The following is a 57,222-nucleotide window of genomic DNA, read 5'->3' on the forward strand; positions in this document are numbered from 1 at the left end:
GCGCCTACACCCGCAGCAGCCGCGCCGCGGACCTGCTCGGCTGGCGGGCGGAACAGTCCGTCGAGGAGGGCATCAGGGACTCCCTGACCTGGTTCGCGCACCGCGGGCAGATGCTGCCCGACCTCGCTGGCTAACACCCGAAATGCCACCGCTTGAGGCGATGGCATGCGATACCCGGTGATCGCCTCATGCTCCAAAAGCCCGCGCATGCCGACGAGCTGCGCCACAAACGGCTTGTGCCATCGTGGTCGTCATGTCGGGTATCCGGATCTGGCTGGCCGCCACGGTGAACGCCACCGACCTGGCCCGGCACGCCCTGGGCGAAGTGCTCGGCATCGACGCCGAGCGGATCGAAATCGGCCGCGAACCCGCCGGACGGCCATTTGCCGTCGGCGTAGCCGGCCTGCACCTGGCCGTCAGCCACAGCCCGGACCTGGCAGCCGTGGCCGTCACGGAACTCGGCCCGCTGGGCATCGACGTCGAGACGGTCCGCGGACTCCCCGCCACCGAACTCGCGCGGCGCTGGTTCTCCGAGGCCGAGGCGGACTGGGTCACTCGCCACCCCGAAGATTTTCTGCTGCTGTGGACCCAGAAGGAGGCCGTCGGCAAGGCTCTCGGCGTCGGCCTGCACGGCGGCGGCCTGCGCCGCCCCATGCCGCTGCCCCCGGCCGCGACGCTGACCGCGACGGTGTCAGGGCTGCCCTCGATGGCGGTGGCCGCATGGATCCGCGACGGGATCGTGCTCGGCCTCGCCTGCGACTCGGCAGCGGCGCTCGGTGCCTCGGTCGCTGTCTCGGTCGTCGGCCTCCCGCCTCGGCCCGACCTCCGATAAAGGCTCAGCGAAGTTTTGCGGGGTCGGCTGTCCGGTGCGGTGGGCGTCCGGAGTGGACCCTGACGTGAAGGTGCCCGTGGCTCTCGGCGGGGCATGACCTGACGAAGCCGGTGGTATTGCCTCCCGCGGATCTGCCCTCAGTCAGCACCATGGCAGAAGATCGTGGAATCGCCGAAAACACTTGGCGAGATTCAGTGCTTTCGGCAGCGATCGCCACGCTGCCTTCCAAAGTCTCGAACCCCATCCATCGTCGGGCCGCGCATTCGGTTAGCATACGCCGTCTTGCGATCATGAGCCGAGGAGCGCGGAATGTCCCAGCCCATCCAGAAACGGGATATCCGGCCCGATATTCAGGTACTGCGGGCATTCGCGGTGGGCGTGGTCCTGGTGAGCCATCTGTGGCCGAACGGGCCGCTGGCCGGCGGTTACTTGGGAGTCGACGTCTTCTTCGTCATTTCCGGGTTCCTCATCACCTCGCACCTGGTGGAGCACGTCCCGACCAACCATCATGGGTTGTTGGACTTCTGGGGCCGACGGGTACGCAGACTGCTGCCGGCCTCACTTGCCGTCCTGGCGGCGACTGCCGTGGCGAGTTGGCTGTGGCTTCCCGAATCGCAGTGGTTGGCCACGGCTCGTCAGATCCGCGCCGCCGCCACGTACTGGGTCAACTGGGCACTCGCCGCCGACTCGGTCGATTACTTCGCGGCCGGAAGCCCGGCCACTCCCGTGCAGCACTACTGGTCACTCTCGGTGGAGGAGCAGTTCTACCTCGTGTGGCCGGTCCTCATCCTGCTGTTGACCTGGCTGGGTTGGCGGCTGCGGGAACGGCGTTGGCTCTACTTCGCGGGACTGCTCGTCGTGGTCGGCGCGTCGTTGTGGTTTTCGATCACGTACACCCGCTCGACGCCGGCCGCGGCATACTTCGTGTCCACGACCCGGGTCTGGGAACTGGGCGCCGGCGGTCTGCTGGCCGTCGCCCAGCCCGTGATCGCCAAGGTGCTGTCCACGAAGTGGGGCGAGCGTTCCCGGATCCCGGTCGCGTACGCGGGCTGGCTGCTGATGGCGGCTGCGGTTTGGCGGTTCAACGCCGAGACGGCGATCCCCGGCTGGCGGGCGGCCATCCCGGTCGCAGGAGCGCTGCTGGTGCTGGCGGCGAACGCGCCACTGGACTGGTATCCGGTGCACATGCTCCAGTGGCTGGGGGACCACTCCTACTCGATCTACCTGTGGCACTGGCCGCTGCTGGTGATCGAGCCTGCGGCGTTGCAATCGGCCCGAGGCTGGAAGGACGACGTGGCGATCATCGTCGCCACGCTGGTGCTGGCGGCGCTGACGAAGCGATTCCTCGAAGACCCCGTCAGGAATCTGGCGTGGTGGCGTCGCCTGGTGCCGACATACGCGATGGGCGCGTTGGGCATGGCGGTCGTGATCGCCGTCTCCGTGACCTGGACCGGTGTGGCGAACCACCGTCAGGAGGAACACCAGCGTCAACTCGCCGACCAGCTTGCCGGGAAGATGGCCTGCTTCGGCGCAGCGGCACTGGATCCCGCCAACAACTGTGCTCCTACCAATGATGGTGGGTACGTTCCGGACGGCTCCATCTGGCAGATCGGTGCCATCGAGCGCGGCAAGCCGGGACTCAACGACTCATTGTGCAACAGCTATGAACACGACTGGCGCGTCACGCGGTGCGATGCCGGGGACTTGTCGTCACCGGTGACGGTGGTGTTGACGGGCAATTCCCATGCGCTGCAATGGCTCGAAGCGCTGTCCGAGATCGCGGAAGCCCAGCACTGGCACCTCGTAACCTACTACGCGACTGGCTGTCCGTTCGCGGACTGGCAAGAGGGCACGTTCCTGCCGCAGTTCGTCCATTGCGGCGAATGGGGCCGGGCAGTCCTCAGCAGCATTCTCAAGCTGAAGCCGACCCTGGTGGTCACCTCCAACCTCGGTTACCAGCCCAATTACGCCGGCTGGTTCAGGCCAGGTTTCGGTCGCCCGCAGTTCGTCGACGTCTACACCTCCGCCTATCGGAAACTGAGTGACGCAGGGATCAGGACCGTGGTGATCAGGGACGCTCCCTCGGCGGTCGGCGGGGACAAGGGCGAGACCAAGTTGTTCCCGAACGCGAACCCGATCAGCTGCCTTGGCGCCCACCCCGATGACTACGGTGCATGCTCAGCACCCAGGTCCGAATGGGAATACGCGGACCCCGCGGTCGACGCCGTGAACAAGGTCGGCTCTCCGATGGTCACCTTCGCGGATTTCAACGACCGCGTCTGCGGCCCGGTGACCTGCTATGCCGTCGTCGGAGGCGTCCGTGTGTGGCAGGACCGCTCGCACCTCACGGGGACCTACGTCCACACCATGATCCCCTACATCGAGCCAGTGCTCGTGGGAGCAGTGGCAAGTCCTTGAGCAGGCTGATCGGGTGGCATGGCGAAGCCCGGCTCGATCGGGTCTCGCCATGTCCCGGTCAGGGGTGGCTGGGCCGGGTCGGCTGTTCAGATCGCTGAGCCGCCGGTCTCCGCGAGCCGGTCCTCATCGATGTCGACCAGCGTCTTGGCCATGGCAGCCGCCGGCAGCGACGTGCCCGCTCGGGTATGTCCCGACTTACCGAGCGGGCACGGCAACAACGCGTCAGGCGGCGATCTGCTCGCGGGCCGCCTGGGTCACCGCCCGAAAGGGCTGCTGGTCACGCATGCCCCACGGGGAGCCGTACGCCGTCAGCAGGTCCAGGAACGGCACCGGGTCCAGCGCCTCCGGCCCGAGCACGCCCTTGCCTTTCCACTCGCCCGCGGCCAGCAGCTCCAGCGCGACGACGGGGTTCACCGCGGTCTGCCACACCACCGCCTGGTGGCCGTATTCGCGCATGGACCACTCGTTGTCGACCACGTGGTAGAGGTACATCTCCTTGGGCCGGCCGTCGAGGCCCTTGCCCTTGACCCAGGTGCCCGCGCAGGTCTTGCCCTTCATCCGGGAGCCCAGCGTGGCGGGGTCGGGCAGCTGCGCGGCGAGCACGTCGCGCGGCGAGACCATGACCGTCGACTGGCCGCCGCCGATGGCGATCGGCCTGGTGGAGTCGAGGCCGAGCTTGTGCACGGTCTTCAGGATCTCGATGAACTCGGTGCCGAGGCCGTACTTGAAGGTCACCCGCCTGGCGTCGACCCAGCGCGGGATGAGCAGCACCTCCTCGTGCTCCACGTTGACGCACTCGACGGGGCCGATGCCCTCGGGGAAGTCGAACACCTCGGGCTCGCTGAACGGGGCGGTGGTGAACCAGCCGCGGTCGCGTTCCCAGATGATCGGCGGGTTGAGGCACTCCTCGATGGTGGTCCAGATGGAGAACGACGGGGCGAAGTCGAAGCCCTCGACGGTGATGTTGGAGCCGTCCCGCACCCCGATCTCGTCGATCTCGGAGAACAGGTGGTCGGCGGCGTAGCGGGCGAAGATGTCGGACAGGCCGGGTTCGACGCCGATGCCGACGAGCGCCAGCCGGTCGGCGGCCTCCCAGGCGACGGCCTTGCCGAACTGCTGCTCGCCGAGCATCACGCCGGTCTGGGCGTACGGGTCGGTCGGGTGCGGGCGGGACAGCGACATGGCCATGTCGAGGTAGTCCGCCCCCGCTGCGTACGCTCCGTCGAAGATCGGCATGACGAAGCGGGGATCGACCGCGTTGAGCACGTGCGTGATGCCGTGTTCGCGGCACAACCGGGCGACGTCGTCGGCCGACGAGGCGTCGAGCCTCGCCGCGACGAACCGGTCGCCGAGCCCCGAGACGGCCCGTTGGGCGCGTTCCAGGGAGTAGTCGGCCACCACCATGAGCTGGAAGAAGTCACGGCGAGCGGCGATGGCGGCTGCTGCACTGCCGACGCCACCAGCGCCGACCAGCAGGATACGCATAAAAGTCCCTTCAACACGTGGCAACAGATGCCACGAAACGACTTGATTCAAATGTGCCCGGGTCCCCACAGGTTGATCACCAATGGGGACGGCGGTGTCAGGAGTCGAAACCCAGGCCGGCGTGGTCCAGCGTGCGCAGCCACAGGTTGCGGCGTCCCTGGTGCTCGTCGGCGCGGGCCAGCGACCAGCGGGTCAACTGGATGCCGAGCGAGCGCAGCGGCTCCGGGGGCAGCGGCCAGGGCTTGGACCGTACGAAGTCCAGCCTGGTGCGCTCCGTGGACTGCCCCGCGAGGTGGTCGAGCATCACCTGCGCGCCGAAGCGGGTCGCGCCCACGCCCAGCCCGGTGTAGCCGGCCGCGTAGGCCAGCCGACCGCCGAAGGCGGTGCCGAAGAAGGCGCAGAAGCGGGTGCAGGTGTCGATCACCCCGCCCCAGCTGTGCGTGAACCGCAGCCCTTCCAGCTGCGGGAACGTGGTGAAGAAGTGCTCGGCCAGCCGCGCGAAGGTGTCCTGGCGCTGTTCGAGGGTCGGCGCGATCCGGTTGCCGAAGTGGTAGATCGCGTCGTAGCCGCCGAACAGGATCCGGTTGTCGGCGGTGAGCCGGTAGTAGTGGAACTGGTTCGCCGAATCGCCCAGCCCCTGCCGGTGCCGCCAGCCCAGGGCGCCCAGCTGCTCGACGGTGAGCGGCTCGGTCATCAGGGCGTAGTCGTACACCGGGATCAGGTAGCGCCTGAGCTTGCGCACCAGCGGCCCGAAGGCGCTGGTCGCCAGCGCGACGCGGGCCGCCCGGACCTCACCGTGCGGGGTGCGCAGCAGCAGGCCGTCGCGCCCGCTGCTGACCCCGAGCACCGGGGTGCCCTCGTAGATGCGCACGCCCAGGGTCAGGCAGGCCTGCCGCAGGCCCCAGGCCAGCTTCGCCGGGTCGACCATGGCCACCCGGTCGCGGTCCCACCAGCCGCCGAGGTACGTGGGCGAGTCGACCTCGGCCCGCACCTGGTCGCGGTCGAGCACCTCGGCGCGGTAACCCATCGAACGGGTCAGCTCGGCCGACTCGTGCAGCCAGTCCAGCTGGTACGCGGAGGTGGCCACCTCCAGCTCACCGGTGCGCTCGAAGTCGCAGTCGATGCCGTACCGGCCCAGTGTGTCCTCGATCTGGTCGAGGTTCTCCCGGCCGAGCCGTTCCAGCTCGGTGATCTCGTCCGGGAAGCGGTCCACCCCGTTGGCGAGCCCGTGCGTGAGGCTCGCGGAGCAGAATCCGCCGTTGCGTCCGGAGGCGGCGTGGCCGCACACCCCCGACTCCAGCACGACGACGTCGGTCGACGGGTCGCGCTCCTTGGCCAGCAGCGCCGTCCACAGGCCGCTGTAGCCGCCCCCGATGACTGCCAGCTGCGCGGTGGTCGCGCTGGTCAGCGGGGGCACGGGTGCCGGCCGGGAGGGCCGGTCCGTCCAGTACGGCGTCGGCGACGCATCTGACAGCGCCGACGCCCACAGTTTTGATCCTTTGGCCCGCATGAGCCGATCTCCTCCTTCTACTACCCGGAAGCCGTTTTGCGGCTCCATTTCCCTATAAATGCCCAGACAAACGAAATGTCTGGGAATACCAAACGGCCGCCGAGCCGGCTCCCCACGAATCAGGCGTGGGGCCGGTCGGCGGCCGTCAGGTCTGCTAGGACGTCGCGGCGCGGCGGGCGGAGCGGCGACGGGTGCGCAGCTGGCCCGCGATGACGAACGCGAACGAGATCAGGAACATCGCGGTGGCGATCGCGTTGACCTGCGGCGGGATGCCGCGCAGGTTCGAGCCCCAGATGAACATGGGGAAGGTGGTGTAGTCGCTGGTGCCGGTGACGAAGTTGGTGATGATGAAGTCGTCGAAGCTCAGCGAGAACGCCAGCAGGGCGGCGGCCACGATGCCGGGCAGCACGAGCGGCAGGATGACCAGACGGAACGCCTGCCACGGCGTCGCGTACAGGTCCATCGCCGCCTCCTGCAGCCTCGGATCCAGCCCGGCCAGCCGTGCCTTCACGGTGACCACTACAAACGATATGCAGAACATGACATGCGCGATCAGGATCGTCAAGAAGCCCATCGGAATCTGCAGGCCCAGGAACAGGGTCAACAGCGAGGTGCCCATGACGATCTCGGGCGTGGCCATCGGCAGGAAGATCAGCGTATTGGTCGATCCCCGGCCGAAGAAGCGGTACCGAACCAGGGCAAACGAGATCAAAGTGCCCAGGATGGTGGCGATCAGCGTCGCGGACAGGCCGACGTAGATGCTGCGCGTCAGCGACTCGCAGATGCCTGCCGCCCCGCAGATGTCGGTCCAGTTGTTCCAGGTGAACGAGAAGGTCTCGAAGTCGAGCACGTACGTCGTGTTGCGGCTGGCCGGCTGGTTGAACGACAGCAGCATCACCACGGCGATCGGCACGAACAGGTAGGCCAGCAGCACGAAGCCGAGCAGCAGCACCCACTTCTCGGCGAGCCAGCGCCAGAACGTGCGCATCAGACCACCTCCTCCGTGCCGAAGACGCGTACGTAGATCATCACGAGCACGAGGATGGTCAGCATCAGCATCACCGACAGCGCCGAGGCGATGGGGTAGTCGTTGACCACCAGGAACCGCGACTGGATCACGCTGCCGATCATCTGCGTGTTGGGGCCGCCCAGCAGCTGGGCGTTGACGTAGTCACCGGCCGAGGGGATGAACGTGAGCAGGGTGCCCGCCAGCACGCCAGGCATGGACAGCGGCAGCGTCACGCGGAAGAAACTGCGCACCGGCCCGTGGTAGAGGTCGCGGGCCGCCTCCAGCAGCCGCACGTCCAGCTTGTCGAGGCTGGCGTAGAGCGGCAGCACCATGAACGGCAGGAAGTTGTAGACCAGGCCCGCGATCACCGCGAACTCGGTCGCCAGCAGCCGGCCGTCCGGCGGCAGGATGTGCAGCCACTTCAGGAAGTCGACCACCGGCCCGCTGTCGGACAGGATCGCCTTCCAGGAGTAGGTGCGCACCAGGTAGCTGGTGAAGAACGGCGCGATCACGCCGACCAGCATCAGGTTCTTCCACCGCCCGCCCTTGATCGCGATGGCGTACGCGAGCGGGTAGCCCAGCGCCACGCAGATCACCGTGGTGATCAGCGCGTACCACAGCGACCGCAGGAACTGGACGTGGAACATCTCCCAGGCGGTGACGTAGTTGCCGAACGACCAGGCGAACGTGTAACCGGTCTCGATCGACCCGCTGGGGTCCCAGAGACTGGCCATGGCCAGCTGGAACACCGGGTAGACGAAGAACACGCCGAGCCAGAGCAAGCCCGGCGCGAGCAGGGCGTACGGGATCCACCGCCGCCGCCGCATCCCGGCCGGCGGTTCGACCGGGATCTCGGTGGCGGCGGCGGGCGTGCCCGACGCCGTGGGCAGCAGGGCGGCCACGTCAGCTCCCCACGAGGAACGAGTGCGCGGGCGACCAGTGCACCGCGACCTCCGCCCCGGGCGGCGCCGGGTTCGCGATGCCGGAGTTGGGCACGAACACCGTCAGCTCGCTGCCCCACGGCGCGCGCACCAGATACTGCGTGGAGACGCCGGTGAAGGAGGCGTCGGTGATGACGCCCCGCACCGCCGCGTGGCCCGAGGGCACCGCGTCCAGGCCGTCGGCCAGGTGCAGCTTCTCCGGGCGTACGCCCAGCAGGGCCGCGCCGGAGGTGACGCGGCACCGGGCCGCCGGCACGGCCAGCCGGTTGCCGTGCGCGTCGACGGTCACGTGCCCGTCGGTCTGCCCGGTGACCTCCGCTTTGATCAGGTTGGACTGGCCGAGGAAGTTGGCCACGAACGCCGAGGCCGGGAACTCGTACATCTCGGCCGGCGCGCCCAACTGCTCGATCCGCCCCGCCTGCATCACGGCGACCGTGTCGGCCATGGTCATGGCCTCCTCCTGGTCGTGCGTGACGTGCACGAAGGTGATGCCGACCTCGGTCTGGATGCGCTTGAGCTCGATCTGCATCTGCCGGCGCAGCTTCAGGTCGAGCGCGCCGAGCGGCTCGTCGAGCAGCAGCACCTCGGGGCTGTTGACCAGCGCGCGGGCCAGCGCCACCCGCTGCTGCTGGCCGCCGGACAGCTGCGCCGGGCGGCGCGTGCCGTACTGCCCCAGCTGGACCAGGTCGAGCATCTCGGCGACCTTGCGGCGGGTGTCCGCCTTGTTCTCGCCCTTGCGGCGCAGGCCGAACGCCACGTTGTCCTCGACGCTCATGTGCGGGAACAGCGCGTAGCTCTGGAACACCGTGTTGACCGGCCGCTTGTACGGGCGCATCCGGGTGATGTCCAGCCCGCCCAGCGTGATCCGCCCGGCGGTCGGCTCCTCCAGACCCGCCACCATGCGCAGCGTGGTGGTCTTGCCGCAGCCCGAAGCGCCGAGCAGCGCGAAGAACGAGCCGTCCGGAACGGTCAGGGTGAGATCGTCGACGGCGGTGAACCCGCCGAACGTCTTGGTGACGTTCTCGATGCAGAGGTCCTGGTCGGTCAACCTGTCACGCCCCGATCGCTGCCTGGAACTTGCCCGTGTACTCCTTCTCCTCCGCCTCGGTCAGCGGCTTGAAGATCTTGATCTTCGCCTGCATCTCGGCGTTGGGGAAGATGAGCGGGTTCTGCGCGAGGTCCGGGTCGATCTTGACCATCTCCTCCTGCGCGCCCGCCACCGGGCAGACGTAGTTGACGAACGCGGCCAGCTCGGCGGCCACCTTCGGATCGTAGTAGTAGTCGATCAACGCCATCGCGTTCGCGGCGTGCGGCGAGGTCACCGGGATCAGCATGTTGTCCGACCAGAGCATCATGCCCTCGTCCGGGGTGACCAGCTTGATCTTGTCGTTCTCGAAGCCGAGCTGGATCACGTCGCCGGACCACGCGATGCAGGCGGCGATGTCACCCTTGGCCAGGTCCTGCACGTAGTCGTTGCCGGTGAAGCGCCGGATCTGCCCCGAGGCCACGGCCGCCTTCAGCTTCTCCAGCGCCGCGTCGAAGTCGGCGGTGGTGAAGTTGCCCGGGTCCTTGCCGTTCGACATGAGCATGAAGCCCATCGTGTCGCGCATCTCGGTGAGACAGGTGACCTTGCCCTTCAGGTCGGGGCGGGTCAGCAGCTCGTCGACGGTGCGCACCTCCTTGGCCACCGCGGTGTTCACGCCGATGCCGGTCAGACCCGACTGCCACGGGGCCGCGTACTCCATGTTCGGGTCGAACTGGCGGCTGCGCAGCGTCGGGGCCAGGTTCTTCAGGAACGTCGCGACCTTGTCCGGGTTGAACTTGGCCGCGAAGCCGTTGCGGATGAACGTCGTCGCCATCCAGTCGGTGAACACGACGATGTCGCGATCGATCGGCTGGCAGGCGGCCAGCTGCGTCCGGATCTTGCCGTAGAACTCGTTGTTGTCGTTGATGTCGGCGGTGTAGGACACGTCGATGCCGGTCTTCGCCTTGAACGCGACCAGCGTCGGGTGGACCTCGGCGTTCTTCTCGTCCTCGTCCATGTATGCGGGCCAGTTCGAGAACGCGATCTTGCGTTCGGTGGCCGACAGGTCGGCCGTGGTGCAGCGCGGGCCCGCGGACGGGCCGGCCGTGCCGCCGGTGCCCTTGGTGCCGCAGGCGGCGAGCGCACCGCCGGCCACCGCGAAGGCCCCACCGGCGAGAGCCCCGCGCAGCACCGTCCGGCGCGACGGCATGGCCGCCAGCACTGCCTGAGCCTGCGGGGAGAGTGGTATGCGACGAGCCATCGAACGTTCCTTCACTGCCAGAGGGGTGTACAGGCGCAGATATCACTTACTGACTGAAGACGGTGCGGTGCCATGGCTTCGCGGCGACCGCGGTGGTGTCGTACATGACGTGCTTGATCTGGGTGTACTCGTCGAACGAGTACGTGGACATGTCCTTTCCGAAGCCGGAGCGACGGTAACCCCCGTGTGGCATCTCGCTGATGATCGGGATGTGGTCGTTGACCCACACACACCCGGCGCGCAGCTCGCGCGTGCCCCGCAGCGACCGGTGGACGTCCCGTGTCCACACGCTCGCCGCCAGGCCGTACGGCGTGTCGTTGGCCAGCGCCACTCCCTCATCATCGGCGTCGAACGGCAGCACGACCAGCACCGGGCCGAAGACCTCGTGCTGGACGATCTCGCTGTCCTGCGCGGCGTCCACGACCAGGGTGGGCGCGTAGTAGGCGCCGTGTGTCAAACCGTCGGGCACCCGGCCGCCCGCCACGATCTTGGCACCCGCCGCGCGGGCCCGGTCGACGAAGCCCGCCACCCGGTCGCGCTGGGCGAGGCTGATCAGCGGACCGATGTCGGTCGCCGGGTCCCGCGGGTCGCCGGCGCGTACGCCCTCGAACAGCTCGGCGACCCGGGCCACGAAGCGGTCGTAGAGCGGGCGCTGCACGTAGGCACGGGTGGCGGCGGTGCAGTCCTGGCCGCTGTTGATCAGTGAGCCGGCCACCGCGCCCTGCGCCGCGGCCTCCACGTCGGCGTCGTCGAAGACCAGGAACGGGGCCTTGCCGCCCAGCTCCAGGTGCACCCGCTTGACCGCGCCCGCGGCGGTCGCGCCGATCCCCCGGCCGACCGCGGTCGAGCCGGTGAAGCTGACCATGTCCACGTCCGGGTGCGCGACCAGCGCCGCCCCGGCCACCGGGCCGCGCCCGGTGACCACGTTGACGACGCCCGCCGGGATGCCCGCGTCGAGGCAGGCCCGCGCGAACATCACGCTGGTCAGCGGGGTCAGTTCGGCGGGCTTGAGCACGATGGTGTTGCCCGCCGCGATCGCGGGCAGGATCTTCCAGGCCGCCATCTGCAGCGGGTAGTTCCACGGCGAGATCGAGCCGACCACGCCGATCGCCTCGCGCCGCACGTAGCTGGTGTGGTCGGCGGAGTACTCCCCCGCCGCCTTGCCCTGCAGGTCACGGGCCGCCCCGGCGAAGAAGGCGGTGTTGTCGATCGTGCCCGGCACGTCGAACTCGGTCGCCAGGCGCACCGGTTTGCCGGTCTGCGCCACCTCGGCGGCGACGAAATCCGCGGCCCGCTCGGACAGCAGCGCGGCCAGGCGGTGCAGGGCGCCGGAGCGCTCGCCCGGCGTCGCGCCGGACCAGCCCGGGAAGGCGGCCCGCGCGGCCGCCACGGCCGCGTCCACATCTTCCTGACCAGCCAGTCCGTACTCCGCGACGGTGCTACCGTCGGCGGGGTCGACCACCGCGAAGCGCTCACCCGACGAGCCGTCCGCGATCCGGTCACCGATCACGTTCGGCGAAAAGCCGGTCATATCGCCTCCCACTTGTCAGATGTTCAACAACCCGTGGCGCGACGATCGTGACATGACGTGCGCCACATGACAAGGGATTCCGTGGCGAATCTGGAGTGCGACTACGGATTCCGGCATCGGATATCGCGACTTGATGACGTTTCCGTTACGGGGGTGGCCGCTAAGTGTCGGAATCGTCTGCCTCGTAGCGATACGATGCGCGGGCTGGACCATCACGCGCTCCCCCTTTGCGTACGCCCCAGGAGGCCTCATTGCCGACGCCCGCCGACTCCGCCGCATCGCGCGCTGTCATCCGCCGACACCCTCAACTCAACCACGCCAACCATGCGCTACTCGACGACATCGCCAAGCAGATCATCGAGCAGTTGCAGGAGGACGGCCGGAGACCGTACGCGACCATCGGCCGCGCGGTCGGCTTGAGCGAGGCGGCGGTGCGACAGCGCGTGCAGCGGCTCATCGACGCGGGCGTCATGCAGATCGTGGCCGTGACCGATCCGCTCCAACTGGGGCTGGGGCGGCAGGCGATGATCGGCGTGAAGACCACGGGTGACCTCGACGGCATCGCAGACGCGATCTCCGCGATCGAGGAGGTCGACTACGTGGTGATCACCGCCGGGTCGTACGACCTGCTGCTGGAGGCCGTGTGCCGTAACGACGACCACCTGCTGGAGATCCTGCACGAGGTGCGGGCCGTCGAGGGTGTGATCGGGGCCGAGGTGTTCGTGTACCTCAAGCTCCGCAAACAGACCTACTCCTGGGGCACCGGCACCGCCGCCTGACCCGCTTTTCATAGACGTTGGCCTATTACATCGAGTTTGATCTACAAATACTCGATGTAATAGGCCAACGTCTATGGCTGGACGGGGCGGAGCGCCGTCAGACGCCCATGACGGCGGAGAACCTGGCCTGGTACGCCTTCTCCTCGGCTTCACCGAGGGGGGCGAACGCCTTCACGCCGGCGAGCATGGCGTCGTCGGGGAAGATCAGCTTGTTCTCGGCCAGCTCGGGGTCGATCTTGACCATCTCGTCCTGCGCGCCGGCGACGGGGCAGACGTAGTTCACCCACGCGGCCAGCTCGGCGGCCACCTTGGGGTCGTAGTAGTGGTCGAGCAGCGCCATCGCGTTGCTCGCGTGCGTCGCGGTCACCGGGATCACCGCCGCGTCCGACCAGATCAGCAGGCCTTCGTCAGGCGATACAAACTTGATCTTGTCGTCGTTGAGGCCCAGCTGAAGGGCGTCGCCGGACCAGGCGATCGCCGCGGCGACGTCGCCCTTGGCCAGGTCCTGGACGTACTCGTTGCCGGTGAAGCGGCGGATCTGCCCGGACTCGACGGCCTTGCGCAGCTTCTCCAGCGCGGCGTCGAAGTCCTCCGGCGTGAAGGCGGCCGGGTTCTTGCCGAGCGACGCGATGAGCAGGCCCATCGTGTCGGGCATCTCCATCGGCACGCTCACCTTGCCCTTCAGGTCGGGCCGGGTGAGCAGCTCGTCGACCGTGCGCACCTCCTTGGCCACCCGGGTGTTGACCGCGAACCCGGTCAGCCCGGACTGCCACGGCACCGCGAAGCGCAGCTCCTGGTCGTACGGGCGGGCCTTCAGCGACGGCAGCAGGTTGCGGCGGTAGTTGGGCGTCTTGGCCGGGTCCAGCTCCTGCGCGAAGCCGTTGCGGATGAACTTGTTGACCATCCAGTCCGAGAAGACCACGATGTCGCGGTCGATCGGCTGGCAGGCCCCGAGCTGCGCACGGATCTTGCCGTAGTACTCGTTGTTGTCGTTGATGTCCTCGGTGTAGGACACCTCGATGCCGGTCCGCGCCTTGAAGGCGGCCAGCGTGGGGTGGCGCTTCTCGTCGTTCTCATCCACGTCGAGGTACTGCACCCAGTTGCCGAACGACACCTTGCGCTCGCTCGCGGACAGGTCCGTGGCGGTGCACGCCGGGCGGGTCGACGCCCCGGCCTGGGGTGCCATGCCCTTGGGGCTGCACGCGGCCAGGACCCCGCCGGTCGCGGCGAGCGCGCCGCCGGCCAGGGCGCCGCGCAGCAGGCGCCGTCGCGAGGGGGTCGCCGTGGTGGCCGCGAGCAGGGCGCGGGCCGGGGCCGACAGAGGACGAGCGCGCAATCGAGGCACCTTCCGCTGGGCAGGCTGAGAGCCTGGAGGGGTGACGGGTGACCCGCAATTGTGCCCAAACCGACCCGCCGCCCGCCCGCTGAGGTGCGGCAGCTCACAAACCACCCGTTACTGCCCAACCATGTCGCCCAGGTTGCCAGCGCACTACGAAATCCGTAGCCGTCGTGCGAAAATACTACGGAGAGGGTTGCTGCATCTCGACTACGTGTGCGATAACCGTAGGCAACGCCGCAACGTACCGATGAGTGAGGCCTCACGATGGGCAAGGAAACCGACCACCTCTGGATGCACTTCACCCGCATGGGCGCCTACCGCGAGGGCAGCGTGCCGACGATCGTCCGCGGCGAGGGCACGTACGTCTGGGACAGCAACGGCAAGCGGTATCTCGACGGCCTCGCCGGCCTGTTCACCGTCAACGCGGGCCACGGCCGCGCCGAGCTGGCCGACGCGGCCGCCAAGCAGGCGCACGAGCTGGCCTACTTCCCCCTCTGGTCGTACGCCCACCCGAAGGCCATCGAGCTCGCCGGCCGGATCGCCGAGCTGACCCCCGGCGACCTCAACCGGGTCTTCTTCACCACCGGCGGCTCCGAGGCGGTGGAGAGCGCCTGGAAGCTGGCCCGCTCCTACTTCAAGAAGGTCGGCCAGCCGCTGCGCCACAAGGTCGTCAGCCGCTACCTCGCCTACCACGGCACCTCGATGGGCGCACTGTCCATCACCGGCGTCCCGGCGTTCCGCGCCGAGTTCGAGCCGCTGGTGCCCGGCGGCATCAAGGTGCCGAACACGAACTTCTACCGCGCGCCCGAACACGGCGACGACTACGAGGCCTTCGGCGTATGGGCCGCCGAGGAGATCGCCCGCGCGATCGAGCGCGAGGGTCCGGAGACGGTGGCCGCGGTGTTCCTGGAGCCCGTGCAGAACGCGGGCGGCTGCTTCCCCGCCCCGCCCGGCTACTTCCAGCGGGTACGCGAGATCTGCGACCGCTACGGCGTGCTGCTCGTGTCCGACGAGGTCATCTGCTCGTGGGGCCGGCTCGGCGAGTACTTCGGCGCCCAGTACTACGGCTACCAGCCCGACATCATCACCACTGCCAAGGGCATGACCTCGGGATACTCGCCGCTCGGCGCGATGATCGCCAGCGACCGGCTGATCGAGCCGTTCCTGGCCGACGGGCAGATGTTCGCCCACGGCATCACGTTCGGCGGGCACCCGGTCAGCTGCGCGGTCGGTCTGGCCAACCTGGACCTGTTCGAGCGCGAGGGCCTGGTCGGGCACGTCCGGGAGCACGCGCCCGCGTTCCGGGCCACCCTGGAGAAGCTGTACGACCTGCCGATCGTCGGCGACGTGCGCGGCGAGGGCTACTTCTACGGCATCGAGCTGGTCAAGGACAAGGCCACCCGGGAGACGTTCAACGCCGAGGAGTCCGAGCGGCTGATCCGCGGCTTCCTGTCCGGGGCGCTGTTCGAGGCGGGGCTGTACTGCCGCGCCGACGACCGGGGCGACCCGGTCATCCAGCTCTCCCCGGCGCTGACCGCGACCCAGCAGCAGTTCGACGAGATCGAGCAGATCCTGCGGGATGTGCTGACCCGGGCCTCGTCACTGCTGTGACCTCGCTGTGGTTCGACACCGCGGGCGGGGCCGTCGCGCCCCGCTCGCGCCTTTCCGGCGACCTCGACGTCGACGTGGCGATCGTGGGCGCGGGCTACACCGGCCTGTGGACGGCGTACTACCTGCGCCGCGCCGACCCCGGGCTGCGGATCGCGGTCGTCGAGGCCGAGCAGGCCGGGTTCGGGGCGTCCGGGCGCAACGGCGGCTGGTGCTCCGGGCTGCTGCCCACGCCCCTGCCGAAGCTGGAGAGGCTGCACGGGCGGGCGGCGGCGGTCGCGTTCCAGCAGGCGATGATCGACACGGTCGACGAGGTCGGCCGGGTCGCCGCCGCCGAGGGCATCGACTGCCACTGGGACAAGGGCGGCACGCTGGGTCTGGCCCGGTCGGCGGCGCAGTGGCGCGGGGCGCGGGCGGAGGCGGAGCTGGCCGCGTCGTACGGGTTCGAGCTGCGGCTGCTCGACCGGCGCGAGGCGCTGGAGCGCTGCGGGGCGACCGAGGTGCACGGGGCAACCTGGTCACCGCACTGCGCGGCGCTGCACCCGCTGCGGCTGGCCCGTGGGCTGGCCTCAGCCGTCGAGCGGCTGGGGGTGACGATCCACGAGCAGACCCGGGTGCTGGAGATCATGCCGGGCGCGGTCCGCACCGAGCACGGCACGATTCGCGCCGCCGTGGTCGTCCGGGCCACCGAGGGCTATACGCCCGGACTGCCCGGCTACCGGCGGGCCGTGGTGCCGATCTACTCCCTGATGATCGCGACCGAGCCGCTGCCGCCGTCCTTCTGGGACACCGCGGGACTGGCCCGGCGGGAGACGTTCACCGACCACCGGCGGCTGGTCATCTACGGGCAGCGCACCGCCGACGACCGGCTCGCCTTCGGCGGGCGCGGCGCGCCCTACCACTACGGCTCCGCGGTGCGCCCGTCCTTCGACAGCGAGCCCTCGGTCCACCTGGCGCTCCGGAACACCCTGGTCGACCTCTTCCCCGCGCTGGCCGACACGAAGCTCACCCACGCCTGGGGCGGCCCGCTCGGCATCGCCCGCGACTGGCACCCCTCCGTCGGCCTCGACCGCTCCACCGGCCTGGCCTGGGCGGGCGGCTATGTGGGCGACGGCGTCGCCGCCACCAACCTCGCCGGCCGCACCCTCGCCGACCTGATCACCGGCACCGAGTCCCCGCTGACCGTGCTCCCCTGGGTCAACCACCGCTCCCCTCGCTGGGAGCCCGAACCGCTGCGCTGGCTGGGCATCAACGCCGCCCTCCACGCCGTCTCCGCCCTCGACCGCCTGCAAGGAAGGGCACCTTCTTGACGCTCCGCGTCCGTGCCGATGCGATGCAGTTTCGGGGGAACTGCGGGAATCCCGGCTGACTTTGGCACAGTTTCCCTGAAACTGCAGAACGCCCGCCCTGCTGGCCGCATCGCGGCGGTTGGAAGGTGCCCTTCCCCTACGTATAGCGATGGGAAGGTGCCCTTCCTTCGCTCAGGACGGGGGGATGACGCGGAGGTGGCCGCGGCGGCCCGGAGTGGGCGGGCCGTGCGGCGGTTCCGGGGCGGGCTGGCGGGGGGCGGGGCGGGCCGCCTCGCGGACGGCTTCGGCCAGGGCCACCAGGTCGTCGGTGGTGGGGGGCGGGGGCTCGAACTCGCCGTCGTGGCGGACGAGGTCCCAGCCGCGCGGGGCGGTGAGGCTCAGGGCGTGCGGCTCGCACAGGTCGTACGTGTGCGGCTCCTGGTATGCGGCCAGCGGGCCGACCACCGCCGTGGACTCTGCATAGACATAGGTCAGCGTTGCGACCGCCTGCCGGGGGCAGCCGTTACGAGAGCAACGCCGTGGAGACCTCACGGCGTGTGACGTTAGCGCCCCGCCGCGCACCGGCACGCCGGTTGCGCCGCGACACGCCGAGGGAAGGATCACGGCCCCGTACCGGGTCCCGGTGCCGGCGCGCGGGGATACATTTGCCGGGTGACCAGTCCCGCCCGACGCCGCCCCACCGCCGCCCGCCGCCGCCGCGACCGCCACGGGCGGGGCATGCGCGGTCGGCTGGTGCCGGCCAGCGTGCCCCTGGCCAGGACGAAGGCCGAGGTCTTCGACGAGCTGGTGCTGGACACGGTGGAGTCGCTCGAGGCGCGCTTCGCGACCGAGCTGGCCGGGGTGGAGTTCGCGGTCGAGGACGTGCCGCCCGACCTCAACGTCTACGACTCCGACGTGCTGGAGGACGGGCGGGTGCCGCTGGCGCGGCTGCTGCCGGGACGGCCGGGACGGCACGGGGTGCCGCCGCGGATCGTGGTCTACCGGCGTCCGCTGGAGTTCCGGGCCTCGGACCGGGACGACCTGGGCGAGCTGGTGCGTGACGTGATCGTCGAACAGGTCGCCAACCTGCTGGGACTCAACCCGGACGACCTCGCATAGGTGTTGCCGGAACGCTGCCGGACCCGCCCCCACGGGCCCGGCAGCGGCCGAAAGTCTCAGATCGCGCGGCGCTTGAGCTTGCGCCGCTCGCGCTCGGACAGCCCGCCCCAGATGCCGAAGCGCTCGTCATGCGACAGCGCGTACTCCAGGCACTCGGACTTGACCTCGCAGCGCGAGCAGATGCGCTTGGCCTCGCGGGTAGAACCACCCTTCTCAGGGAAGAACGCCTCCGGGTCAGTCTGGGAGCACAGCGCGTGCTCCTGCCACTCGGGCGCGTTGCCCAGCAGATCCGCCACGACGGGGCGACCGTCCATCTCCGCTGCCTCCTTATTGCGCGCCGGCTCACGACCGGCGCAACCCCCCACCTGGAGAGCGTTTGTCCACATAGGCGGTTTTGTGGATGCCGCTACCTCCAGCCCCACGCAAAATTACACGCGTGTCCTACGTGCACCGTCAAGCTGACTCTGGTACACGCCCGGCAGGGCCGTTCGGTTCGGTTTCTCACCGTCCCGCCACTGCCCTATCGATTCAGACCCGAAACCGGTGACGGCATGTCGGGCGTGTCGTGGCGAAATTCTGCTGGCGTGTCGGGCTTGACGGCAGGGTGCTGACTACCTTCGGACAGGAGTGAGCTGCTAGCGCACGTAACTCGTCGTGCGCTGGCGGGCGGGCCGACCGGCGGCCGCGGCGATGGCGTGCAGTTGTTCCACCGTACGGGCCGAGCCGTGCGCCGACCCGGCCATTCGGGAAATCGTCTCCTCCATAAGAGTGCCCCCGAGGTCGTTGCAGCCGCCGTTCAGCATCGCCACGGTGCCCTCGTCGCCCAGTTTCACCCAGGAGCACTGGATGTTGGGGATGCGTCCGTGCAGCAGCAACCGGGCCATCGCGTGCACCACCCGGTTCTCGCGCCAGGTCGCCCCCGCGCGCGAGATGCCGGCCAGGTAGATCGGCGCGTTGGTGTGCACGAACGGCAGCGCCACGAACTCGGTGAAGCCGCCGGTGCGGTCCTGCAGCCCCGCCAGCACCCGGAAGTGGCCCAGCCAGTGCCGGGGGTGGTCGACGTGGCCGTACATCATCGTGGAGCTGGACCGGATGCCCAGCCGGTGCGCCGTCTCGACGGTCTCCACCCAGGCCGAGGTGGGCAGCTTGCCCTTGGTCAGCACCCAGCGCACCTCGTCGTCGAGGATCTCCGCGGCGGTGCCCGGAATGGTGTCCAGGCCCGCGTCGCGCAGCCGGGTCAACCAGTCCTCGACGGACACCCCGGCCTTCGCGGCGGCGGTGACGATCTCCATCGGAGAGAACGCGTGCACGTGCATGCCCGGCACCCGCGCCTTCACCGCGCGGACCAGGTCCGGGTACACCGAGACGGGCAGCTGCGGGTCGATGCCGCCCTGCACGCAGATCTCGGTCGCGCCGTCCGCCCAGGCCTCTTCGGCCCGGTCCGCGACCTGCTCCACACTCAGCCGGTACGCGTCGGCATCCCGCTCACGCTGCGCGAACGCGCAGAACCGGCAGCCCACGTAACACACGTTCGAAAAGTTGATGTTGCGATTGACCACATAGGTGACGTCGTCACCGACGGTGTCCCGGCGTACGTCGTCGGCAATGCGGCACAGCTCGTCCAGCGCCGCGCCGTCGGCGTGCAGCAGGGCCAGGGCCGCCTCCTCGTGCACCGGCTCCAGCAGCGACGCCGGGTTCTCCCGCGCGATCCGCAGACCAGCTGAGACGGCGCCCAAGCCGATCGCGGAGCCGGCCGCCAGGGCCACCGCGGCCGCGTCGCCCGCCGCCGGGCCCGCGTCCACGGCCGCCTCGCCGACAGCGGTCCAGTCCCCGTAGATCGTGTCGAAATCGCCGCGGCGGTCGCCGGTGCGCCCCTCAGCGTCGATCTCGCGGTGGAGCTCGACGCGGCCGACACCACCCTCGACCTCGGGTTCCTGCCACGGACGGCCGACCACCGGCGCGTCCGCCACGGCCAGGCCCGACTCCTCGGCCAGCGCGCGCACGTGCGGCTGCAGGCGCGGGTCGAGCCAGCGGTCGCCGCCGCGCACGTAGTTCGGATACACCGTGAGCCGCTCGCGCAGCTCGAACCCGGCCGCCCTGGTCAGCTCCGCGAGTTCGGCCAGGTGCGGCCAGGGCCGCTCAGGGTTCACGTGGTCCGGGGTCAGTGGCGAGACACCGCCCCAGTCGTCGATCCCGGCCTTGACCAGCAGCTCGAACGACGCGTCGATCAGGTTCGGCGGGGCCTGGACACGCATGCCCGGCCCCATCAGCAGCCGCGTCACCGCGACCGTGGCCGCCAGGTCCAGCACGGACGCGTCGGGAGTGGAGCGCATCGCGGTGTCCGGCTTGGCCCGGAAGTTCTGCACGATGATCTCCTGCAGGTGCCCGAACTCGCGGGCGCTGCGGCGCATCTCGAAGATCGCGTCGACCCGCTCCGCATGCGTCTCGCCGATGCCGATCAGGATGCCCGTGGTGAACGGCACACCCACCCGGCCCGCGTCGGCCAGCACCCGCAACCGCACCGCCGGCTCCTTGTCCGGCGAGCCGTAGTGCGGCCCGCCCGGCTCCGACCACAGCCGCGTCGCGGTCGTCTCCAGCATCATGCCCATGCTCGGCGCCACCGGCCGCAGCCGCTGCAGATCCGCCCAGCTCATGACACCCGGGTTCAGGTGCGGCAGCAGGCCCGTCTCCTCCAGCACCGCGATCGCCACCGAACGCAGGTAGTCGATCGTGGACCCGTACCCCCGCTCGGTCAGCCACTGCTGCGCCGCCGGCCACCGCTCCTCCGGCCGGTCGCCCAGCGTGAACAGCGCCTCCTTGCAGCCCAGCGCCGCGCCCTCCCGGGCGATCGCCAGCACCTCGTCCCGGTCCAGGTAGGCCGCAGGCAGCCGGTGCGGCACCGTCGCGAACGTGCAGTAGTGGCATCGGTCACGGCACAGCCGCGTCAGCGGGATGAACACCTTCTTCGAGAACGTGATCACGCCGGGCCGCCCGGCGTCGCGCAACCCCGCATCGCGTACCGCCGAAGCCAGCGCGAGCAGCTCGTCGAACGCCGCCCCCGAGGCGCTGAGCAGGGCCGTCGCCTCGGCCGCGGCCAACGCCTTCCCCGCCGCCGCGCGCTTGAGCGCGCGGCCGATCTCCGCGGAACTGACCACCGGCTGCGCTACGACCTCGCTGGACATGGTCGCCAGCCTACGACCCTGGCCCCGGCGTCCGGCCGCGGTGCGGGAGGATGTCGACATGCGGATCGTGGTGCTGGCAGGTGGCATCGGCGGCGCGCGTTTCCTGGCCGGAGTGCGGGCCCACGCCCGCGCCACCGGCGACGAGGTGACCGCCGTCGTCAACGTGGGCGACGACGTGTGGATGCACGGGCTGCGCATCACCCCCGACCTCGACTCGGTCATGTACACCCTGGGCGGCGGCATCGACCCCGAACGCGGCTGGGGCCGCGCCGGCGAGACCTGGACCGTCAAGGAGGAGCTGGCCAAGTACGGCGCCGAGCCCACCTGGTTCGGCCTCGGCGACCGCGACATCGCCACCCACCTGGTGCGCACCCGCATGCTCAACGCCGGCTACCCGCTGTCCGCCGTCGTCGCCGCGCTCTGCGACCGCTGGCAGCCCGGCATCACCATGCTGCCCGCCACCGACGACCGCCTCGAAACCCACGTCGTGGTCGCGGCCGAGGACGGCAGCGGCGACCAGGCGATCCACTTCCAGGAATGGTGGGTACGCCACCGCGCCGCGCTGCCCGCCAAACAGTTCCGCTTCGTCGGCGCCGACACCGCCAAACCCGCGGCAGGCGTGCTCGACGCGCTCCAGGCCGCCGACATCGTGCTGCTCGCCCCGAGCAACCCCGTCGTGTCCATCGCGCCCGTGCTGGCCGTCAGCGCCCTGCGCGACGCCCTCGTCAGCGGCCCCGCCCCCGTCGTCGGCGTCTCCCCCATCATCGGCGGCAGCCCCGTACGCGGCATGGCCGACAAGTGCCTGTCCGCCGTGAACGTCGCCTGCACCGCCGAGGGCGTCGGCGGCCTCTACGGCGCCCGCACCGACGGCGGCGTGCTCGACGGCTGGCTCGTTGACGCCACCGACGCCGCCACCGACGTCCCCGGCGTACGCGTGGCTGCCGTACCCCTGTGGATGACCGACGACGACGCCACGGCCGCCATGGTCCGCGCCGCCCTGAAGCTCGGAGGACGAGCATGATCGACGGCTTCAGCGTGCACGCGGTCCGGGGCATCCCGGACGTGCAGCCCGGCGACGACCTCGCCAAACTCATCGTCGGCGCGGCACCCTGGCTCGCCGACGGCGACATCCTCGTCGTCACCAGCAAGATCGTGTCGAAGTCGGAGGGTGCGCTGGCGTCGGTGCCCGTCGGGGGACCCGAGCGGGAAGCCGCTCGGGAGCAGGTGCTGCGCTCGCAGACCGCCCGGCCGGTGGCCACCCGGGGGCATACCCGGATCGTGCAGACCCACCACGGGTTCGTGATGGCCTCCGCCGGCATCGACAACTCGAACGTGGACCGGTCTCAGCTCGTGCTGCTGCCCGTCGACCCCGACGCGTCCGCCCGAGCGCTGCGCGAGGCGCTGCGCGAGAGGTACGGGCTCGACGTCGCCGTCATCGTCAGCGACACCATGGGGCGGCCCTGGCGCAACGGGCTGACCGACGTGGCCCTCGGGTGTGCGGGGATCGAGCCGCTGCGGGACCACCGCGGGGAGACCGATCCGTACGGCAACGAGCTGCAGATCACGCAGATGGCGGTCGTGGACGAGCTGGCGGCAGCCGCGGAGTTGGTGAAGGGCAAAGTGGATCGGGTGCCGGTCGCGGTCGTACGCGGGCTGCTCACCTCCACGCGGGACAGCAGTGGCGTCGTGCCGACGCTGGTTCGCGACGCGGAGCACGACCTGTTCTCGCTGGGCACCGCGGAAGCGCGGGAGCAGGGGCGGGCGGAGGCGCTCGGCCAGGCGTGATCCACAGGGCTCGCTGAGTTATCCACAGGTGGTTCGGTAAGGGCTGCGCTCAGCGTGGTCAATCCGTTACCCTGCCCGCAGGCGTGAACCCGGCGGGTGTGGATCGACTGATGCCGGGGACGCTTCCACAGCGCGCTTCTTTGGGGAGGGAAGCATGCCTGAACGACGCATGCCTGCACAGATCACGGTCGACCTTGCCGGGCTGCGCGAAATCCGCACTGACCTACGCCGCGACACGGACGAGGCCCTACGGCCGGGACTAACCACAGCCAAGCGACAGATGGGCTGGGGAGCACGCTTTTGCATGGCATTGGAGTGTGCCGAGGGGCTGGCGGCACGGTCTTCGGTTACCGACGTGCTCAACCGGCATCATGAGAATGCCGAGTACCAACTGCGGATTGCCGAAAGTCTGACGATCGCGCTCGAACGTATCGTCGAAAACTATGCCGACGCGGATGCTAGGGCAGCCGCCCGGATCACCGAGATCGAAGCGGAACTAAATAGGGCGATCACACAGTTGGAGAACGCCGCACGTATCCAGCAGCGGCCCTCGGCTCCGTTGCGCGGGATGCTGCCATGAATACCGGGCCGGTCGGCATGCTCCGCGACGAAGGCGGCTACGTCGCAAAACCCCAAGATGCCCTGGTCCTCTGGCCAACTCATGGGCAGACGAACTGGATTGCGGCCGATCCCCCACGTGTATGGGACATGCTTCGCCACGAGGACGATGAACTCGGCTGGGAACAGGTTAAGGGACTTCGAGCGCTGGCAAGCCTGCTGACAGCGCAGGCAGACAAACTGGCTGGGTACAGGGACGCGCTCGCTCAGATGTGGCCAGCGGACCAGAGCACGGCCGCCAGTCTCGCGCTCAATCGTCTTGATGTGCTGATTGCCAGCATGCGAGCAGACAGCGGAACGGCGATTCAGAACGCTCTCGCCATCGACGGCATCATGACCGTCACGGCGAACGCCAAGCGCGAGGTGCACGAAATCGTCAAGCAGTGGGAGCTGACCACGCATGAAGGTGGACCCGAGTGGTGGGACCGCGAGGCGGCGAGGCTCAGTTACGTCACGGAACAGACCATGACGGCCACCGAACGAGCCATCCGTGATCACCGTGCTCAGATCACCATGCCCCTACTTCCGTCCGAAGCCCCGAAGGATCTGCGCAAACCGATAGAGGAGCCCGGTCCGGAAAAGGAACGCGATCCGGATCCTGTGCCATCGCCGAAGACAACGGTCAGCAGCAGCCGACCCGCACGGGGCCCGATAACAATCCCTTCGCTGCCGGGCTATCCGCCCTTGGTCACCACGCCTGTTGGGAACGGCCCTGAACTGCAAAGCGCGACTCCGCCGGCGCCGGCAACGCCTGGGCAGCCAGTTTCCATGTTGCCAATTGCACCAGGTAACCCGTACGCACCGTACGGGGGAGGTTATGTGCTCCCAGGACCGGGCGTTGGCAGGAACGGCTATGTCGTAGCGCTCCCGCCGCCGGGGTCGAACTCGGCAGCGGTGGTTTCTTCGGCCAGAGGTAACGCGGTTGCATCACCCGGCATGATGCCGATGCCTATGGGCGTTCCTGGGCAAGTTGCGTCCCGCGACGGCAGCCAGTCTGGCCGCCGTGGCGCGGATACACGGTGGGAGGTGACCCGAGGTGTTCCACCGGTTATCGGCCCGGAGCATTCAACGTCTGCTGCCGAGCCGACGCAGGAGGAGATAGAGACACAGTTCAGAGAATGGTTCACCCAGACAGCCATGCCATGGCGTACTACTGAGGCGCGGGAGCAGATGCCGATCATCACGATCCGCAGAGGAGCAACGTCGTCGTGATCCGCTTCTCGTGGTCTGTCCGAGCAGCCTCCGCGATGGCGGTGGCCGCGATGGCGATATGGATACCCCTTCCCTCCCAGGCCGCAGACGAGATCTCAGACGGCCAATGGTTTCACACGTTTCTCCGTACTTCTCAAGCCCAAGAGCTGAGCACAGGCAGCGGCATCACAGTCGCTGTGATCGACTCAGGTGTCGATGCCACCCACCCGGACTTGCTCGGCTCGGTCCTTCCCGGTGTCGACTTCACGGCGGATGGCAAAGGGACCGGACATCTCGACGTGTCCGGTCATGGCACAGGCATGGCCGCCATCGTCGCAGGTCATGGACGGGTGCGCGGAATCGCACCGGGAGCGAAGATCCTGCCGGTTCGAGTGTTCACCAAACCCGGCACTGGTCGCGTAACAGCAGACAGCGTCCGCTGGGCGGTAGAGCACGGGGCCGACGTTATATCGATCTCCATGGGCAGCGGCACTGCGGATCCAGCAGTCCGACTCGCGATCGAAGAGGCGATCCGGCAGAACGTAGTAGTGGTTGCGGCGGCCGGAAACCGACCAGAAGATCGAGATGTGGTTTACCCGGCTGCATTTCCCGGTGTCATCGCGGTCGGTGGCGTGGGCAAAGACGGCGAACTCTCGACCTCTTCAGTGACGGGCCACGCCATCTCCGTCGCTGCACCTGCTGATGGAATCACCAGCGCGGGGCTCGACCATCGGTGGTCGATAGGCAGCGGCACATCCGGAGCGACGGCGATCGTCGCCGGTGCCGCGGCCCTGATCCGGGCGAAGTTTCCGGAACTTTCTGCTGCCGGGGTGGCGGATCGTCTTACCTCGACCGCTGTAGACAAAGGCTATCCAGGTAGAGACCCCCAGTACGGGTTTGGCGTCCTCAACCTGATGGGAGCGCTGACTGCAGACGCATCGCCCTCGGCTGTTGAACCATCGGCTACCGCCTCGCCTGCAGGGCCTTCACCAGACGGCTCTCATCCGTGGGTGTGGGTGCTCGCTGCCATTGCCGTCGGCGGAGTGCTGGTGCTGGCTTTCAGGTCACGTCGGCGTGGGTGAGCGGCCGGCGAGCATCGCGTGGCCGAGGGGGGTGAGGGTGTGCAGGACCGTGTTGCGGTCGCGGAGGCTGTGCACCAGCCCGGCTTCGCGCAGCACCGCCACGTGCTGGCTGGCTGCCGCCGGGGACACCTCGAGCCGCCGCGCGATCTCCGTCGTCGTGCTCCCGTCGGCCACCAGATCGACGACCGCCGCCCGCGTACGCCCGAGCAGCGCCGCGAGCGCCTCCTGGCTGCGTACGACCGCGGCTCGTGCCTCGTGGTGGACCGAGTAGACCAGCACCGGTGGGAGGTCGGGGTCGAACAGGCAGACGGGCTTGCTGGGAGTCTTGAAGTAGGACGGGACGAGCTGCAGTCCGCGCCCTTCGAGGTACACGTCCCGGTCCGACGGGTATTCGGAGATTTCCAGGACGCTGCCGTCGAACCGTACCGTCGGGTGAATGGTGTTGAGCAGGCCTTCGGTGCCGGAGTCGAGCATGGTGCGGGCGCGCAGGCCACGGTCGGCGTCGACGGCGGTGCGTACGCGGTCCCACATGGGCGCGATGGCCGTCTCGTGATAGCGGCTGATGGCGGTGCCGAGCTCACCCAGTGCCCGGGTGGATCCGACGCCGACGTCGTCGACGTTGCCCGAGAGGGATCCTTGCGCGTCGCCCAGGGCGTTGATCTCTTTGCGCAGCCGGTCCTTGGGAGTGGACAGCACGGCTTCGAGTCCGGGCGCGAAGCCGGTGGCGGCTTCGGGCGGGGTGAGGAAGTCGGGGAAGTAGCCGACGGGCGGGTTGAGCGCGAGCAGCAGGCTGACCTGGTCGCGGAGAACCCCGCCCGGCTTCAGGTCGGCGATCATGCGGTTCTTCCAGCCGCCCAGCAGCGGATCGGTGCCGCGGTATCGCAGCAGGTGGATGCTGAGCGCGAGTTCCCACATCGGGTCCGGTGTCGACGAGATCCGAGTGCGGACGAGGTCGGCGCTGGAGAAGTGGATACGCAGCATGGCCTCTCCGGGCTAGGGGTCGGCGCTGACTCTACCGGCCGAGGTGACCTGGGTCTTTAAGTCACAACCGAAAGACGTAGACCCTTCACCGTTCGGTGGATGATCCTTGGCGCAGCCTGGGGAACCGAGGCCGCGCCTTCTGGAGGCGCGAAACTCGGCCGTACGGGGGCGTACGGGGCGATGCGGTAGCGGCTGGTCGGTTTGCCGGGGGGCAGGCCGACCGGCCGCTCCGTACGCGGGACGAGGCTTGGGAACCCCAGTTCAAAGCCATAATGCGATGCGGTGGTCCTCGTCGGCCACGTACACGGGGGCGCCGTCGCGTTCGGAGACGCCTTCGACGTGGTGCAGCGGTGCCAGGTCGGCGATCAGGTCCGGGGACACGAGCGCCGGGCCGGTGCCGTCCGGCAGTTCGAAGCGCAGGTGCCGGCAGGTGGCGTCGCGGGCGTCGGGGTGCTGCTCCAGCAGGATGGAGCCCTTGTCGAGGGCGTCGATCGAGCCGACGACGACGTCGAAGGCCCCGTCGTCGCGGGCCGCGAGCGCGCGTACGCCGAGGGGCCCCGGGCCGATGCCGGTGAGCGCGTAGACCCCGGCCACGCCGAGGGTTTCCGCTCCGCTGAACAGGCCGGGCACGCCGGTGAGTTCGACGAGGATCGGCTCGCCGAGCGCGGTGACCGGCCAGCGGAGCCCGGCCAGCAGTGTGCCGCGGGCGGTGAACGCGGCTCCCTCGATGTTGACCGGGTGGTCGCCGGGCGCGAGCTGGCTGGTCCAGCGCTTGCCCTTGGCGGTGCCGCGGCGTACGGCCTCGGCGACGAAGCCGGCATGTACCACGTCGCGGACGGGTTCGGGGGCGGCGGGGTGCCCGATGGCCGCCAGCGCGGCCAGGGCGTCGTTGACGGCGCGGTGCAGGGCGAACCGATGCCTGATGATCTGGAGTTGCGGCCTCGCGGACTCACGGAAGCGGGCCACGAAGGCGCGCTTGGGCTGCAGCGGGCCGGCTTTGGAGCCGAAGTGGGAGCCCAGCACGTAGACCCAGCCGTCGAGCCGGGCGAGCGCCTCGGCGTCTTCGGTGCGCCCCTGGTGGTCGCCTGCGGTCGCTTTGACGTGCTCGGCCCGCCAGCCGCCGTCGTGCTGCTCGACGAGCAGCGCCAGGCACTGCTCGACCGGCCCCTCGTCGAGGACGGTCCAGTAGGCCCGGCGCGCGCCGAGTTCCGCGAGAAGATCTTCGTTGTGTACGGGCAGCAGGTCGCTCGCCTCGTTGCCCGCCGCGGACAGCTCCACCAGTCGCATGGAGATCAGCTTAGGCAGTCCGGGCGAGCCCTCCGCCGTCTCAGATCCGGCTGTCGCCGCGCTCCTTGAGCTCGTCGACGAGCTTCTTGACGTCCTGGGCCCGGTCGCGCGGGCAGACCAGCATCGCGTCCGGGGTGTCGACCACGATCACGTCGTGCATGCCGAGCACCGCGACGAGCCGGCCCGACTGCGGCACGACCACGGTGCCGGTGGTGTCGTGCAGCAGCACTTCGGGCTTGCCGCCGTCGAGCGTGGCGCTGTCGCCCACGATCACGTTGTCGGCGTCGTCAGCGGGCAGCACGTCACCGAGGGTGTGGAAGTCACCGACGTCGTTCCAGCCGAAGTCGCCGGGCACGGTCGCGACGAGCCCGGCCGCGGCCGCGCCCTCCATCACCGCGTAGTCGACGGAGATCTTGGGCAGGGTCGGCCAGATCTCGCCGAGCACCCGGTCGCGGTCGTCGGTGTCCCAGGCCGCGGCGATGAGGATCAGCCTGTCGTGCAGCTCGGGCTGCTGGCGGTGCAGCTCCTTGAGGAAGACGTCGACCCGCCACACGAACATGCTGGCGTTCCACAGGTAGCGGCCGGACTGCACGTACTCCGTCGCCACGTCCAGGGAGGGCTTCTCCTTGAACTGGTCGACGGCGCGGATCGGGCCCTCGATGGTCGGGCCGCACTCCAGGTAGCCGTATCCGGTCTCGGGGTGGGTGGGGGTGATGCCGACGGTCATCAGCAGGCCGCGGCGGGCGCCGGCCTCGGCCTCGCGCAGCACCTCGACGAAGCGCTCGCCGTCGCGGACCAGGTGGTCGGCGGCGAACGAGCCCATCACGGCCTCGGGGTCACGCTGGGCGATGACCGCGGCGGCCAGGCCGATGGCGGCGCAGGAGTCGCGCGGGCTCGGCTCGATGAGGATGTTGGCGTCGGGCAGGTCGGGCAGCTGCCGCGCGATCCCGGGCGCGTGGGCGACGCCCGTCACCACGTACGTGTCGCCGAGCGCCGCCACCGGGGCGAGCCGGGCCACGGTCGCCTGGATGAGGGTCTCAGCGGTGCCGGTCAGGGGGTGCAGGAACTTCGGGTTCTTGGCGCGCGACAGCGGCCAGAGACGGGTTCCACTTCCACCTGCGGGAATAACGGCGTGCAGCATCCGGCCATTCTGCCTGACGGGTACCAACGGCATGTGCACCCCGCCCGTGACACAAGCCACAATTGTGTGCTAGTGAGCGGGGTGCCGTCCTGGTCAGCGCTGGTGCCGGATGGACCGCTGCCAGGCGGTCACATGCGCGTCGGCGCTGGAACTCCAGCTGAACTCCTTCGCCCGGGCCAGGCCGGCCGCGGCCAGCGCGGACCGGCGCGCCTCGTCGTCGAGCAGGATGGCGAGGTCCTTGGCGATGTGGTCGGCGTCCTGGCCGGTGTAGGCGACCGCGTCACCGCCGACCTCGGGCAGCGACAGCCGCGGCGTGGTCAGCACCGGCGCGCCGCAGGCCATCGCTTCCAGGATCGGCAGGCCGAAGCCCTCTCCGTGGCTCGGGTACGCGCACAGCACCGCGCCACCGAGGAAGCCCGGCAGGTCGGCGTACCGCAGATAGCCCGGGCGCAGCAGCCGCAGGTGCGCGGGCACCTCGGCGGCCACCCGGTCGATCTCGTCGTCGTGGCCCTGACCCCCGGCCAGCACCAGCGCGGGCGGGTCGACCCGGTCGCGCACCGCCGCCATCCAGCCCCGGACCAGGTTCGGGACGTTCTTGCGGGGCTCCTTCGCGCCCAGGAAGGCGATGTACGTCTGGTCGCCGAGCCCGAGCCGGGCCCGCACCCGGGCCTTCTCCTCGGCCCCGGGCACGTGGAAGGCGGTGTGGTCGACACCGTGGTAGGCCACGTCGATCCGGGTCGGGTCGGCGTCGAGCAGCCGGATCAGCTCGTCGCGGGTGGCCTTGCTGGGCACGATGACCCGCTCGGCCCGGCGCAGCGAGGTCTTGATCGCGGACCGGAAGAAGGTGCCGCGCGACTTGTCGTAGTGCTCCGGCTCGGTGAAGAACGTCGCGTCGTGCACGGTCACCGTCACCGGGCAGCTGGCCCGCAGCGGGCAGGTGTAGAACGGCGAGTGCAGCACCTGCGCGCCCACCTGCTGGGCGAGCAGCGGCAGCCCGGTCTGCTCCCAGGCGAGCCGGGCCGGGCGGTGCGCCACCGCGGCGGGCGCGGCGACGACCTGCGCGTGCGGCAGGGTGCGGGCGTAGCGCTCCTGGTCGGTCCGCTGGGAGACCACGACCAGGTCGATGTCCGAATGGTCGGCGAGCGCGCCGAGCAGGCCGTCGAGATACCTACCCACGCCGCCGCGATCAGCGGGGACGCTGGTGGCGTCGACAAGCACCCGGGGAGAGCGAGCGATCGTCACGGTGAACACTCCTTGTGGGGGTGTGCAGCGCAGCCCAGCCGACCGCCGCTCTGCGGTTGTGAGACTGTGCGCTGTTTCACAGCAGTCACGCTTCAGACTACGCCCGACATGCCCCATGGCAAGGTCCACGACGCGGCAGTGTCGGTAGCCTGACCACGTGTCCACTATCGGTCAGCTCTTCGCCGCGACGGTCGCCGCCGACCCGGCCAAGCCCCTCCTCACCTGGTACGACGACGGGACGGGTGAACGCACCGAGCTCTCCGGCGCGACCCTGGCCAACTGGGTGTCCAAGACCGCGAACCTGCTCGTCGACGGATGCGAGCTCGGCCCCGGCAGCGTCGCCTCGATCGCGCTGCCCCCGCACTGGCAGACCGCCTCGATCATGCTGGCCTGCTGGACGGCCGGTCTGGCCGTGTCGCACAGCGCGGACGAGCAGGCCGACGTCGCCTTCGTCGAGCCCGAGGCCGCCCCGGCCGCGCCCGACACGTACGCGGTCAGCCTGCACCCGTTCGCGCTGCCGCTGCGCGGCCTGCCGTCGGGCGTGTCGGACTGGGTCAGCTCGGCCCGCGCCCACGGCGACTTCTACGGCGGGCCGGCCGCCGACCCCGGCGCTCCGTCGCTCGTGGGGCTGCCCGGCGGCGGTTCGATCACCCACGCCGAGCTGGCCGAGCGGTCACTCGCCCGCGCTAAGGAGCTGGAGATCGCCAAGGGTGACCGGGTGCTGATCGACATCGGGGCGCACCCGCGCCCCTTGGACTGGCTGACCGCCCCGATCGCCGCCGGCGCCTCCCTGGTCCTCTCCTACCGCACCGCCCCCGGCATCCTCGACACCCGCGCCGCCACCGAACACGCCCGCCTCATCCCCTGACCGCTCGGCCTGCCTTCCTATAGACGCCAGCGTCTATAGGAAGGGTGCGACGGACGGACCTGGTCAGCGGGACTTGGCGAGGTGTTCGAAGGCGAGGAGGGATTCGGGGTTGGCCAGCGCGCCCTTGGCGGCGGCGGACTCGACGGGGGTGCCGGTGAGGATGCGCTTGACCGGGACTTCGAGCTTCTTGCCGGACAGGGTGCGCGGGACCGCGCCCACCTGGTAGATCACGTCCGGGATGTGGCGGGGGGACAGTGCGGTGCGCAGCTCGCGAGCGATCTTGGACTTGAGCGGGTCGTCGAGGTCCAGGCCGGGCTGCAGCACCACGAACAGCAGCAGCTCGCCCGCGCCGCCCTCGTCGTCCTCCAGGTGGACCACGACCGAGTCGGCGACCTCGGCCATGCCCTCGACGACCGAGTAGAACTCGGCGGTGCCGAGGCGTACGCCGCCGCGGTTCAGGGTCGCGTCGGAGCGGCCGGTGATGACGCAGGTGCCGCGGTCGGTGATGGTGATCCAGTCGCCGTGCCGCCACACGCCGGGGAAGACGTCGAAGTAGGCCTCGCGGTAGCGGGAGCCGTCGGTGTCGCCCCAGAAGGCGACCGGCATGCTCGGCATCGGCGCGCTGATGACCAGCTCGCCGAGCGCGTTGTCGAGCGGGTGGCCGGCCGGGTCGTACGCCTCGACCTTCGCGCCGAGCGCACGGGCCGAGATCTCACCGGGGTAGACCGGGTTGAGCGGGGTGCCGCCGACGAATCCGGTGCACACGTCGGTGCCACCGGACAGCGAGATCAGCAGCAGGTCGGGCTTGACGTTCTCGTACACCCAGACATAGCCCTCAGGCGGCAGCGGCGCGCCCGTCGAGCCCAGCCCGCGCAGCCTGGACAGGTCCGCGATCTCCCGCGGCACGATGCCCTCCTTGCGGCAGGCCAGCAGGTAGGGCGCGGAGGTGCCGAAGTAGGTCATGCCCGCCTCCTCGGCCAGCCGCCACAGCGCGCCGAGGTCGGGGGCGGCCGGGTTGCCGTCGAACAGCACGATCGCCGCGCCGACGGCCGGGCCGGAGACCAGGTAGTTCCACATCATCCAGCCGGTGGTGGAGAACCAGAAGTAGCGGTCGCCCGGCCCCAGGTCGTGGTGCAGGGCGAGCATCTTCAGGTGCTCCAGCAGGATGCCGCCGTGGCCGTGCACGATCGGCTTGGGCAGGCCGGTGGTGCCGGAGGAGTAGAGGACGTACAGCGGCTGGGCGAACGGGACCGGGGTGAACTCCAGCGGCTCGGCGGTGTCGGCGGCCAGCTCGCCGAGGCCGACATGCCCCTGGGTGTACGGCAGCAGCACGGTGTGCACCAGCGACGGCAGCGCCGCCTGGATGGCCGCGACCTCGCCCTGCCGGTCGATGAGCTTCTCGCCGTAGCGGTAGCCGTCGACCGCGACCAGGACCTTCGGCGAGATCTGCTGCCAGCGGTCGGTGACGCTGCGGGTGCCGAACTCGGGCGCGCAGGACGAGAAGATCGCGCCGAGGCTCGCCGTGGCCAGCATCAGCACCACGGTCTCCGGGATGTTCGGCAGGTATGCCGCCACCCGGTCGCCCTCGCCGACGCCGAGCCGGCGCAGCCCGGCCCGCGCCCGGCGGACCTGCTCGCGCAGCTGTGCGGCGGTGAGGATGACCGGTTCGCGGGTCTGCGAGTAGCCCAGCACCATCGGCTCGTCGTCGCCGACGCCCGGCATGCGCAGCACGTGCTCGGCGTAGTTCAGCGTCGCGCCGGGGAACCAGTCCGCGCCCGGCATGGTGGCGGCGGCCAACACATCGGTGGGCTGGTCATGGGCGATGACCTCGAAGTAGTCCCAGATCGAGGACCAGAAGCCGGCCAGGTCGGTGGTGCTCCAGCGCCACAGCTCGTCGTACGATCCGAAGGTCAGCCCGCGTTCGCGCGCCAGCCAGCCCAGGTAGTCGCCGATGCGGGAGTGCTGCCTGATGTCGGCCGGTGGGGTCCACAGCGCTTCGGTCATCATGATCCTCTCCCGCGATACCTCGTCGTACCCGCTGCTGGCATCCTGCCGCATGGCACGACGGATCATTCTCCGACCTGGCCCGCCGTCCCCGCGCTGGGTCCGGGCACACCACCGGGCGGCGGTCCATGGTCCGGGCCGCCACCCGGTCGATGCTCAGGCGCCGTCGGCGCGGTGCTTGTCGATGGCCTGCCGGCGGGCGAGGCGGTGCTCGCGGCGGATCTCGGCCTCGTGGAAGCGGCGTACGTCGTCGGGACTCTCCGGGAGCACCGGCGGCACCGCGCGCGGGTTGCCCTCGGCGTCGACCCCCACGAAAACCAGGTATGCCGTGGCCACGTTGACGGGCTCGCGGTCGGCCTCGTTCCAGCGTTCGGCGAGCACCGTCACGCCGATCTCCAGCGAGGTCTTGCCGGTCCAGTTGACCTGGGCCTTGGCGTGCACCAGGTCACCGACCTTGACCGGCACCATGAGCGTGATCTCGTCGATGGCGACCGTCACCGCGTTGAACCCGCAGTGCCGGGCCGCGGCGGCGCCCGCCGCGTCGTCCACGAATTTCATGATCACGCCACCGTGCACGGTCCCGTACAGGTTGACGTCCTGGTTCGTCATGATGCGGCTCAGCGTGACCCGCGAGAACGCGGTCGGGTGGCCGGGCGGCGGAGTGTCGATCACGCCGTTCACCGTACGCCCCTCCACCGAACGGTTGACGCACGGCAGGATTTCAGTAAGGTAGCGCCACATGCGTCATGTATGGAGCCTTCTCGCCGGAATTGTGATCACGCCCCTGGCCTGGTTCGCCGTCGCTTACGGACAGGCCGTCATGTTCGACGCCGCGCAGGTCGGCGGCACTCGTCCACTGTGGCTGGGGCTGGTGCTGTTCGCCGCCGTCGGCCTGCTGTTCGGCCTGGTCGGCAGCCTGCGGGTGTCGCCCGCGGGTCCGCTGTTCGTGGCGTTGAGCTACGTCGGCGCGACCGCCTTCCTCATCGCCCGACCCGAAGCCGCCAAGCAGGTGCTGCCCGACCTGGTCGAGGTCTCCGGCACCCTCGTCGTCCCGCTGAGCCCGGTGTCCACCGGCGTGCTGGGGTTGATCGGGGGGATGCTGCTGATCGCGGCAGCGAGCCTGCAGCGCTGGCGCAGCTGGCCGCGGCCGGAGGCGACCGAGCCGACGTGGCCGGAGATGCTCGCCCCGTCCGCCGCCGACCGGCACGAGAACACGCTGGCAGACCGCGACTCGTTCAACGGCTTCGCCGACTTGCGGACCCCGGCAGACGCCAGCGGCGTCGATGCGCCATCCTGGAGCGCGCCAACCAAGGTCTGACCCCGGAGGCATGGATGCGCCACATTGGATCGTTTCTGCTCGCGCTCGTGTTCGCCCCAGCGATCTTCTTGCTGACCGGCACCGGACTCAGCGCCTTCCAGACCATGTGGGTGTCCGGCGGTGCGCCGTCCGCGGTCGTCGACGCCGCCGTCGCCGCGGGCGCGCTGCTGCTGGCGAGCATCCTCTACGCGATCCTCACCATGGTCCGGCTGTCCCCGGTCGGCCCGTTCCTGGCCGGGCTGGGCATGCTCGGCATGAGCGCCTGGGCCGCGGGCTGGCCGCAGTCCTATGCCAAGACGTTCGCGATGCTCGACGTGCACATGGGCGGCGCGGTCGGCCAGTCCGGCCTCGGCCTGGTGCTGGCGGTGCCGCTGCTGGCCACGGTGGTGAGCCCGCGCCGCTGGCGCAAGCACGAGCGGCTGGCCGACGAGACCGTCGCGCTGCAGGCGTACCCGCTGCAGCAGGGCCGTCCCGCCGTGCCCGCGGACCAGACCCGGGCGTTCACCAGCGTGCCCGGCGAGACGGGTTACACCGGCCTGCCCGACGTGCCGCCGCCGTCGCTGCACTACCCGCGTGCCACGCCGCAGGGCGTCCCGACGGTGAACGTGCCGCCCGCCCCGGTCGCGCCTCCGCAGGCGGCACCGCCGAAGGCGGCCAAGCCGAAGGCCGCGCCCGGCGCGACCGCCCCGCCCGGCGCGGCCCCGCCGCTGCCGCGCCGCACCCCGGCGACCGAGTCGGCCGTCGCCGCCGCGTCGACCCAGCCCGCGGTTGCCGCGCAGGCCACCACCCAGCCGACGCCTCCGGCTGCTCCCCCGGTGGCACAGCCCGCGGTCCCGCCGCAGCGTTCGGCCACGCCACCTGCCCCGACCGCGCCGGCGGTCTCGCACACCGCGGCGCCGCCGCCGCTGCCCGAGGAGTCGACGGTCATGCTGACGCCGCCTGACGACCAGCAGACGATCAAGCTGGAGAAGGACTGACGCACGCGGCCCACGACTGCCGTGCGGTAGCCAGTGCACGGCAGTCGTGGGCCGCCTCGTCAGACGTCCGCCCGGCGCGGGCGGTCGGCGTCAGGCGGGCAGGGTCGCCAGGGCGCGGTAGATGCGCTTGTCGGAGACCGGATACGGCGTGCCGAGCGACTGGGCGAAGTAGCTGACCCGCAGCTCCTCGATCATCCAGCGGACCTCGGCCAGGGTGTCCCAGCCGGGCGCACCGGGCCGGACCGCGGCACGGGCGTCGGTGTACTCCTGCTGGACGTCCTCGATCAGCAGCAGCCGCTCCCGGTCGCGCTGCGGCGACTCGGGCAGCTTGGCCAGCCGCTGCTCGACGGCGCGCAGGTAGCGCACCAGGTCGGGCAGCCTGCGCAGCCCGGTCGCGGCCACGAACCCGGGGTAGACCAACCCGGTGAGCTGGGCCCGGATGTCGGCCACCGACCGCACCAGCAGCACATTGGTGATCGACTTGAGCTGCCGGTCGATGTCGTACGCCAGCGACAGGATCGGTTCCAGCTGCTGCAGGATCTCGTACATCGTGTCGGGCATGTCGGCCCGCGCCCTCAGGACCAGCGCCGCGAACGTGTCGGCGTCCCAGGCCGGGCCGCCCGCCTCGATGATCACCTTGTCGACGGCGGTGGTGACCACGTCGTCGAGCAGCTTCGCGACGCTGCCGTGCGGGTTGCGGCTCAGCGCCAGCTTCGCCTGGTTGGACAGCCGGCCCTGCAGCGACTTCAGTGGTGGCGGCGCGCCCAGCAGCACCAGCCGCCGGGTGCCGCGCCACATCGCGTTCCACTGCTCACCGGGGCTGTCGAAGACCCCGACGCCTACGCTGTCGCCCTCGTCGACCAGCGCCGGGTAGCCCTTGACCGCGTAGCCGCCCCGCTGCCGTTCCACGGCCTTCGCGAGCGGGCCGATGGTCCACGCGCGCAGCCCGTGCTGCTCCATGTCGTCGGCCGCCGCGGCGACCGCGGCCTGCGCCTTGTCCCGCAGCCGGCGCTTGAGCTCGGCCAGATCCTTGCCCTCGGCGAGGGTCTTGCCCTGCTCGTCCTCGACCCGGAAGGTCATCCGCAGGTGGTCGGGCACCTTGTCCGGCTCCCAGGCCTCGCGGGCCACCACCACGCCGGTCATCGCGCGCAGCTGCCGTTCCAGCAGTGCGAGCAGCGGCTGCCCGTCGGGCTTCTGCCCGGCCAGAGCCTCTTTGACGTAGTCGGGCACGGGCACGAAGTTGCGCCGGACCGACTTGGGCAGCGAGCGCACCAGCGCCACGGCCAGTTCCTCGCGTACGCCCGGGATCTGCCAGTCGAAGCCGACCGGGGTGATCTGGTTGAGCAGCGGCAGCGGGATGTGCACGGTGACGCCGTCGGCGTTGGCCCCGGGCTCGAACTGGTAGGTCAGCGGCAGCTCGAACTCACCCTGCTGCCACACGTCGGGGTAGTCGTCCTCGTCGACGCCGCCCGCGGCCTCGTTGACCAGCATCGACTTCTCGAAGCTGAGCAGGTCGGGGGTCTGGTGCCGGGCCTTCTTCCACCAGCTGTCGAAGTGGCGGCCGGAGACGATGTCGGCGGGCAGCCGCTCGTCGTAGAAGTCGAACAGGGTGCCGTCGTCGACCAGGATGTCGCGGCGGCGTACCCGATGCTCCAGCTCTTCCACCTCGGCCAGCAGGTCGCGGTTGGCGTGGAAGAACTCGTGGTGGGTCTCCCAGTCGCCGTCGACCAGGGCGTGCCGGATGAACAGCTCCCGGGACAGCGCCGGGTCGATCCGGCCGAAGTTGACCTTGCGTTTGGCGACGATGGGGATGCCGTAGAGCGTCACCTTCTCGTACGCGAGCACCGCGGCCTGCTTCTTCTCCCAGTGCGGCTCGCTGTACTGCCGCTTCACCAGGTGCTCGGCCAAGCCCTCGGCCCACTCGGGCTCGATCTTCGCCGCGATGCGGCCCCACAACCGCGAGGTCTCGACCAGCTCCGCCGCCATGACCCACTTGGGTGCCCCAGGCGACGCTCCGCGTTGCCGGTTGGATTGCTGCTTGAACAGCGACGAGCCCGGGAACAGCGAGAACCGCGCGTTGCGGGCGCCGATGAAGTCCCGCTTCTCCGGGTCGTACATGCCGATGTGCGACAGCAGGCCGGCCAGCAGCGACTGGTGCAGACGCTGCGGGTCGGCCGGCACGGTGTTGAGCGTGAAGCCCATGCCCTTGACCACCTGGCGCAGCTGCGACTCCAGGTCCTGCCACTCGCGGATGCGCAGGTAGTGCAGGAAGTCGGTCTTGCAGGTGCGCCGGAACTGGTTCGACGACAGCTCCTGCTGCTGCTCCTTGATCCAGTTCCACAGGTTGAGGAAGGCGACGAAGTCGCTGTCCTTGTCTGCGAAGCGGGCGTGCTTCTCCCCCGCGGCCTGCTGCTTGTCCGCGGGGCGTTCCCGCGGGTCCTGAATGGACAGCGCCGCCGTGATGATCAGCACCTCGCGCAGGCAGCCGTTGCGGTCGGCCTCCAGGACCATGCGGCCCAGGCGCGGGTCGACGGGCAGCTGGGCCAGCTTGCGGCCGAGCGGGGTGAGCTTGCCGGGCTCGCCGCGCACCGGGGCCTCCAGCGCGCCCAGCTCGTGCAGCAGGTCGAGGCCGTCGGCGATGTTGCGCCGGTCCGGCGGGTCGATGAACGGGAACGCGGCGATGTCGCCGAGTCCCAGCGAGATCATCTGCAGGATGACCGAGGCCAGGTTGGTACGCAGGATCTCCGGCTCGGTGAACTCCGGCCGGCCGATGAAGTCCGCCTCGTCGTACAGGCGGATCGCGATGCCGTCCGAGGTGCGCCCGCAGCGGCCCTTGCGCTGGTTGGCCGAGGCCTGAGAGACCGCCTCGATGGGCAGTCGCTGCACCTTGAGCCGGTTGCTGTAGCGGGAGATGCGGGCCGTGCCCGGGTCGACCACGTACTTGATGCCCGGCACGGTCAGCGACGTCTCGGCGACGTTCGTGGCGAGCACGATGCGCCGCCCGGTGTGCTGCTGGAAGACCTTGTGCTGCTCGGCGGTGGACAGCCTGGCGTACAGCGGCAGGATCTCGGTGTGCCGGAGGTTGCGCTTGCGCAGCATGTCGGCGGTGTCGCGGATCTCCCGCTCGCCGCTGAGGAACACCAGCACGTCGCCCGGGGCCTCCATGGCCAGCTCGTCGACCGCGTCGGAGATGGCCTGGATCTGGTCGCGCTCCTCGTCGCCGTCCTCTTCGTCGCCCTCGACGACGAGCGGCCGGTAGCGCACCTCGACCGGATATGTCCGGCCGGAGACCTCGACGATCGGCGCGGGCTTGGCATCGCCGCCGACGACGGCCGTGGAGAAGTGCGCGGCGAAGCGCTCCGGGTCGATGGTCGCCGAAGTGATGATCACCTTGAGGTCGGGACGCCTCGGGAGCAGTTGCTTGAGGTAGCCGAGGATGAAGTCGATGTTGAGGCTGCGCTCGTGCGCCTCGTCGATGATCAGCGTGTCGTACATCGAGAGCATCCGGTCGTGCTGGATCTCGGCCAGCAGGATGCCGTCGGTCATCAACTTGATCATGGTCTGGTCGCCGACGTGGTCGGTGAACCGCACCTTCCAGCCGACGACACCGCCCAGCGGGGTCGCCAGCTCCTCGGCGATGCGCTCGGCGACCGTACGCGCGGCCAGCCGCCGCGGCTGGGTATGGCCGATCAGCCCGCGCACGCCGCGGCCCAGCTCAAGACAGATCTTGGGGATCTGCGTGGTCTTGCCCGAGCCGGTCTCGCCCGCGACGATCACCACCTGGTGATCGCGGATCGCGTCGGCGATGTCGTCGCGCTTCTGGCTGACCGGCAGCTCGGCCGGATAGGTCACCGCGGGCACCCCGGCGACCCGCAAGGCGAGCTTCTCCTCGGCGGTGACGACGGCGGCAGTGATCTGCGCCACGGCGGCGTCCAGCGCCGGTCCGGGCTTGGTCCGGCGTACGCCGTCGAGGCGCCGGCCGAGCCTGCGGCGATCCTGCGCCATCAGCTCGTCGACGCGTTTACGCAGCTCGGTGAGCTGGCTGGGGTTACGGGGCGGCCTGTTGCGGAGCGGCGCCGGCTCGGACTGCGATGTCATGACGGGCCCCAGGATATGTCGCCGACCTCCCCTGCCGACCAGCGGTTTTCACCCGGAGCCCGGTCACAGCCCGGCGAGCAGCGCGACCACCTCGTCGGCACACCCCCAGGACAGCGTCACCCCGCACCCGGAGTGCCCGTAGTTGTGGATCACGGTGCGGTCCCCGGACCGGTCCACCTCGACGCGCACGCCCGAGACCCGGTTGGGACGCAAGCCCACCCGGCCGCCCCGGACGGCGGCCCCCGCCAGCCTGGGCTCGATGGCGGCGCAGCGCTCGATGATCGCTCGCTCCACGTCCGGATCCCGCCGGAGCTCGACGCTGTCGTCCGGGTGCCCGACGGCGATGCCGCCCAGCACGACATGATCACCGTGCGGCAGGAAGTAGGTCAGGTCGCCGTGGTCGGCGGAATCCTGGAAGAACCAGTCGATCCCCGGGTTGTCCACGACCACCAGCTGACCCCGGGTGGCCTGCAGGTCAGGGTCCTTGATCAGGTCGCGCGCGCCCAGCCCGGTGCAGTTGATCAGAACACCTGGCTCCTGAACCTCCGCGAAGTTGCGCAACGGCCGGGCGAGTTCGGTCACGGTCACCCCGAGCGCCTCCAGGCGTCCGGTGAGGTATCGCAGGTAGACCGGCATGTCGATGAGCGGGATGGTGTGCCACCAGCCCACCACGAAGCCGTCGGGCAGCTCCGAACTGTCGCAAAGTTGATAGTCACTAAGAGCAGTCGCCCAGTCCGGCGGGTCCACGTCGTCGACCGACGCTTCCATGCCCCGCACGAATCGCACCCCGCATTCACCCTCGGCCGTGATGCGCTCGAACTCACGCAGCGTGGCGCTGCTCCACCCCACCACCCTTGCGTCGTCGACCATGTACGGACCCCAGCTCGCACCGGCGAGAGCCGAGGTGGTCTGCGATGGTCGCCGCGCTGCGACCACGCGAACCCGCACCTCCGCCTCCGCCAGGCGGACGGCCGTGGTGAGACCGGACACGCCCGCCCCGATGACGACCACTTCTTGAGCCACCATTCGATTAGATTAACTTACATCTAGAAATGTAAGGACTGCCTTTCGTCTTCCGAGTAACGCTCCGTGATCGAGATCAGACGCTCGGTCTATTGTGTCCTTCAGGCGTCTTGCCACGCCCAATCAGCATGGAGTGAAATCAGTCGATCACTTTTGTCACGGGGCGGGAGTGCGCATTGGCCACCACCAGCGAGGCGACCACGGTCGTCATCGGCGAGGTACACACCGCGCTGCTGCAGCACTCCACTGCGGTCACCACCGCCACCGGTGTCGAACTGCTCGCCCTGACCGTCGGGGAACAGGTGCGCCGATCAGACCGGCCCATCGGATACGCCGTGTCCCCACCGCAGCTGACGGGCGTCGACTGTGACCTGCCCGCGGTGTCCGGCGCCGGCCGGCACTCCGGTGTGACGAGAGTGCGCGCGGTCGGCACGATCACGTCCAGTGCCGTGCTCACCGGTGGGCACGTGCTGCAGGGATCGGCGTACGCCACCGTCGAGCACAGCCCCGGCCACCGGCGCCGGCCGTGGTCGCACTACCTCTCCCGCCCCGGCGTCCTGGAACTGCTCGGCAAGTCCAGCCACCTCGACATCGCGGGCGGCCATCTCCACAGCGGCGGCCCGCAGACCGACCTGCTCGACCTGGGCGCGATCGGCAGCCGGGTCATCGACCAGGTCCAGGCGTCACCGCGGATCGACCGGGCGGCGCCGTTCCGGTCCGCGCGGACCGGCCTGCGCTGGGCCGTCGCCGACGGTGAGGCCGTCGAGTTCCGCGTCGTCGACGGCACCACCCGCACGGCGCGACTGCCCCGGATCAACACGGACGCGCGGGCGGCCGCCGCCCTGTGCGAGGACATCGCCCTGCACGACTGGCTGCTCACGACACTGTTGTCGCTGGTCGGCCGAACCCCCGCCGGCACGGCGGGGCGGCGGCAGGTCATCGAGCGGCTCACACCGGCCCTCGACTACCTGCTGCACCTGTGGATGCCCGCAGCCCGTGTCGACGTCGCGTGGGAGCCGATCTGGCAGGGCCTCGAGCAGCGTCCAGGCATGACCCGACAGTGGCAGACGAACGTCGACCGGGTGCGCGACCAGCTGGCGCTGGCCGTGATCGAGGCATCCCACCGGCGCGCGTGACAGGGGGACCCATGGCCGACCGCAACCCGACCGGCAACCGCACACCGACCAAGATCCTGATCAGCCTCGCCTTCTTCTGCATCACCTTCATCGCGACCTGGTTGTTCGAGGTGCTCGGAACGCAGCCGATGGTCCTGATCGGCTTCGGCTCGTCGCTTTTCGTCGCCGGCGTGGCCTTCGTCGTGCAGTTCCTCTACGACGTGGAGAAGCGGCTCGACAAGATGGAGGAGGAGCTGGAGCGGCACTCAAGGGTGAACGAGGCGCGCATCGACGAGGGCTTCAAGAAGATCAACGCGGCGACGAAGCTGTTCGGCCTGGTCGAGGCCTCGGCGCTGAAGACCGACGCCATCACCCAGCTCGTCGGCAACTCGGTGCGCATCAAGCCCAACCCGCAGCTCGTGTTCGACCTCGCGCAGACCGAGATCCAGCGGCTGTCGGAGATGCTCAAGACACTGGGCGACTCGGGCGACCTCACCTACGACGGCGAGGATCGCGACTGGCTGCTCGGCCTCACCAAACACGTCAACCACTCGCTCGACGCGATCAGCACGACGCTCGACGTCGGCGGGCAGGACTACTTCGACGGCAGCCTGTGGCAGAGCGATCTGGGGCAGCGTTATCTCGAGGCGCAGCGGGACGCCGTCCGGCGCAATGTCCGCGTGCGGCGCATCTTCATACTGGACCGGCCGGAGCTGCGCGAGGACGCCAACTTCCGGCGCGTGGTGGGGATGCACGACGACATCCAGATCGACGTACGAGCGCTGGACCCGACCCTGTTCCCCCGCCAGTTCATCCCGCCGATCTTCGACTTCATCATCTTCGACGGTTCGGTGAGCTACCAGACGTCGCCGTCGGCGCCGGTCACCGAGCCGAGCCGAGCCACGATCGCCAGCACACAGCTCATCACCAACCCGTCGAAGGTGCAGCGCAACATCGACCGGTTCAACGACCTCTGGAAGATCGCCACACCGATCATCTGAAGGGCGCGGACGCGCCGTTGACGAAGGCGTACTCGATCCGGTCGAGGATGTCCGCGGACAGCACGCTGCCTTCGTCGGCCGCGCGGGCGATGGCCAGTCCGTTGACCGCCGGGTCGACCGAGACGTGGTCGAGGATGGCCCGCACCGCACCCTCGATCGGCAGAAAGCGGGTGCTGAGCGCGGAGAAGGTGCGGTAGGCGAAGAACGGGCGGGCGTTCGGGCGCAGCCGGAGCACCGGCGGCAGCTCATGCCAGGCGGTTCCGAGCGGGCCGGCCGGGTTCTGCGGCACCGCCACCGCCTGCCCCTCGTGCCGCAGCAGGCCGAGCCGCAACAGTTGCCACACGGCCGCCAGCATCGGGCACGACCACCGGCGCTCGCCCCGCGGCGCGTCCCACAGCTCCACGTCCATGAAGATCGAGTGGTTGTTCGGCAGATTCTGGCGGGGTGGTCGCCATGGCGTGACGGCTTCCATGGCCTCGGCGACGACCTCGTGCGGTGACCGCTCGCCGTTGCTCAACCAGCCGGTCTCCGTGACGGGCGGGCGGCTGCCGTTCGCGCGCCGCGGTGGCGGTTCCTCCACGAGGCGGCCCTCGACCAGCCGGGCCGGCTCGACGGCGCCCGCGGTCGCGCAGGCCGATTCCCGCGCCAGGTAGTCGATGATCAGTCCCGACTCCGCCGCCGCCTGCTGGAGCAGCGGCACCAGCTCATCCGGCGAGCCGAACGGCGAGAAGTAGTCGTCCACCAGGAAACAGGTGCTGATCCGCGCCTTGGGCCCCCACTGCGCCCGGCACACCTCCTCAGCTGTCTGCGCCCATGGTCTGACCTTGGCGAACAGCTCCACCAGGCGGCGGTATCCCGCCTTGAAGTCCTCCATGTAGAGGTGCCCGAGCTCGATGGACAGGTGTGACAGCGACACCTCCTGGAGCTTCGGCGTGGCCACGCTCTCCTGGAACACGACCTCCAGGCCGGTCACGCGCCCTCCCAGACGGTGTCCTCGGTGAGCAGCTTCGCGATGCCGTCGAAGGCCTCCACCGTCGCCGTGTTGGCGATCTGCTTGGTCACCGTGTCCGCGTCGGAGATCAGCTGCTCCCGCAACTGGAGCACCGGCTCCAGCGGCACCGAGCCGAGGGTCACCGCGTGACCCATCCGCTCCGTGCCCGCCAGCCGCTGCAGCTCGCCGTTGTACGCCTCGAACCACTCCATCTGCGCCGGACGCAGCCCGGAGAGCTGTTCCGAGCTGGGGTCGACCACCGCGGTCCGGACGAACCTGACAGCCCGGCGCAACCGCTCCGGATCGTGCCCGCGGGCGGCTCCCATCTCGACGATCCCCCGCTCGCCGTAGACCAGGCCGGACGCCGCGATGATGTGCTGGCGCGTCCACCGGTGGAACACCAGCCAGCGGGCCACCACGCCGCGCAGCTGCGGTGCGGCCAGCGCGGCCAGCACGATGTCGGTGGCGTACGACCGCCCGGAGCTGAGATCCACCAGGGTGATGTCGAACTCCTCCTCCATCCGCAGCATCAGCCGGACGCACCGTTCGACGATCCCGGGATCGGCCGCGAACTCGGCCCCGCCGCTGTCCCCCGGGATCAGGCAGAGCTGCCCGGCCCCGTCGGGCCGGCCGCGCAGGCTCAACCGGTCGGACTCCCCCCAGACGTCGACCCGCATCGGCCAGTTCACCTTGTTGCGCAGGTAGGAGTGGAGCCCGTTGGTACGGGTGCCGCGCGCCAGATCCGCGATCGCGAAGATCGCTCCGGCGGTCGGCGAGCCGAAGTCGAAATCCAGATAGCAGACGTCGCTGCCCTGCAGCGACCTGCGGTAGATGAGGTTGCTGCTGGTCACCGACCTCCCGGTGCCGCCCTTGTCCGAGGTCGCGAAGACGAGCATGATCAGGACGCTCCCGTCACGTCACGCCGTGCCTCCGTCAGACTGTCCAGCTCCCGCAGGACGTCGAGCACCAGCGCCACCGTGGTGCCCGGCCGCTCGGCCGTGATCTCACGAGCATGTCGCAGCCGGGTGCGCAGCGCCTGCATCGCGTTGCGCATGTTGAGCCCGGTCTCGGCCGAACCGACGAGTTGCTGCTTGTCGAACAGGTGCTCGGCCTCTGCCAGCAGCTCCCCGGCGAACCCCAGCAGTTCGTCGCTGCGCAGCGGATCGGTGCGCGCGAGGTCTGCCGCGAACACCAGGCTCTCCACCACCCGGACCGTGTGGTGCCAGCTGAGCCGACTGATGCTGACGTCGGCCTGGTCGAGCAGGCCCGCGGCCGTCGGCGCGAACGCGCCCAGGGGCAGGTCCCACAGGCCCCGGCTGCGACCGTGCTGGATGCGGCGTTTGAGCAGGTGCTCCCAGATCTCGTCGGCCAGCGTCAGCAGCTGCCCGCGCAGTTGGACACTGCTCAGGTTGCGCGCGATGCGGATGGTCCGCTTGAGCAGCAGCGGCGCGAAGTCGGTGGCGACCCAGTTCAGCACGGGCACGCCCTGAGGGTCGTCGAGCTCGATGACGACGCCCGGATGGTGCATCGCCAGCGCCGTGTCGGCGGCGACGGGACGGCGGGTGATACGAGCCCGGTTGGCGAGCTCCCCGAGGATGCGCCCGAGGCGGCTCAGGTCGGCGTCGCTGTCGCGGTCCTCCAGCAGACCCCGGGTGGCGATCGAGGTCACCAGGAGGCTGAAGTAGTCCGACTCGGCGCCGTCGGTGGTGCGCCAGGGCAGGTCCTCCAGCGGCCAGCGGCCGGGGCCGAAACTCGCGATGACCGACCAGTAGTTCTGCGTCAGCTCCCAGCGCAGCTGCAGGGCTGCCGCCAGTCGCAGCTGCTCGTCGTTCAGCAGGCGCAACAGGCGGGTGCGGGCGGAGAACAGGTCGGCGATGCCGTCGAGCGCCTGCACGGTGAAGTAGAGGTAGGGCGCGTCATAGGCGTATCCCGGCGGCTGGGAGCCCGAACTTTCGACGAAGTCGACCTGCGGCGCGCCCTGGATGATGCCCCACGACCAACCACACTCGAACAGCCGGTCCGGTGACTCGAGGTCGTTGAGCTGCTCGATGCCCACAGTCAGGTCGCGCAGACCGGCGATGGTCGGGCGTAGCGCCTCACGCAGATCGGTGACCAGCCGGTTGTCCGAGAGGTTCGACTGGTTGATCGCCCGGATCAGGTGCTGGCCGTGCGGGCTCGCGGCCTCGTAGGTGAACACGGTGAAGCTGCGCAGCAGCCCCACCATCGCCTCGGTGAGGCGCTTTCGCGCCAGATCCACCAGCTCGTCCAGCTCGTCCAGCTGATGCTGCTGGTAGCTGCCGGGCGCCAGGGAGCCGCGGTAGACACCCACGAAGCCCAGCGTCGCCAGGGTGAGGGTGATCGACAAGGCGAACGACTCGACCACGTCCAGCGAGGCCTGCTCGTCTGCCAGCTCCGCGCCGGCCTCCAGGCTGGCCAGATATGAACCGCCCGGGAAGATCGGGCGGCCGTCGTCGCCGGAGTATTTGCGGTGATAGTCGATGAGAGCCTTGACCAGCGCCTGCGGAATGCGGAGCTTGTTGCCGAACGCCTCCATCGCTCTGGCGACGTCGTCCTCCGTCTGGTCGGGCTGGTCCAGCCGGAAACGCGGGATCTCCGTCGCGGGCAGCATGACGCACAGCAACTGCTCAGCGTCCTTGATCGAGTCCCACCCGTTGTCGCCGCCCCACACCCACTCGCCGTCGACGTAGGAGTTGCGGGCCGCGGCCCGCCAGATCTCCAGCAGCTGTTGACGTGGTTGGATCTTCATGGCCGCCCGTCCGCCGTTCCGTCAGCTGAGTGCGACTCCCGTCGCGAGGATCATGCCGCCGTAGCCACGGCGCAACGGCTTCTTCGTCTCCACCAGGTCGATGTCGATGACCTCGCACACCACCGATAGACAGTCTTTCACGTCGGTTATGTCGACGGCAACGGCCGGGAACTGAGTCTTGTCCACTTTGTAGCCTCGTGAATCAGCCATGAAAGCGGCCGCGAAAGGAGCACCCGGCTTGAGCGCCCGGCCGAAGCATTCGACGGCCCGCCAGAACTCACGAGGGTCATAGGTGAGCGACTCGGCGACGAAGAACATGGTGCCCATGTCCCATTCGCGTTCCGGCAGTTCGAAGATGCTCATCCGCTCGACCTTTGCGGCCTTGCGCAGCGCCTCCCGCGGATTGCTCACGTTCTGGTATGCGGGCAACGCCCGATAGACGTCCCAGAACTCGTCCCAGTAGGCGTCGTAGCGCTCGATCTGAGCATTGAGCCAGCGCACGTTCGACCGCGAGAACTCACGTAGCTCGACGCCTTCGCAGAACGGCAGCATCGACATCGCGGGATAGAGGTTGGCGCCACTGCCGACGTCCAGGCCGCGCCGCTGTGCGGTGGACGGCTTCAGGTGCTGCTGGAAGAACTCGCCGACCCTCGTCATGATCGCGGTGTCGTCGTCGCGCAGGCTGACGTAGTTGTGGGCGCAGTACCAGTCGGAGTTGAACCCGTCCCAGTCGAAGTCGGCGTTGTAGACGCCCTGGGTCGCCTTCACGGCCGCCGCCGGTTGCCTCATCGTGCCCTTCGCTCCGTGGCCACAGGCGGAAGCGCGGGATGGCCACAGTTCCCGCCCGGCGAAACCCAGATATCAACGAACGTCGAGGCTGACGGTAGCGCCCCGGCTCCACACCCGCCTGAGCAGACAGCACCAAGTGGGCCATGTCAATGGGTCGTAGGCACGAAATGCATGAATCAGCATCACAACGAACGCAGAGAGTTCAACGAGATGGGACGCAGGTGGTATCGAGGTTCACCCGACCCGGTGGCACGCCCCGGCCGATCGGAAGGCCTTCCGAGCTGTGCAGCGGACCTCGCGCGGACGATGCGCGACCGAACCTGTCCATCGATTGGGCACACTATGCGAGCGGACTTCCGCAATGGCCGAGAGTCCCACCTGATCGCCGCCCCGGACTGCGAGGACCACACATGAGCATGAAACCCTTCAGTGCCCGGATACCCAGTTGGCTGCCGACGACGCTCGGGGCTGTGGCATCCACGGCACTCGCCGCATACCTGTACGCCATGACGGATCTGGCGGCGGGCATCGCCACGCTCGCCGGCCTGATCGGCATCACGGTCGCGCTGCAGCTGGAGCTCCTGCTCAGGAGCAAGCGCGCGGAGTTCGCGGAGATCCGGCGAAACAGGATCATCGCGGCGATCGAGCAGACCCCCTGGCTGCCGGGAACGCTCGACGGCATGCTGCGACATCTTCGCCACGTGGCGACGGCCTACGACGACACGGCCGCCGTCGGGCTGGCCCGCAAGGCGTTCGACGACTGCGGTCATGTGCTGGCCGACCTCCAACGCGGCATCTACGTGCCCCGCGACGGCGAATCGTCGAACGAGCTGGTGAACAACCTCACCGGAGCCGCCAGGAGGTCCCTGCGTGCCACGACGTCCGACAGCGAACTGGGCTTCTGGACGTCCGACGCAGGCCGCCGCTACCTTCGTCTGCATCGACGAGATGGCAGCAGTCTGGACAAGCAACGCATCTTCATCTACCACGAGTGGACGCCGCTGCACGAGACCGTCGCCGCGGAGCAACTGGAACTCGGCATCAAGGTCTACACCATCCCGCTGCGCAGGCTGCCCGCCGCGCAGGCGATCGGCATCATCATCTGGGACGACACCGCGGCGTTGGATCTGACCTTCAATGCCGCGGGCAAGGACATCTTCGCCAGGTTCACCTTCGCCCGACAGGACGTCGACAGGCTGGCCACCCTTTACAGCGCCATTCTGGAAGAGGCGCAGCCGTGGATACCCGGCAGCATTTCACTCGGCGGCGACACGAGTGTGGCTGGCGGCCCCGCCAAGGCGGACCCGCCAGCCACCGAGTGAGTTACCGCAGGACCGGGTTCAGCGCGCCGATGAGCGCGTTGTCGTCGGAGTCCTGGCTGAGCTCCCACGCCATCGCGCCGCGCAGGCCGAGCAGTTTGATCAGCGCGGTGCGCTCGGCGAGCGACTTCGGATCGGTGTACACGATCGTGGTCGGGGCGGTGACGGTGCCGGTGGTGAGCACGTGCTCCGCTGCCGGGTTCCACAGGTACGGCTCACCGGCGAACACGTTCCACTTGCGGGTCCATCCGTTGGCGCCGGCCCCGGCGGGGGTCAGCACGCCAGACACGTCGACCAGGTCGTGGTACGACGGCTGCGGCTTGGAGTCCCAGACCAGCGAGTCGGGGTTCATGCCGGTGTTGTCGAACGCCTTGTACAGCCCGTTGGGGTTGCGGATGTACTGCACGCCGTAGAAGGGCACGCCGACGACGATCTTGCTGGCGGGCACCCCCTGGGCGAGGTAGTAGCCCACGGTGCCGACGGTGTTCCAGGTCCAGTCGTCGGCCTCGGGGTCGCGCGGGTCGCCGGTGAACAGCGTGCTCGGGCCGGCCACGGAGCCGCCGGGCACGTTGAAGTCGTAGGTCATGATGTTGACCCAGTCCATCGACTTCGAGAACTCGCGCAGCTCGTAGTACTTGGTGGAGCTCTTCGCCGCGGGCAGCGCCGCGGTCAGCAGGTAGTGCTTGCCGTCGAGGCGGCCCTGCGCGTCGAGCTGGCGGCGGAACTCCTGGGCCAGCAGCGTCGCGTTGTGCCGGTCCTCCGGGCCGTAGTCGACGTTGCTGTCGGCCTTGGCCGTCGGGTACTCCCAGTCGAGGTCGATGCCGTCGAAGATGCCCTTCGCGACGCCGATGCCGCCCGCGTCCTCGGGCCAGCCGCCGGTCGGCAGGTTGCCCTTGATGAAGGTGTCGATGCAGGCCGCCACGAACGCCTGGCGGCGTTCCGGGGTCTTCGCGACGCTGGAGAACCAGGTCGACTTCGTCCAGCCGCCGAGCGAGATCTCGATCTTCAGGTGCGGGTTGGCCGCCTTGAGTTTGCGCAGCTGGTTGAAGTTGCCGTAGACGTTCTGGCCGGGGTACGTGTCCGCGACACCGTCCACGGTGTTCTCCGGACCCCAGTAGACCTGCTGGTAGTCGGCCCACGGGTCGAGCACGTCGCAGCCGACCGCGCCGGTGGCCTGGTTGAACGTCGGCACGCCGAAGGCGTACTGGATGACGTTCAGCTTGTCGGCGGGGATGTCCTTGACGAAGTAGCCCCGCCCGTAGACGGACCAGTTGGTGAAGTAGGCGGAGATCACCTTCTTTGGCGCGTCCGGCTTGGGGGCGCCGCCGGCCGCGGTGGCCGGAGCTGCCAGGAAGCCGGCGCCCAGGGCCAGGGCGACCGCCCCGGCGATGCCCGGGCGGAGCAGTGTTCTGAGCATATGCACTCCCATCGTTCGTCCATGCGAACCTTCACGCGGGAGCGGCACTTCAGTCAAGAGACCTAACAGTTAGATTTCCTAAGTGTCCCAACGGATTCGGGCGCTGCCTGCGGCTGACGGGATGGATCAGCCGGGCCTGCGGAGGTGCGGGTCCGCGGAGACCGCCGCCCGGCGGGGGCGCACCGGCTCGTCGTGGAATTCGGGCTCCGGTCTGCCGTCGGCCCGCCGGTCCTCGGTGAGCGAGTCCTCGCCCACGAAGTAGCCGGGCCGGGCCTGGATGCCCCGGTAGATCCGGCCCACGTACTCCCCCAGCAACCCCAGGCAGATGAGCTGGGCCGCGCCGAGGAACAGGACCACCAGCGAGAGCGAGGTCCAGCCCGGCACCACGGCGCCCTGGAAGTACGCCACGAGCACCTTCACCACGGCAACGGCGCAGGCCAGAGCCCCGAGCGCGCCCAGCCAGATGCCCAGCCGCAACGGGGCCGCGGTGAAGCTGATGATGCTGTCGACCGTCAGGTTGATCATCTTGGCGAGCGGGTACTTGCTGGTCCCCGCGGCCCGCTTCTCCCGGGTGTAGACGACCTGCCCACTGGGGAAACCCAGCCACGGCACCAGCAGGCGGTAGACAGGGGCCTGCTCGGGCAGGCTGCGCAGCGCGTCCACCATGGCCCGGCTGAGCAGCCGGAAGTCACCGGCGCCGGCAGGCATCCGGTTGCCGACGATGCGGCGCATCAGCCGGTAGTAGAGGTCGGCCGTGCCCCGTTTGAAGGCGGTGTCGCTGGCCCGGTCGCCGCGTACGCCGTAGACGATGTCGAGGCTCTGCGCCTCGGCGAGGCCCAGCATCTCGGCGATGACCTCGGGCGGGTCCTGCAGGTCGGCGTCGAGGGTGACCACGTGGTCGCCGCGCGAGCAGTGCAGGCCCGCGGTGAGCGCGGCCTGGTGCCCGCTGTTGCGGCGCAGGCGGATCAGCCTCAGCTCGGGCCACTTCGCCCGCATCAGGGTCACCATGGCGGCGGTGGCGTCGCGGCTGCCGTCGTCGACGGCGACCACCTCGTAGGTCCGGCCCAGCCCGTCGAGGACCGGGCGCAGCCGGCTCACGAGCAGGGGCAGGACCGCCTCCTCGTTGTACATCGGGATGACGACGGACAGTCTCGGCACGGCCATGACGAAACGATAACCATTGAAGTGCCGAACGCCTCCGTTCGCGCCCGGCTGTCTCAGATGGAGAAGTCGGGGTTGTTCTTGATCACCGAGAAGGTCGCGCCCTGCGGGTCCTTCAGGATGGCGAACCGCCCGGCGGGCGAGTCCTCCGGTGGCATGACCTTGGTCGCGCCCAGCTCCAGCGCCTTGGCGTAGGCCGCGTCGCAGTCGTCCACCGCGAAGTAGACCGACCAGTGCGACGGCATCGGGCCCCACGCGGCGTCGATCGGCATGGCGCCCGCCACCGGCCGGCCCTCAGCCTCCAGCAGGGTGTAGGTCATGCCCTCCGCCATCGACACGTCGCGCATGCTGACCCCGAAGACCTCCTGGTAGAACACTTTGGCGGCGTCGATGTCGGAGGTCATCAGCTCGTTCCAGGTGACGCTGCCCGGCTCGTTCGCCAGCTCGAACCCGTCGAACGCCAGCGGCTGCCACGCGGAGAAGAACGCGCCCTCGGGGTCCTGGAACACCGCCATCCGGCCCTGGCCCATCACGTCCATCGGGGGCACGATGACGGCGCCGCCGTGCTCGGCGACCTTCGCCATGATGTCGTCGGCGTCGTTCGCCGCGAAGTACGTGGCCCACGAGCTGCCCCGGCCGCCGTCGGTGGCGGGGCCGAGCCCGGCGACCTGCCTGCCGTCCTTGCGGAACATCCGGTAGCCGCCCGCGTCCGGGCCCAGGTCCTCATCGGTCCAGCCGAACAGCCGCCCGTAGAAGGACACCGAGCCGTCGACGTCCGTGCTGCCCAGATCGACCCAGCTCGGGGTGCCCTGCTCATACTTTGCCGCCATGCCGACATCCTTGCTCCGCGCGCGCGAGAAGACCCTGGCATCGCCGAAATTCCGCTGAAAGAGCAAAGACGGCGGCGGACTTCCGCAACCGGCAGCCCGCCGCAGGCCGCTCCTGAAAGACTGGCCACGGTGTGCCGCGTACCCATCGGGTCGGCATTTCTGCTGGTCGCAAGCCTGCGCTCGGCTTTGCCGGCGCGGCCGGAACGAGAGGAACCTCGATGCCCACCAAGTCGCCCGCGAAGGCTGCCGCGGCCCGCGGCAGCCAGCCCATGCTGCACCAGAAAGGCGTGCAGATCCAGGAGTTCGGCACCGTCCGCCAGCTCCCGGTGGGTCTGTCCCACGACGCCCGGATGTACTCGTGCGAGCGGCTCAACCAGTGCCTCGCCGACTCGCAGATCCTCTACGGCCTCTACAAGAAGCACCACTGGCTGATGCGCGGCCCGACGTTCTACCAGCTGCACCTGCTGCTGGACAAGCACGCGGGCGAGCAGCTGGCGCTCATCGACACCATCGCCGAGCGGGTGCAGACGCTCGGCGGCGTGGCCGTCGGCGACCCGCGCCACGTCGCGGAGATCACCGTCATCAAGCGCCCGCCGGACGGCGTCGAGGAGGTGCCCGCGATGATCTCCCGCCTGCTGGAGGCGCACGAGACCATCCTCGTCGCCGCGCACGACGCCGCCAAGCGCGCGGACGAGATGGGTGACGACGGCACGAACGACCTGCTCGTCTCCGACGTGATCCGCACCGGCGAGCTGCAGGCCTGGTTCCTCGCCGAACATCTGGTGGACACCCCGCTCGTCGAGTCCTGACCCGCACCGCGCCGCGCGCCCGTCCCGAGGTCGCTCGACTTGCCAGGCAACTGTGCGCATCTTGACCGCGCAGCCGGCCGTCTGCCTGGCAAGTCGAGCGATCAAGCGATGTACGTGATGGGGGTGCCCAGGTCGGGTTGCTCGCGGACTTCGATCACCGGCTGGTCCGGCTCCGCGTCGAGTTCGAGCACGACGATCTCGTTGTCGCCCTCGCGCAGCAGCGGCCACGGCACGTACAGGGTGACCTGAGGGCCGGCCTCCCAGTACCGGCCGAGGTTGAACCCGTTGACCCAGACGTAGCCCTTGTGCCACCCGGGCAGCGCGAGGAACGCGTCGCGCACCTCGTCCACGTGCAGCACGCCACGGTGGAACACCGGCCCGGCCGCGCCGGTCGCCCGCCCCCACGGCAGCACCGAGAGGTCGTCCAGCGGCACCGGATCGATCTCGTATCCGTGCAGGAACTGCTGGCCGTGGAAGACGCCGCCCACGATGCCCTTGCGCTCCCCCACCAGCGGGCCGTAGTTCACCCGGCCCATCGCCTCCACCACGAGGGTCACGTCGGCCCCGGCGCCGTCGACCGGCACCGGCAGCCCGCTCGGCTCGTTGCGGTCGAGGATGCCCGCCGGCGATCCGTCCACCAGCACCAGCGCGCGATCGTGCAGCCCCTTGACCCGCAGCCGGTGGCCGGTTCGCGGCCCGGGGATCGTGGTCCGGTAGACGGCCAGCCCGTACGCCTGGCCAAGCTCTTCGAGCGACTTCGTCGTGGCGCTGTGCACGGTGCCGGTGGACAGCACGTCGAGGCAGTCCAGCAGCGACAGGCGCTGCGTCAGCTCGACCTGCCCGGCGGGCAGCGTCTTGGGCTGCTCCGACGGCGGGTCGGGCAGTTCCACGCCCCGCCCCAGCACCTCCCGGAACGCCCAGTACTTCGGCGTCAGCGCACCGTGCTCGCTCAGCGGGGCGTCGTAGTCGTAGGACGTCACGTCGGGCAGGTACACGTCGTCGAGGAACTCGCCGACCGCGTTGGCCCCGGCCAGGAAGCCGAAGTTGGTGCCGCCGTGCGCCATGTAGAGGTTGACCGACGCCCCCGCGTCCACCATCTCGGCCAGCGTCGCCGCCGCCTCCGCCGCGGGCCGTACGTGGTGGTCCTTGCCGTGGTGGTCGAACCACCCGTTCCAGTACTCCATGCAGAAGGACGGCCAGCGGCGCAGCGCCGTCATCTCGGCGAAGCGCTCCGCCGGGCGGCTGCCGAAGTTGGCCGTGGCGAAGACGCCGTCGAGCGTGCCGCCGGTGACCATCAGGTCGGTCGGGCCGTCGGAGGTGAACAGCGGCACCTCGATGCCCCGGGCGCGCAGACCGTCGGCGAGGTGGCGCAGGTAGCGCCGGTCCGAGCCGTACGAGCCGTACTCGTTCTCGACCTGGACCATCAGCACGTTGCCGCCCCGGGTCGCCTGGTGCGGCGCCAGCTGCGGCACGAGCTGGTCGAAGAACCGGTCGACCGGCTCCAGGAAACGGGGGTCGTGGCAGCGCAGCGGGATCTCCTCGGTGGCCCGCAGCCAGGCCGGCAGGCCGCCGTTGTCCCATTCCGCGCAGATGTACGGGCCGGGCCGCACGATCGCGTACAGGCCCGCCTCCGCCGCCTCGGTCAGGAAACGCCCCAGGTCGATCCGGCCGTCGAAGTCGAACTCGCCCGGCCGGGGCTCGTGCAGGTTCCACGGCACGTACGTCTCGATGGTGTTCAGGCCCATCGCGCGCAGCTTGCGCAGCCGGTCGCCCCACTGCTCGGGCAGCACCCGGAAGTAGTGGATCGCCCCGGAGAGCACCTGGAACGGTTTGCCGTCGAGCTCTAGGGCGTCCGGCGTGACGGTGAAGACTGGCATGGTCGCGGAGTCTAGACCAATGGAAAGCGCTTTCACCAGCCTTCGGATGCATATTCGTCGCCAGAGCCGGTACTGGCGACGTAACCGGTTACCTTCATCGCGAAAGTGCGGAGCGGTCAGGCCCGGCCGGCGAGGCGGCCCTCGTCGAGCAGCGGAGCGCCTTGCCGGGCGGATACCCGCCGCACGGGCTCGCCAACCGTGTCCGCGCACCCCGACTTCCGCTCTCAGCGGACGGCGGGCCGCGTGCCGGGAGCGAAGCGGAACTGGATCGCCTCCATCAGCGTGCGGCGCTGGGTGTTGTGGAAGGCGGCCACCCGCCAGCCGTCGGGTTCGCGTACCAGCGTGTAGGTCTGGACCTTCGTCGGTGCGGGGCTGCGGCGTCCTTTGTAGGTGTCGCCCCGGCCGACGACCACGGCGGTGTCCGGGCCGAGGAACGTGGTGGCGATCGTCTCCCCGGCCAGCCGGGTGCCCTTGGTGAACGCCTTGAACAGGGCGCGATGGCTCTCGGTGATGTCGGCACGACCCCGGTAGACGGTGCCGACGAAGGTCACGTAGGTGGCGTCGGCGGTGAAGGCGCGGCCGAACGCGTCGGCGTCGGCGGCCTCCCAGGCTGCCGCGATCGAGGCGAGGAGCTGTTCGATCGCCGCGAGGTCGGCGGTGCGGTCGGCGTGGTTCACGTGTTCCTCCCTGGTCGGCCGGGCCTAGCATGGGCTCCGGACACACAGAAACTGCATGAGCGCAATATCTGCACGCATGCAGAGATTAGCGCGGAGGGAGCCGCCACGCCATGGCCGACGCCACGCCGCCCGCCGGGATGCCGTCCGGAGCGCACGAGACCTTCCGGCGCTACCTCGACGCCATGACCGCGCACGCCCAGGCCGCGGCCGACGCGGCCGGGATGCACCCCACCGACTGGGCCGCGCTGAGCACGCTGAACCTCGCCGGCCGGCTGACCTCGGGCGAGCTGGCCGAGCGCACCGGGCTGACCACGGGCGCGACCACCCGGCTGATCGACCGCCTCGAACGCGCCGGGCACGTACGCCGGGTCGCCGACCCCGCCGACCGCCGCCGGGTGCTGGTCGAGCCGGTGCCGAAGCTGGACGTGGACACCATCGTCGGCCCGGCGCGGCAGCGGCTCGGCGAGGTGTTCCAGGGATACCGACCCGAGGAACTGGCGGTGCTGTTCGACTACTTCTCGCGCGCCGCCGACGCGCTGCTCACGGCCACCCGCGAGGTCCGCGCCGGCACCGCCCGCCGCTGACCGGAGACCTCGACGCAAACATCCACCAGGGACAATGCCCGACGGGTGTGACACCGCGGCACTCGGGACACAGGTGGGACATGAACGTGCGTCGGGTACGGGTCGGTGGCGAGTTCGTCCATCAGTCCGCCGTGGACACCCCCGCCGTGCCGCAGATCGAGCCCCGGGGACCGGGCCGGTCTCGGTCATCGCCCGCCACAGCGGATAACCGGCGCTCAATACGCGGACGGGCCGCGGTCCTGGAACACGTACGTGGTGGTCAGGTACTCGGGAAGGTCCGGCACCAGGGCATCGGTGCCGTCGACGACCTGCACGTAGCGCTTGCCCTGGAACAGCGACCAGCTCCCGTCGGCCTCCCTGTCGATCCTGAACAGCTGCGCCTGCGCGGAGGGCTCGCAGGCCCGGCCGCGCACAGTGCCCGGCGCGGCGTCGTGCACCGCCGTCATGCAGACCTGGCCCCGTGACGCGGCCAGCACGATCCGGAACAGGTTCCCCTCGGGCCGCAGGACCCATCGCGCACGCTCGTCGGCACCCTGCTCGGCGGTGGCCCGCACCTGGTCGTCGTCGCCGCCGAGCGCGAGCACTGCCCCGCCCATGCTCGGCACCACGATCGCGATCTCCCGCCGGCCGGCCAGGATCTCCTGCGGTCCCGCCGAAGCGGCCACGGACGCGACGGCCGACGGCGGAAGCGCGTCCGCCGGATCGGGCGCGGTCTCGCGCGTCCGCAGCAGGGCGGTGCCGGTGGCCACGACCAGCACGACCAGGGCGGCGCCGGTGACCGAGGCACGGCGCCGGCGACGTCGGTCGCCACGTTCGCGCAGCATCGACGCGGGGGGAAGCTTCGTGGCCCGCTGGACCTCGTCGGCGATCGAGGTGAGGTCGTCGTGCAACTCAGCCATGGGGGGCCTCCTCGTGGTCCGCCTCGGTCAGCATCCCGGCCATC

At 69.8% G+C, this 57,222-nt stretch carries 48 protein-coding genes and 1 pseudogene (1 of these 49 only partly in view); 19 read left to right on the forward strand and 30 right to left on the reverse strand.

The genetic code is table 11. The features are described 5' to 3' along the window. Window positions 1–253 precede the first annotated feature (253 nt). Together HAV39_RS20110 and HAV39_RS20115 are read left to right on the forward strand one after the other, a co-directional pair. A complete protein-coding gene (locus HAV39_RS20110; RefSeq protein WP_191840748.1) occupies window positions 254–832 on the forward strand; it encodes a 4'-phosphopantetheinyl transferase family protein in 579 nt (192 codons plus the stop codon). A gap of 309 nt (window positions 833–1,141) precedes the next feature. Next, a complete protein-coding gene (locus HAV39_RS20115; protein WP_191840749.1) occupies window positions 1,142–3,250 on the forward strand; it encodes an acyltransferase family protein in 2,109 nt (702 codons plus the stop codon). 222 nt (window positions 3,251–3,472) lie between these two features. Here HAV39_RS20115 and HAV39_RS20120 read toward each other — a convergent pair whose 3' ends face one another. From HAV39_RS20120 to HAV39_RS20150, 7 genes are all read right to left on the reverse strand, one after another. Next, window positions 3,473–4,735: a saccharopine dehydrogenase family protein gene (locus HAV39_RS20120; RefSeq protein ID WP_191840750.1), complete on the reverse strand. Its 1,263-nt coding sequence runs from the start codon at window positions 4,733–4,735 to the stop codon at window positions 3,473–3,475. A gap of 97 nt (window positions 4,736–4,832) precedes the next feature. Then, window positions 4,833–6,245: an NAD(P)/FAD-dependent oxidoreductase gene (locus HAV39_RS20125; RefSeq protein ID WP_191840751.1), complete on the reverse strand. Its 1,413-nt coding sequence runs from the start codon at window positions 6,243–6,245 to the stop codon at window positions 4,833–4,835. Window positions 6,246–6,399: 154 nt separating this feature from the next. Then, window positions 6,400–7,233 carry an ABC transporter permease gene (locus tag HAV39_RS20130; RefSeq protein WP_191840752.1) on the reverse strand — a complete coding sequence of 278 codons (834 nt, stop codon included), beginning with the start codon at window positions 7,231–7,233 and terminating at the stop codon, window positions 6,400–6,402. Then, a complete protein-coding gene (locus HAV39_RS20135) occupies window positions 7,233–8,156 on the reverse strand; it encodes an ABC transporter permease (RefSeq protein WP_239120445.1) in 924 nt (307 codons plus the stop codon). Before HAV39_RS20135 ends, HAV39_RS20130 begins: the two co-directional genes overlap by 1 nt. 1 nt (window position 8,157) lies before the next feature. Beyond that, a complete protein-coding gene (locus HAV39_RS20140) occupies window positions 8,158–9,243 on the reverse strand; it encodes an ABC transporter ATP-binding protein (protein ID WP_191840753.1) in 1,086 nt (361 codons plus the stop codon). Window positions 9,244–9,247: 4 nt separating this feature from the next. Continuing rightward, window positions 9,248–10,480, reverse strand: coding sequence for a polyamine ABC transporter substrate-binding protein (locus tag HAV39_RS20145; protein ID WP_191840754.1), 1,233 nt, complete (start codon window positions 10,478–10,480; stop codon window positions 9,248–9,250). 46 nt (window positions 10,481–10,526) lie between these two features. Further along, window positions 10,527–12,011, reverse strand: coding sequence for a gamma-aminobutyraldehyde dehydrogenase (locus tag HAV39_RS20150; RefSeq protein ID WP_191840755.1), 1,485 nt, complete (start codon window positions 12,009–12,011; stop codon window positions 10,527–10,529). A gap of 290 nt (window positions 12,012–12,301) precedes the next feature. On the opposite strand from HAV39_RS20150, the gene HAV39_RS20155 reads away from it, so the two are divergent. Beyond that, entirely contained in the window at window positions 12,302–12,790 is a 489-nt protein-coding gene (locus HAV39_RS20155; protein WP_191840919.1) for an Lrp/AsnC family transcriptional regulator, read from the forward strand. Window positions 12,791–12,887: 97 nt separating this feature from the next. Here HAV39_RS20155 and HAV39_RS20160 read toward each other — a convergent pair whose 3' ends face one another. After that, window positions 12,888–14,126, reverse strand: a complete 1,239-nt coding sequence (locus HAV39_RS20160; RefSeq protein ID WP_239120444.1) for an ABC transporter substrate-binding protein — start codon at window positions 14,124–14,126, stop codon at window positions 12,888–12,890. A 267-nt stretch (window positions 14,127–14,393) separates the two neighbouring features. Here HAV39_RS20160 and HAV39_RS20165 point away from each other — a divergent pair, with 267 nt between their 5' ends. Continuing rightward, window positions 14,394–15,740, forward strand: a complete 1,347-nt coding sequence (locus HAV39_RS20165; RefSeq protein ID WP_191840756.1) for an aspartate aminotransferase family protein — start codon at window positions 14,394–14,396, stop codon at window positions 15,738–15,740. Further along, entirely contained in the window at window positions 15,737–17,047 is a 1,311-nt protein-coding gene (locus tag HAV39_RS20170) for an NAD(P)/FAD-dependent oxidoreductase (RefSeq protein ID WP_191840757.1), read from the forward strand. The genes HAV39_RS20165 and HAV39_RS20170 overlap by 4 nt, the downstream gene beginning before the upstream one ends. A 171-nt stretch (window positions 17,048–17,218) precedes the next feature. Here HAV39_RS20170 and HAV39_RS20175 read toward each other — a convergent pair whose 3' ends face one another. Further along, entirely contained in the window at window positions 17,219–17,578 is a 360-nt protein-coding gene (locus HAV39_RS20175; RefSeq protein ID WP_120321490.1) for a DUF3499 domain-containing protein, read from the reverse strand. Window positions 17,579–17,698: 120 nt separating this feature from the next. Between HAV39_RS20175 and HAV39_RS20180 the strand changes: the two genes are divergently transcribed. Then, on the forward strand, window positions 17,699–18,145 hold the full coding sequence (locus HAV39_RS20180) for a metallopeptidase family protein (protein WP_120316910.1): 447 nt from the start codon (window positions 17,699–17,701) through the stop codon (window positions 18,143–18,145). A 56-nt stretch (window positions 18,146–18,201) separates the two neighbouring features. On the opposite strand, the gene HAV39_RS20185 is transcribed toward HAV39_RS20180, so the two are convergent. After that, window positions 18,202–18,459: a WhiB family transcriptional regulator gene (locus HAV39_RS20185; protein ID WP_120316911.1), complete on the reverse strand. Its 258-nt coding sequence runs from the start codon at window positions 18,457–18,459 to the stop codon at window positions 18,202–18,204. A gap of 321 nt (window positions 18,460–18,780) precedes the next feature. Then, entirely contained in the window at window positions 18,781–21,327 is a 2,547-nt protein-coding gene (locus tag HAV39_RS20190; RefSeq protein WP_191840758.1) for a bifunctional FO biosynthesis protein CofGH, read from the reverse strand. A 58-nt stretch (window positions 21,328–21,385) separates the two neighbouring features. On the opposite strand from HAV39_RS20190, the gene cofD reads away from it, so the two are divergent. The 5 genes and pseudogenes from cofD to HAV39_RS20215 all read left to right on the forward strand — a co-directional run bounded on the left by cofD (window position 21,386) and on the right by HAV39_RS20215 (window position 26,003). Beyond that, a complete protein-coding gene (cofD, locus tag HAV39_RS20195) occupies window positions 21,386–22,348 on the forward strand; it encodes a 2-phospho-L-lactate transferase (protein WP_191840759.1) in 963 nt (320 codons plus the stop codon). Continuing rightward, window positions 22,345–23,097 (forward strand): annotated as a pseudogene (locus HAV39_RS20200) (coenzyme F420-0:L-glutamate ligase); the annotation flags it as partial. The gene cofD and the pseudogene HAV39_RS20200, both read left to right, overlap by 4 nt. Before the next feature lie 169 nt (window positions 23,098–23,266). Beyond that, window positions 23,267–23,692, forward strand: coding sequence for a hypothetical protein (locus tag HAV39_RS20205; protein ID WP_191840761.1), 426 nt, complete (start codon window positions 23,267–23,269; stop codon window positions 23,690–23,692). Continuing rightward, window positions 23,689–24,942, forward strand: a complete 1,254-nt coding sequence (locus tag HAV39_RS20210) for a hypothetical protein (RefSeq protein ID WP_191840762.1) — start codon at window positions 23,689–23,691, stop codon at window positions 24,940–24,942. Before HAV39_RS20205 ends, HAV39_RS20210 begins: the two co-directional genes overlap by 4 nt. Further along, window positions 24,939–26,003: a S8 family serine peptidase gene (locus tag HAV39_RS20215; protein ID WP_191840763.1), complete on the forward strand. Its 1,065-nt coding sequence runs from the start codon at window positions 24,939–24,941 to the stop codon at window positions 26,001–26,003. Before HAV39_RS20210 ends, HAV39_RS20215 begins: the two co-directional genes overlap by 4 nt. On the opposite strand, the gene HAV39_RS20220 is transcribed toward HAV39_RS20215, so the two are convergent. The 4 genes from HAV39_RS20220 to HAV39_RS20235 form a co-directional block, all read right to left on the reverse strand. Further along, window positions 25,986–26,984, reverse strand: coding sequence for an ArsR/SmtB family transcription factor (locus HAV39_RS20220; RefSeq protein ID WP_191840764.1), 999 nt, complete (start codon window positions 26,982–26,984; stop codon window positions 25,986–25,988). The genes HAV39_RS20215 and HAV39_RS20220 overlap by 18 nt on opposite strands. Window positions 26,985–27,245: 261 nt before the next feature. Next, the gene (locus tag HAV39_RS20225; RefSeq protein ID WP_191840921.1) at window positions 27,246–28,277 is read right to left on the reverse strand and encodes a hypothetical protein; all 1,032 of its coding nucleotides are present in this window, start codon (window positions 28,275–28,277) and stop codon (window positions 27,246–27,248) included. A 34-nt stretch (window positions 28,278–28,311) separates the two neighbouring features. Continuing rightward, entirely contained in the window at window positions 28,312–29,412 is a 1,101-nt protein-coding gene (locus HAV39_RS20230; RefSeq protein ID WP_191840765.1) for a mannose-1-phosphate guanylyltransferase, read from the reverse strand. 93 nt (window positions 29,413–29,505) lie between these two features. After that, the gene (locus HAV39_RS20235; RefSeq protein ID WP_191840766.1) at window positions 29,506–30,654 is read right to left on the reverse strand and encodes a glycosyltransferase family 4 protein; all 1,149 of its coding nucleotides are present in this window, start codon (window positions 30,652–30,654) and stop codon (window positions 29,506–29,508) included. A gap of 157 nt (window positions 30,655–30,811) precedes the next feature. Here HAV39_RS20235 and HAV39_RS20240 point away from each other — a divergent pair, with 157 nt between their 5' ends. Further along, on the forward strand, window positions 30,812–31,522 hold the full coding sequence (locus tag HAV39_RS20240) for a TIGR03089 family protein (RefSeq protein WP_191840767.1): 711 nt from the start codon (window positions 30,812–30,814) through the stop codon (window positions 31,520–31,522). 63 nt (window positions 31,523–31,585) lie between these two features. On the opposite strand, the gene HAV39_RS20245 is transcribed toward HAV39_RS20240, so the two are convergent. After that, window positions 31,586–33,526: an acetoacetate--CoA ligase gene (locus tag HAV39_RS20245; RefSeq protein WP_191840922.1), complete on the reverse strand. Its 1,941-nt coding sequence runs from the start codon at window positions 33,524–33,526 to the stop codon at window positions 31,586–31,588. Window positions 33,527–33,682: 156 nt separating this feature from the next. Further along, window positions 33,683–34,135: an acyl-CoA thioesterase gene (locus tag HAV39_RS20250; protein ID WP_239120448.1), complete on the reverse strand. Its 453-nt coding sequence runs from the start codon at window positions 34,133–34,135 to the stop codon at window positions 33,683–33,685. Between the two features lie 130 nt (window positions 34,136–34,265). Between HAV39_RS20250 and HAV39_RS20255 the strand changes: the two genes are divergently transcribed. Together HAV39_RS20255 and HAV39_RS20260 are read left to right on the forward strand one after the other, a co-directional pair. Continuing rightward, the gene (locus HAV39_RS20255) at window positions 34,266–34,844 is read left to right on the forward strand and encodes a hypothetical protein (RefSeq protein WP_191840769.1); all 579 of its coding nucleotides are present in this window, start codon (window positions 34,266–34,268) and stop codon (window positions 34,842–34,844) included. Window positions 34,845–34,858: 14 nt separating this feature from the next. Continuing rightward, on the forward strand, window positions 34,859–35,821 hold the full coding sequence (locus tag HAV39_RS20260) for a hypothetical protein (RefSeq protein ID WP_191840770.1): 963 nt from the start codon (window positions 34,859–34,861) through the stop codon (window positions 35,819–35,821). Between the two features lie 90 nt (window positions 35,822–35,911). On the opposite strand, the gene hrpA is transcribed toward HAV39_RS20260, so the two are convergent. Further along, window positions 35,912–39,919, reverse strand: coding sequence for an ATP-dependent RNA helicase HrpA (gene hrpA / locus HAV39_RS20265; protein WP_191840771.1), 4,008 nt, complete (start codon window positions 39,917–39,919; stop codon window positions 35,912–35,914). A gap of 63 nt (window positions 39,920–39,982) precedes the next feature. Further along, the gene (locus HAV39_RS20270; RefSeq protein WP_191840772.1) at window positions 39,983–40,945 is read right to left on the reverse strand and encodes an FAD-dependent oxidoreductase; all 963 of its coding nucleotides are present in this window, start codon (window positions 40,943–40,945) and stop codon (window positions 39,983–39,985) included. Between the two features lie 173 nt (window positions 40,946–41,118). Between HAV39_RS20270 and HAV39_RS20275 the strand changes: the two genes are divergently transcribed. Together HAV39_RS20275 and HAV39_RS20280 are read left to right on the forward strand one after the other, a co-directional pair. Further along, on the forward strand, window positions 41,119–42,078 hold the full coding sequence (locus HAV39_RS20275) for an SCO2521 family protein (protein WP_191840773.1): 960 nt from the start codon (window positions 41,119–41,121) through the stop codon (window positions 42,076–42,078). An 11-nt stretch (window positions 42,079–42,089) separates the two neighbouring features. After that, on the forward strand, window positions 42,090–43,058 hold the full coding sequence (locus tag HAV39_RS20280) for a phosphatidylserine/phosphatidylglycerophosphate/cardiolipin synthase family protein (protein ID WP_191840774.1): 969 nt from the start codon (window positions 42,090–42,092) through the stop codon (window positions 43,056–43,058). Here the strand turns inward: HAV39_RS20280 and HAV39_RS20285 are convergent. The 4 genes from HAV39_RS20285 to HAV39_RS20300 are packed head-to-tail and all read right to left on the reverse strand — an operon-like array spanning window position 43,051 to window position 47,605. After that, window positions 43,051–44,031, reverse strand: coding sequence for an SCO2522 family protein (locus tag HAV39_RS20285; RefSeq protein ID WP_191840775.1), 981 nt, complete (start codon window positions 44,029–44,031; stop codon window positions 43,051–43,053). The two genes, HAV39_RS20280 and HAV39_RS20285, sit on opposite strands and share 8 nt — an antisense overlap. Further along, complete coding sequence (locus tag HAV39_RS20290; RefSeq protein WP_191840776.1) at window positions 44,028–44,945, reverse strand: SCO2523 family variant P-loop protein; 918 nt, start codon at window positions 44,943–44,945, stop codon at window positions 44,028–44,030. Before HAV39_RS20290 ends, HAV39_RS20285 begins: the two co-directional genes overlap by 4 nt. A 2-nt stretch (window positions 44,946–44,947) precedes the next feature. After that, window positions 44,948–46,816 (reverse strand): SCO2524 family protein, encoded by a 1,869-nt coding sequence (locus tag HAV39_RS20295; RefSeq protein WP_191840777.1) that lies wholly within the window; start codon window positions 46,814–46,816, stop codon window positions 44,948–44,950. A gap of 21 nt (window positions 46,817–46,837) precedes the next feature. Next, on the reverse strand, window positions 46,838–47,605 hold the full coding sequence (locus tag HAV39_RS20300) for an SCO2525 family SAM-dependent methyltransferase (protein ID WP_191840778.1): 768 nt from the start codon (window positions 47,603–47,605) through the stop codon (window positions 46,838–46,840). A gap of 410 nt (window positions 47,606–48,015) precedes the next feature. On the opposite strand from HAV39_RS20300, the gene HAV39_RS20305 reads away from it, so the two are divergent. Beyond that, window positions 48,016–48,927: a hypothetical protein gene (locus HAV39_RS20305; protein WP_191840779.1), complete on the forward strand. Its 912-nt coding sequence runs from the start codon at window positions 48,016–48,018 to the stop codon at window positions 48,925–48,927. 1 nt (window position 48,928) lies between these two features. Here HAV39_RS20305 and HAV39_RS20310 read toward each other — a convergent pair whose 3' ends face one another. The 3 genes from HAV39_RS20310 to HAV39_RS20320 form a co-directional block, all read right to left on the reverse strand. Next, a complete protein-coding gene (locus tag HAV39_RS20310) occupies window positions 48,929–50,341 on the reverse strand; it encodes a glycoside hydrolase family 18 protein (RefSeq protein ID WP_191840780.1) in 1,413 nt (470 codons plus the stop codon). A gap of 126 nt (window positions 50,342–50,467) precedes the next feature. Further along, window positions 50,468–51,505, reverse strand: a complete 1,038-nt coding sequence (locus HAV39_RS20315) for a glycosyltransferase family 2 protein (RefSeq protein WP_191840781.1) — start codon at window positions 51,503–51,505, stop codon at window positions 50,468–50,470. Window positions 51,506–51,558: 53 nt separating this feature from the next. Continuing rightward, window positions 51,559–52,332, reverse strand: a complete 774-nt coding sequence (locus tag HAV39_RS20320; protein ID WP_191840782.1) for a VOC family protein — start codon at window positions 52,330–52,332, stop codon at window positions 51,559–51,561. Between the two features lie 218 nt (window positions 52,333–52,550). Here HAV39_RS20320 and HAV39_RS20325 point away from each other — a divergent pair, with 218 nt between their 5' ends. Continuing rightward, on the forward strand, window positions 52,551–53,141 hold the full coding sequence (locus HAV39_RS20325) for a Dps family protein (RefSeq protein WP_191840783.1): 591 nt from the start codon (window positions 52,551–52,553) through the stop codon (window positions 53,139–53,141). Between the two features lie 101 nt (window positions 53,142–53,242). On the opposite strand, the gene HAV39_RS20330 is transcribed toward HAV39_RS20325, so the two are convergent. Together HAV39_RS20330 and HAV39_RS20335 are read right to left on the reverse strand one after the other, a co-directional pair. Beyond that, on the reverse strand, window positions 53,243–55,018 hold the full coding sequence (locus HAV39_RS20330; protein WP_191840784.1) for a glycoside hydrolase family 35 protein: 1,776 nt from the start codon (window positions 55,016–55,018) through the stop codon (window positions 53,243–53,245). 224 nt (window positions 55,019–55,242) lie between these two features. Continuing rightward, window positions 55,243–55,695, reverse strand: coding sequence for an SgcJ/EcaC family oxidoreductase (locus HAV39_RS20335; protein ID WP_191840785.1), 453 nt, complete (start codon window positions 55,693–55,695; stop codon window positions 55,243–55,245). Between the two features lie 110 nt (window positions 55,696–55,805). Here HAV39_RS20335 and HAV39_RS20340 point away from each other — a divergent pair, with 110 nt between their 5' ends. Continuing rightward, entirely contained in the window at window positions 55,806–56,279 is a 474-nt protein-coding gene (locus tag HAV39_RS20340) for a MarR family winged helix-turn-helix transcriptional regulator (protein ID WP_239120443.1), read from the forward strand. Window positions 56,280–56,494: 215 nt separating this feature from the next. Here the strand turns inward: HAV39_RS20340 and HAV39_RS20345 are convergent, their stop codons facing one another. Together HAV39_RS20345 and HAV39_RS20350 are read right to left on the reverse strand one after the other, a co-directional pair. Next, window positions 56,495–57,178, reverse strand: coding sequence for a hypothetical protein (locus tag HAV39_RS20345; RefSeq protein ID WP_191840786.1), 684 nt, complete (start codon window positions 57,176–57,178; stop codon window positions 56,495–56,497). Beyond that, window positions 57,171–57,222: the 3' portion of a sigma-70 family RNA polymerase sigma factor gene (locus HAV39_RS20350; RefSeq protein ID WP_191840787.1), read on the reverse strand. The gene runs 485 nt beyond the window's last position; the window shows 52 of its 537 coding nt (coding positions 486–537); its start codon lies off the right edge, out of view — the gene reads right to left on this strand; its stop codon occupies window positions 57,171–57,173. Before HAV39_RS20350 ends, HAV39_RS20345 begins: the two co-directional genes overlap by 8 nt.

The organism is Catellatospora chokoriensis (genome assembly GCF_011297315.1).
GTDB lineage: Bacteria > Actinomycetota > Actinomycetes > Mycobacteriales > Micromonosporaceae > Catellatospora > Catellatospora citrea.

Excerpts from the sequence above, each read along its gene's own strand:
- HAV39_RS20110 (WP_191840748.1), top strand. The coding sequence starts at position 254 with ATGTCGGGTATCCGGATCTGGCTGGCCGCCACGGTGAACGCCACCGAC.
- HAV39_RS20115 (WP_191840749.1), top strand. The coding sequence starts at position 1,142 with ATGTCCCAGCCCATCCAGAAACGGGATATCCGGCCCGATATTCAGGTA.
- HAV39_RS20120 (WP_191840750.1), bottom strand. The coding sequence starts at position 4,735 with ATGCGTATCCTGCTGGTCGGCGCTGGTGGCGTCGGCAGTGCAGCAGCC.
- HAV39_RS20125 (WP_191840751.1), bottom strand. The coding sequence starts at position 6,245 with ATGCGGGCCAAAGGATCAAAACTGTGGGCGTCGGCGCTGTCAGATGCG.
- HAV39_RS20130 (WP_191840752.1), bottom strand. The coding sequence starts at position 7,233 with ATGCGCACGTTCTGGCGCTGGCTCGCCGAGAAGTGGGTGCTGCTGCTC.
- HAV39_RS20145 (WP_191840754.1), bottom strand. The coding sequence starts at position 10,480 with ATGGCTCGTCGCATACCACTCTCCCCGCAGGCTCAGGCAGTGCTGGCG.
- HAV39_RS20150 (WP_191840755.1), bottom strand. The coding sequence starts at position 12,011 with ATGACCGGCTTTTCGCCGAACGTGATCGGTGACCGGATCGCGGACGGC.
- HAV39_RS20165 (WP_191840756.1), top strand. The coding sequence starts at position 14,394 with ATGGGCAAGGAAACCGACCACCTCTGGATGCACTTCACCCGCATGGGC.
- HAV39_RS20185 (WP_120316911.1), bottom strand. The coding sequence starts at position 18,459 with ATGGACGGTCGCCCCGTCGTGGCGGATCTGCTGGGCAACGCGCCCGAG.
- HAV39_RS20190 (WP_191840758.1), bottom strand. The coding sequence starts at position 21,327 with ATGTCCAGCGAGGTCGTAGCGCAGCCGGTGGTCAGTTCCGCGGAGATC.
- cofD (WP_191840759.1), top strand. The coding sequence starts at position 21,386 with ATGCGGATCGTGGTGCTGGCAGGTGGCATCGGCGGCGCGCGTTTCCTG.
- HAV39_RS20205 (WP_191840761.1), top strand. The coding sequence starts at position 23,267 with ATGCCTGAACGACGCATGCCTGCACAGATCACGGTCGACCTTGCCGGG.
- HAV39_RS20210 (WP_191840762.1), top strand. The coding sequence starts at position 23,689 with ATGAATACCGGGCCGGTCGGCATGCTCCGCGACGAAGGCGGCTACGTC.
- HAV39_RS20220 (WP_191840764.1), bottom strand. The coding sequence starts at position 26,984 with ATGCTGCGTATCCACTTCTCCAGCGCCGACCTCGTCCGCACTCGGATC.
- HAV39_RS20230 (WP_191840765.1), bottom strand. The coding sequence starts at position 29,412 with ATGCTGCACGCCGTTATTCCCGCAGGTGGAAGTGGAACCCGTCTCTGG.
- HAV39_RS20245 (WP_191840922.1), bottom strand. The coding sequence starts at position 33,526 with ATGACCGAAGCGCTGTGGACCCCACCGGCCGACATCAGGCAGCACTCC.
- HAV39_RS20250 (WP_239120448.1), bottom strand. The coding sequence starts at position 34,135 with ATGACGAACCAGGACGTCAACCTGTACGGGACCGTGCACGGTGGCGTG.
- HAV39_RS20255 (WP_191840769.1), top strand. The coding sequence starts at position 34,266 with ATGCGTCATGTATGGAGCCTTCTCGCCGGAATTGTGATCACGCCCCTG.
- HAV39_RS20260 (WP_191840770.1), top strand. The coding sequence starts at position 34,859 with ATGCGCCACATTGGATCGTTTCTGCTCGCGCTCGTGTTCGCCCCAGCG.
- hrpA (WP_191840771.1), bottom strand. The coding sequence starts at position 39,919 with ATGACATCGCAGTCCGAGCCGGCGCCGCTCCGCAACAGGCCGCCCCGT.
- HAV39_RS20270 (WP_191840772.1), bottom strand. The coding sequence starts at position 40,945 with ATGGTGGCTCAAGAAGTGGTCGTCATCGGGGCGGGCGTGTCCGGTCTC.
- HAV39_RS20280 (WP_191840774.1), top strand. The coding sequence starts at position 42,090 with ATGGCCGACCGCAACCCGACCGGCAACCGCACACCGACCAAGATCCTG.
- HAV39_RS20290 (WP_191840776.1), bottom strand. The coding sequence starts at position 44,945 with ATGCTCGTCTTCGCGACCTCGGACAAGGGCGGCACCGGGAGGTCGGTG.
- HAV39_RS20295 (WP_191840777.1), bottom strand. The coding sequence starts at position 46,816 with ATGAAGATCCAACCACGTCAACAGCTGCTGGAGATCTGGCGGGCCGCG.
- HAV39_RS20300 (WP_191840778.1), bottom strand. The coding sequence starts at position 47,605 with ATGAGGCAACCGGCGGCGGCCGTGAAGGCGACCCAGGGCGTCTACAAC.
- HAV39_RS20305 (WP_191840779.1), top strand. The coding sequence starts at position 48,016 with ATGAGCATGAAACCCTTCAGTGCCCGGATACCCAGTTGGCTGCCGACG.
- HAV39_RS20310 (WP_191840780.1), bottom strand. The coding sequence starts at position 50,341 with ATGCTCAGAACACTGCTCCGCCCGGGCATCGCCGGGGCGGTCGCCCTG.
- HAV39_RS20315 (WP_191840781.1), bottom strand. The coding sequence starts at position 51,505 with ATGGCCGTGCCGAGACTGTCCGTCGTCATCCCGATGTACAACGAGGAG.
- HAV39_RS20320 (WP_191840782.1), bottom strand. The coding sequence starts at position 52,332 with ATGGCGGCAAAGTATGAGCAGGGCACCCCGAGCTGGGTCGATCTGGGC.
- HAV39_RS20325 (WP_191840783.1), top strand. The coding sequence starts at position 52,551 with ATGCCCACCAAGTCGCCCGCGAAGGCTGCCGCGGCCCGCGGCAGCCAG.
- HAV39_RS20330 (WP_191840784.1), bottom strand. The coding sequence starts at position 55,018 with ATGCCAGTCTTCACCGTCACGCCGGACGCCCTAGAGCTCGACGGCAAA.
- HAV39_RS20340 (WP_239120443.1), top strand. The coding sequence starts at position 55,806 with ATGGCCGACGCCACGCCGCCCGCCGGGATGCCGTCCGGAGCGCACGAG.
- HAV39_RS20345 (WP_191840786.1), bottom strand. The coding sequence starts at position 57,178 with ATGGCTGAGTTGCACGACGACCTCACCTCGATCGCCGACGAGGTCCAG.